At 55.8% G+C, this 56,508-nt stretch carries 54 protein-coding genes (2 of these 54 running past the window's edge); 21 read left to right on the forward strand and 33 right to left on the reverse strand.

Translation table 11 applies throughout. The features are described from left to right. Nucleotides 1-417, forward strand: the 3' portion of a protein-coding gene (locus AAIE02_RS16575; protein WP_008460404.1) for an L-ribulose-5-phosphate 4-epimerase. The gene continues 270 nt to the left of window position 1, outside the view; 417 of the gene's 687 nt are visible here — the last part of the coding sequence; its start codon lies beyond the left edge, outside the window; it ends in the stop codon at nt 415-417. Between the two features lie 139 nt (nt 418-556). On the opposite strand, the gene yjfY is transcribed toward AAIE02_RS16575, so the two are convergent. Continuing rightward, entirely contained in the window at nt 557-832 is a 276-nt protein-coding gene (gene yjfY, locus AAIE02_RS16580; protein ID WP_008460405.1) for a DUF1471 family protein YjfY, read from the reverse strand. Between the two features lie 347 nt (nt 833-1,179). Between yjfY and rpsF the strand changes: the two genes are divergently transcribed. The 4 genes from rpsF to rplI are packed head-to-tail and all read left to right on the forward strand — an operon-like array spanning nt 1,180 to nt 2,621. Continuing rightward, entirely contained in the window at nt 1,180-1,575 is a 396-nt protein-coding gene (gene rpsF, locus AAIE02_RS16585) for a 30S ribosomal protein S6 (RefSeq protein ID WP_008460407.1), read from the forward strand. Nucleotides 1,576-1,583: 8 nt separating this feature from the next. Then, the gene (gene priB, locus AAIE02_RS16590; RefSeq protein ID WP_008460409.1) at nt 1,584-1,898 is read left to right on the forward strand and encodes a primosomal replication protein N; all 315 of its coding nucleotides are present in this window, start codon (nt 1,584-1,586) and stop codon (nt 1,896-1,898) included. A 4-nt stretch (nt 1,899-1,902) separates the two neighbouring features. Beyond that, on the forward strand, nt 1,903-2,130 hold the full coding sequence (gene rpsR, locus AAIE02_RS16595; RefSeq protein ID WP_000135199.1) for a 30S ribosomal protein S18: 228 nt from the start codon (nt 1,903-1,905) through the stop codon (nt 2,128-2,130). A 41-nt stretch (nt 2,131-2,171) separates the two neighbouring features. Beyond that, nucleotides 2,172-2,621, forward strand: coding sequence for a 50S ribosomal protein L9 (rplI, locus tag AAIE02_RS16600; protein ID WP_008460412.1), 450 nt, complete (start codon nt 2,172-2,174; stop codon nt 2,619-2,621). A gap of 69 nt (nt 2,622-2,690) precedes the next feature. On the opposite strand, the gene AAIE02_RS16605 is transcribed toward rplI, so the two are convergent. After that, nucleotides 2,691-3,284: an OapA family protein gene (locus AAIE02_RS16605; protein ID WP_166993332.1), complete on the reverse strand. Its 594-nt coding sequence runs from the start codon at nt 3,282-3,284 to the stop codon at nt 2,691-2,693. 271 nt (nt 3,285-3,555) lie between these two features. Between AAIE02_RS16605 and bamJ the strand changes: the two genes are divergently transcribed. Next, nucleotides 3,556-4,176: a BamJ family beta-barrel-assembly machinery protein gene (bamJ, locus tag AAIE02_RS16610; protein ID WP_008460415.1), complete on the forward strand. Its 621-nt coding sequence runs from the start codon at nt 3,556-3,558 to the stop codon at nt 4,174-4,176. Nucleotides 4,177-4,454: 278 nt separating this feature from the next. Further along, a complete protein-coding gene (gene cycA / locus AAIE02_RS16615) occupies nt 4,455-5,867 on the forward strand; it encodes a D-serine/D-alanine/glycine transporter (RefSeq protein ID WP_039289735.1) in 1,413 nt (470 codons plus the stop codon). A 65-nt stretch (nt 5,868-5,932) separates the two neighbouring features. Here the strand turns inward: cycA and ytfE are convergent, their stop codons facing one another. After that, a complete protein-coding gene (gene ytfE, locus AAIE02_RS16620; RefSeq protein WP_008460417.1) occupies nt 5,933-6,598 on the reverse strand; it encodes an iron-sulfur cluster repair protein YtfE in 666 nt (221 codons plus the stop codon). Nucleotides 6,599-6,843: 245 nt separating this feature from the next. On the opposite strand from ytfE, the gene AAIE02_RS16625 reads away from it, so the two are divergent. Further along, a complete protein-coding gene (locus tag AAIE02_RS16625; protein ID WP_336983515.1) occupies nt 6,844-8,499 on the forward strand; it encodes a methyl-accepting chemotaxis protein in 1,656 nt (551 codons plus the stop codon). Between the two features lie 61 nt (nt 8,500-8,560). Here AAIE02_RS16625 and AAIE02_RS16630 read toward each other — a convergent pair whose 3' ends face one another. The 3 genes from AAIE02_RS16630 to AAIE02_RS16640 form a co-directional block, all read right to left on the reverse strand. Further along, nucleotides 8,561-9,526, reverse strand: a complete 966-nt coding sequence (locus tag AAIE02_RS16630) for a DMT family transporter (protein ID WP_008460419.1) — start codon at nt 9,524-9,526, stop codon at nt 8,561-8,563. An 80-nt stretch (nt 9,527-9,606) separates the two neighbouring features. Then, nucleotides 9,607-10,428, reverse strand: coding sequence for an AraC family transcriptional regulator (locus AAIE02_RS16635; protein WP_498532910.1), 822 nt, complete (start codon nt 10,426-10,428; stop codon nt 9,607-9,609). Between the two features lie 78 nt (nt 10,429-10,506). Further along, complete coding sequence (locus AAIE02_RS16640) at nt 10,507-11,355, reverse strand: SDR family oxidoreductase (RefSeq protein WP_336983512.1); 849 nt, start codon at nt 11,353-11,355, stop codon at nt 10,507-10,509. A gap of 92 nt (nt 11,356-11,447) precedes the next feature. On the opposite strand from AAIE02_RS16640, the gene AAIE02_RS16645 reads away from it, so the two are divergent. Further along, on the forward strand, nt 11,448-11,843 hold the full coding sequence (locus AAIE02_RS16645) for a winged helix-turn-helix transcriptional regulator (RefSeq protein WP_336983511.1): 396 nt from the start codon (nt 11,448-11,450) through the stop codon (nt 11,841-11,843). Nucleotides 11,844-11,848: 5 nt separating this feature from the next. Here the strand turns inward: AAIE02_RS16645 and AAIE02_RS16650 are convergent, their stop codons facing one another. Further along, nucleotides 11,849-13,780: a bifunctional 2',3'-cyclic-nucleotide 2'-phosphodiesterase/3'-nucleotidase gene (locus AAIE02_RS16650; protein ID WP_336983510.1), complete on the reverse strand. Its 1,932-nt coding sequence runs from the start codon at nt 13,778-13,780 to the stop codon at nt 11,849-11,851. 201 nt (nt 13,781-13,981) lie between these two features. On the opposite strand from AAIE02_RS16650, the gene cysQ reads away from it, so the two are divergent. Next, a complete protein-coding gene (gene cysQ / locus AAIE02_RS16655; protein WP_008460426.1) occupies nt 13,982-14,728 on the forward strand; it encodes a 3'(2'),5'-bisphosphate nucleotidase CysQ in 747 nt (248 codons plus the stop codon). Here cysQ and AAIE02_RS16660 read toward each other — a convergent pair. Further along, nucleotides 14,718-15,275, reverse strand: coding sequence for a YtfJ family protein (locus AAIE02_RS16660; RefSeq protein WP_008460428.1), 558 nt, complete (start codon nt 15,273-15,275; stop codon nt 14,718-14,720). The two genes, cysQ and AAIE02_RS16660, sit on opposite strands and share 11 nt — an antisense overlap. A gap of 325 nt (nt 15,276-15,600) precedes the next feature. Between AAIE02_RS16660 and AAIE02_RS16665 the strand changes: the two genes are divergently transcribed. Further along, on the forward strand, nt 15,601-15,807 hold the full coding sequence (locus AAIE02_RS16665) for a DUF1107 domain-containing protein (RefSeq protein ID WP_008460430.1): 207 nt from the start codon (nt 15,601-15,603) through the stop codon (nt 15,805-15,807). A gap of 220 nt (nt 15,808-16,027) precedes the next feature. On the opposite strand, the gene paeA is transcribed toward AAIE02_RS16665, so the two are convergent. After that, nucleotides 16,028-17,365 carry a polyamine export protein PaeA gene (gene paeA / locus AAIE02_RS16670; RefSeq protein ID WP_008460431.1) on the reverse strand — a complete coding sequence of 446 codons (1,338 nt, stop codon included), beginning with the start codon at nt 17,363-17,365 and terminating at the stop codon, nt 16,028-16,030. Between the two features lie 317 nt (nt 17,366-17,682). Here paeA and AAIE02_RS16675 point away from each other — a divergent pair, with 317 nt between their 5' ends. After that, complete coding sequence (locus AAIE02_RS16675) at nt 17,683-19,017, forward strand: hypothetical protein (RefSeq protein ID WP_498532911.1); 1,335 nt, start codon at nt 17,683-17,685, stop codon at nt 19,015-19,017. Between the two features lie 57 nt (nt 19,018-19,074). Then, nucleotides 19,075-19,923 (forward strand): hypothetical protein, encoded by an 849-nt coding sequence (locus AAIE02_RS16680; protein ID WP_498532912.1) that lies wholly within the window; start codon nt 19,075-19,077, stop codon nt 19,921-19,923. Nucleotides 19,924-19,970: 47 nt separating this feature from the next. Here AAIE02_RS16680 and msrA read toward each other — a convergent pair whose 3' ends face one another. Further along, complete coding sequence (gene msrA, locus AAIE02_RS16685; protein WP_008460438.1) at nt 19,971-20,606, reverse strand: peptide-methionine (S)-S-oxide reductase MsrA; 636 nt, start codon at nt 20,604-20,606, stop codon at nt 19,971-19,973. A gap of 214 nt (nt 20,607-20,820) precedes the next feature. On the opposite strand from msrA, the gene tamA reads away from it, so the two are divergent. The 3 genes from tamA to AAIE02_RS16700 are packed head-to-tail and all read left to right on the forward strand — an operon-like array spanning nt 20,821 to nt 26,677. Then, complete coding sequence (gene tamA, locus AAIE02_RS16690) at nt 20,821-22,557, forward strand: autotransporter assembly complex protein TamA (protein WP_008460440.1); 1,737 nt, start codon at nt 20,821-20,823, stop codon at nt 22,555-22,557. Beyond that, entirely contained in the window at nt 22,554-26,330 is a 3,777-nt protein-coding gene (tamB, locus tag AAIE02_RS16695) for an autotransporter assembly complex protein TamB (protein ID WP_498532913.1), read from the forward strand. The genes tamA and tamB overlap by 4 nt, the downstream gene beginning before the upstream one ends. Before the next feature lie 2 nt (nt 26,331-26,332). Further along, complete coding sequence (locus AAIE02_RS16700; protein WP_008460443.1) at nt 26,333-26,677, forward strand: gamma-glutamylcyclotransferase family protein; 345 nt, start codon at nt 26,333-26,335, stop codon at nt 26,675-26,677. 119 nt (nt 26,678-26,796) lie between these two features. Here the strand turns inward: AAIE02_RS16700 and ppa are convergent, their stop codons facing one another. Continuing rightward, a complete protein-coding gene (gene ppa, locus AAIE02_RS16705) occupies nt 26,797-27,327 on the reverse strand; it encodes an inorganic diphosphatase (protein WP_008460444.1) in 531 nt (176 codons plus the stop codon). 283 nt (nt 27,328-27,610) lie between these two features. Between ppa and AAIE02_RS16710 the strand changes: the two genes are divergently transcribed. Beyond that, the gene (locus AAIE02_RS16710) at nt 27,611-29,164 is read left to right on the forward strand and encodes a methyl-accepting chemotaxis protein (protein ID WP_008460445.1); all 1,554 of its coding nucleotides are present in this window, start codon (nt 27,611-27,613) and stop codon (nt 29,162-29,164) included. 48 nt (nt 29,165-29,212) lie between these two features. Here the strand turns inward: AAIE02_RS16710 and fbp are convergent, their stop codons facing one another. Continuing rightward, nucleotides 29,213-30,211 carry a class 1 fructose-bisphosphatase gene (fbp, locus tag AAIE02_RS16715; protein ID WP_008460446.1) on the reverse strand — a complete coding sequence of 333 codons (999 nt, stop codon included), beginning with the start codon at nt 30,209-30,211 and terminating at the stop codon, nt 29,213-29,215. A gap of 175 nt (nt 30,212-30,386) precedes the next feature. On the opposite strand from fbp, the gene mpl reads away from it, so the two are divergent. Then, a complete protein-coding gene (gene mpl, locus AAIE02_RS16720) occupies nt 30,387-31,772 on the forward strand; it encodes a UDP-N-acetylmuramate:L-alanyl-gamma-D-glutamyl-meso-diaminopimelate ligase (RefSeq protein ID WP_008460447.1) in 1,386 nt (461 codons plus the stop codon). A gap of 51 nt (nt 31,773-31,823) precedes the next feature. On the opposite strand, the gene AAIE02_RS16725 is transcribed toward mpl, so the two are convergent. The 11 genes from AAIE02_RS16725 to AAIE02_RS16775 form a co-directional block, all read right to left on the reverse strand. Continuing rightward, nucleotides 31,824-32,195 carry a DUF805 domain-containing protein gene (locus tag AAIE02_RS16725; protein ID WP_008460449.1) on the reverse strand — a complete coding sequence of 124 codons (372 nt, stop codon included), beginning with the start codon at nt 32,193-32,195 and terminating at the stop codon, nt 31,824-31,826. Between the two features lie 104 nt (nt 32,196-32,299). Continuing rightward, nucleotides 32,300-33,292 (reverse strand): glutathione S-transferase family protein, encoded by a 993-nt coding sequence (locus AAIE02_RS16730; RefSeq protein WP_166993361.1) that lies wholly within the window; start codon nt 33,290-33,292, stop codon nt 32,300-32,302. Nucleotides 33,293-33,365: 73 nt separating this feature from the next. Beyond that, complete coding sequence (locus tag AAIE02_RS16735) at nt 33,366-33,758, reverse strand: DoxX family protein (protein ID WP_038476076.1); 393 nt, start codon at nt 33,756-33,758, stop codon at nt 33,366-33,368. Between the two features lie 247 nt (nt 33,759-34,005). Further along, nucleotides 34,006-34,296, reverse strand: a complete 291-nt coding sequence (locus AAIE02_RS16740) for a YqjK-like family protein (protein WP_008460455.1) — start codon at nt 34,294-34,296, stop codon at nt 34,006-34,008. Continuing rightward, the gene (locus AAIE02_RS16745) at nt 34,293-34,691 is read right to left on the reverse strand and encodes a phage holin family protein (protein WP_008460458.1); all 399 of its coding nucleotides are present in this window, start codon (nt 34,689-34,691) and stop codon (nt 34,293-34,295) included. Before AAIE02_RS16745 ends, AAIE02_RS16740 begins: the two co-directional genes overlap by 4 nt. Before the next feature lies 1 nt (nt 34,692). Continuing rightward, nucleotides 34,693-34,998 carry an ElaB/YgaM/YqjD family protein gene (locus AAIE02_RS16750; RefSeq protein WP_008460461.1) on the reverse strand — a complete coding sequence of 102 codons (306 nt, stop codon included), beginning with the start codon at nt 34,996-34,998 and terminating at the stop codon, nt 34,693-34,695. Between the two features lie 50 nt (nt 34,999-35,048). Beyond that, complete coding sequence (locus AAIE02_RS16755; RefSeq protein WP_008460462.1) at nt 35,049-35,417, reverse strand: DUF1090 domain-containing protein; 369 nt, start codon at nt 35,415-35,417, stop codon at nt 35,049-35,051. Between the two features lie 173 nt (nt 35,418-35,590). After that, nucleotides 35,591-35,968 carry an EnvZ/OmpR regulon moderator MzrA gene (gene mzrA / locus AAIE02_RS16760; protein ID WP_166867124.1) on the reverse strand — a complete coding sequence of 126 codons (378 nt, stop codon included), beginning with the start codon at nt 35,966-35,968 and terminating at the stop codon, nt 35,591-35,593. Between the two features lie 9 nt (nt 35,969-35,977). Continuing rightward, entirely contained in the window at nt 35,978-36,640 is a 663-nt protein-coding gene (gene yqjA, locus AAIE02_RS16765) for a DedA family general envelope maintenance protein YqjA (RefSeq protein ID WP_008460467.1), read from the reverse strand. 319 nt (nt 36,641-36,959) lie between these two features. Then, nucleotides 36,960-37,736: a transcriptional regulator ExuR gene (exuR, locus tag AAIE02_RS16770; RefSeq protein WP_039299895.1), complete on the reverse strand. Its 777-nt coding sequence runs from the start codon at nt 37,734-37,736 to the stop codon at nt 36,960-36,962. A 110-nt stretch (nt 37,737-37,846) separates the two neighbouring features. Further along, a complete protein-coding gene (locus AAIE02_RS16775) occupies nt 37,847-39,148 on the reverse strand; it encodes an MFS transporter (protein WP_166877176.1) in 1,302 nt (433 codons plus the stop codon). 375 nt (nt 39,149-39,523) lie between these two features. On the opposite strand from AAIE02_RS16775, the gene uxaC reads away from it, so the two are divergent. Both uxaC and AAIE02_RS16785 read left to right on the forward strand, forming a co-directional pair. Further along, nucleotides 39,524-40,936 (forward strand): glucuronate isomerase, encoded by a 1,413-nt coding sequence (uxaC, locus tag AAIE02_RS16780; RefSeq protein ID WP_498532914.1) that lies wholly within the window; start codon nt 39,524-39,526, stop codon nt 40,934-40,936. A gap of 7 nt (nt 40,937-40,943) precedes the next feature. Then, nucleotides 40,944-42,431, forward strand: coding sequence for a UxaA family hydrolase (locus AAIE02_RS16785; RefSeq protein WP_166877170.1), 1,488 nt, complete (start codon nt 40,944-40,946; stop codon nt 42,429-42,431). A gap of 194 nt (nt 42,432-42,625) precedes the next feature. On the opposite strand, the gene sstT is transcribed toward AAIE02_RS16785, so the two are convergent. From sstT to AAIE02_RS16805, 4 genes are all read right to left on the reverse strand, one after another. Then, a complete protein-coding gene (gene sstT, locus AAIE02_RS16790) occupies nt 42,626-43,870 on the reverse strand; it encodes a serine/threonine transporter SstT (RefSeq protein WP_166993365.1) in 1,245 nt (414 codons plus the stop codon). A 266-nt stretch (nt 43,871-44,136) separates the two neighbouring features. Continuing rightward, nucleotides 44,137-45,105 carry a TerC/Alx family metal homeostasis membrane protein gene (locus tag AAIE02_RS16795; RefSeq protein ID WP_166993367.1) on the reverse strand — a complete coding sequence of 323 codons (969 nt, stop codon included), beginning with the start codon at nt 45,103-45,105 and terminating at the stop codon, nt 44,137-44,139. A 243-nt stretch (nt 45,106-45,348) separates the two neighbouring features. Further along, entirely contained in the window at nt 45,349-46,347 is a 999-nt protein-coding gene (locus tag AAIE02_RS16800) for a Gfo/Idh/MocA family protein (protein ID WP_166993369.1), read from the reverse strand. Between the two features lie 48 nt (nt 46,348-46,395). After that, nucleotides 46,396-46,896, reverse strand: a complete 501-nt coding sequence (locus tag AAIE02_RS16805; RefSeq protein WP_008460485.1) for a M48 metallopeptidase family protein — start codon at nt 46,894-46,896, stop codon at nt 46,396-46,398. A gap of 84 nt (nt 46,897-46,980) precedes the next feature. Between AAIE02_RS16805 and rlmG the strand changes: the two genes are divergently transcribed. Further along, nucleotides 46,981-48,117 carry a 23S rRNA (guanine(1835)-N(2))-methyltransferase RlmG gene (gene rlmG / locus AAIE02_RS16810; protein ID WP_008460487.1) on the forward strand — a complete coding sequence of 379 codons (1,137 nt, stop codon included), beginning with the start codon at nt 46,981-46,983 and terminating at the stop codon, nt 48,115-48,117. Here the strand turns inward: rlmG and AAIE02_RS16815 are convergent. From AAIE02_RS16815 to lsrK, 6 genes are all read right to left on the reverse strand, one after another. Further along, nucleotides 48,114-50,132, reverse strand: a complete 2,019-nt coding sequence (locus AAIE02_RS16815) for an oxidoreductase (RefSeq protein ID WP_498532915.1) — start codon at nt 50,130-50,132, stop codon at nt 48,114-48,116. The genes rlmG and AAIE02_RS16815 overlap by 4 nt on opposite strands. 132 nt (nt 50,133-50,264) lie before the next feature. Beyond that, on the reverse strand, nt 50,265-51,455 hold the full coding sequence (locus AAIE02_RS16820) for a cytochrome c biogenesis protein DipZ (RefSeq protein ID WP_498532916.1): 1,191 nt from the start codon (nt 51,453-51,455) through the stop codon (nt 50,265-50,267). Between the two features lie 128 nt (nt 51,456-51,583). Beyond that, nucleotides 51,584-52,885 carry a sensor histidine kinase gene (locus AAIE02_RS16825; RefSeq protein ID WP_498532917.1) on the reverse strand — a complete coding sequence of 434 codons (1,302 nt, stop codon included), beginning with the start codon at nt 52,883-52,885 and terminating at the stop codon, nt 51,584-51,586. Then, nucleotides 52,882-53,622: a response regulator gene (locus AAIE02_RS16830; protein WP_008460492.1), complete on the reverse strand. Its 741-nt coding sequence runs from the start codon at nt 53,620-53,622 to the stop codon at nt 52,882-52,884. Before AAIE02_RS16830 ends, AAIE02_RS16825 begins: the two co-directional genes overlap by 4 nt. Nucleotides 53,623-53,702: 80 nt before the next feature. Further along, on the reverse strand, nt 53,703-54,686 hold the full coding sequence (locus AAIE02_RS16835; RefSeq protein WP_498532918.1) for an alpha/beta fold hydrolase: 984 nt from the start codon (nt 54,684-54,686) through the stop codon (nt 53,703-53,705). Nucleotides 54,687-54,929: 243 nt separating this feature from the next. Then, nucleotides 54,930-56,508, reverse strand: the 3' portion of a protein-coding gene (gene lsrK / locus AAIE02_RS16840; RefSeq protein WP_498532919.1) for an autoinducer-2 kinase. 2 nt of this gene lie beyond the right edge of the window; only the last 1,579 of its 1,581 coding nucleotides appear in the window; the start codon is cut by the window's right edge — 1 of its three bases falls inside, at nt 56,508; the stop codon is at nt 54,930-54,932.

Consider the following 56,508-nt stretch of genomic DNA (forward strand, 5'->3'; position numbering starts at 1 on the left):
GTGGTGCATACCCACTCGACGCATGCTACGGCCTGGGCGCAGGCCGGTCTTGCCATTCCTGCGCTGGGCACGACTCATGCGGACTACTTCTTTGGCGACATCCCGTGCACCAGAGCGTTAAGCGCCAGTGAAGTTGAAGAGGATTACGAGCTGAACACCGGGCGGGTGATCATTGAAACGCTGGACGTAATGGAGCCACTGCATACGCCGGGAATTGTGGTGTTTCAACACGGGCCTTTTGCCTGGGGCAAAGATGCTCATGATGCGGTGCATAACGCGGTCGTTATGGAAGAAGTCGCCAGAATGGCGTGGATTGCTCGCGGCATTAATCCCCTCCTTGGCCGCATGGATGATTACCTGATAAACAAGCATTTCATGCGTAAGCATGGTCCGAATGCCTATTACGGGCAAAAGTGAACGCGTGTGTTGGATGTTAAAGCCGCTGTCACCAGCGGTATTGGGGCGTTATCCAAAAAAAGCCCCCGCAAGCGGGGGCAAGTCAAACATGGATTTTTAGGTCGTGGTGTCTTCTCTGGTGTTTACGCGTACTCTCAAACTACCGGTAGATGTCAGCGCTGACGTGCATATTGCCGTTGCTGCCCGGTTCTCTCATGATTATCGTGTGATAAAACTTCGCGTTGTGCTGGTCAGCATCCTGTTGAATGGCCGATTCCGCTTCAGAAACGGTAGCGAAGTTGTGGTTGATGTAAATAACGCCCAGGCTCTGAACGTCGTCCATATTTCTGGCCTGGCGGGCGTCGATTTTTATAGCTGCGGCCGCATTTGCGCTAAAGAGCAGAACAGCGGCAAGGGCAATAACGATATTTTTCATGATGCGCTCCACTACAACAAACCTGAAATCCGTGGTCGTCGCTCCTGTTAATGGCTGTGGCGGCCTGTTACCAATAAGTGTAATTCCTGATGGTTGAATAAAAAGTGACCATTTCTGATGGTCTCTTTCAAAATATTTTGACGATCTGCTGCTTTGTTTTGAAATTCACAGGCTTAGCCATTCCCCCTGTCATAAAGAGAATTTATTTGCCTGCGGCCTTGAGTTTGGCGGCCTGGGTAAGTATGATTACGCGTCAATTTTTCAGCCGCAATTCAAACACGTTCCTTGCTTCCATGGGCCGCGGCTGACCCTGACAGGAGGCTGAATAATCCGTAAGGAGCAATTCGATGCGTCATTACGAAATCGTTTTTATGGTCCATCCTGACCAGAGCGAACAGGTTCCGGGCATGATCGAACGTTACACTGGTGCAATCACTGCAGCAGCAGGTACGATCCACCGTCTGGAAGACTGGGGCCGCCGTCAGCTGGCTTACCCGATCAACAAACTGCACAAAGCTCACTACGTTCTGCTGAACGTTGAAGCTCCGCAGGAAGCGATCGATGAGCTGGAAACTAACTTCCGCTTCAACGACGCCGTTATCCGCAGCATGGTTATGCGCGTTAAGCACGCGGTTACCGAAGCATCTCCAATGGTTAAAGCGAAAGACGAGCGCCGTGAGCGTCGCGATGATTTCGCTAACGAAACCGCTGATGATGCAGATGCTGGGGATTCTGAAGAGTAATTCTGATGATGGCCAACCGCCTGGCGTTGTCTGGCACAGTGTGCAAGACGCCCCTTCGCAAGGTCAGCCCCTCAGGAATTCCTCACTGCCAGTTCGTGCTTGAGCACCGTTCTGTGCAAGAGGAAGCCGGTCTTAACCGGCAGGCATGGTGCCGAATGCCAGTGATTGTTAGCGGGCACGCGAACCAGGCCATTACTCACAGTATAACGGTCGGTACGCAAATCACGGTTCATGGGTTCATTACTTGTCATCAGATGAAAAATGGCCTGAACAAAGTGGTCTTGCATGCCGAGCAGATTGAATTGATAGATTCTGGAGACTAGCCATATGGCACGTTATTTCCGTCGTCGCAAGTTCTGCCGTTTCACCGCGGAAGGCGTTCAAGAGATCGACTATAAAGATATCGCTACGCTGAAAAACTACATCACCGAAAGCGGTAAGATTGTCCCAAGCCGTATCACCGGTACCCGTGCAAAATACCAGCGTCAGCTGGCTCGCGCTATCAAACGCGCTCGCTACCTGTCTCTGCTGCCGTACACTGATCGTCATCAGTAATCGGTCACGGTCCATTAATACGACTTTGAGAGGATAAGGTAATGCAAGTTATTCTGCTTGATAAAGTAGCAAACCTGGGTAGCCTGGGTGATCAGGTTAACGTTAAAGCGGGCTATGCTCGTAACTTCCTGGTACCACAGGGTAAAGCTGTTCCTGCTACCAAGAAAAACGTTGAGTTCTTCGAAGCACGCCGTGCAGAACTGGAAGCTAAACTGGCTGACGTTCTGGCTGCTGCTGCAGCTCGCGCTGAGAAAATCAACGCACTGGAAACCGTAACCATCGCGTCCAAAGCTGGCGACGAAGGTAAACTGTTCGGTTCCATCGGTACTCGCGACATCGCTGACGCTGTAACTGCAGCTGGCGTTGCTGTTGCTAAGAGCGAAGTTCGCCTGCCGAACGGCGTTCTGCGCACCACCGGTGAGCACGAAGTGGACTTCCAGGTTCACAGCGAAGTATTCGCTAAACTGACTGTAAACGTTGTAGCTGAATAAGTTTTTATTCACTGCTCGTAAAAACGCCAGCCTCGTGCTGGCGTTTTGCTTTTCTGAGGCCGGACGCGTTTACTGCGCGCGAATAAAGCTGCCGTTCGGCTGGCGGGTAAACAGCACCTGCTGATCGTTGCCGATATCGATGGTTAAGCCCGTCACCACCCCGTTGGCATTCTGCCTGATCTGCACCATTTGCCCGGTCTGTAGGTTGCTCAGCGGCTTGCTGTCACCTTCTACCTGCGCCATCGCGTAAACGTCCGCTGGCGGTAAATTATGATCGCGGAACAGCTGGGCCATCGTCTGGCCGGCCGCTACGCGATAGGAGCGCCACTGCTGCTCAATATCATTGTTGTCATGGGGAACAGGAGCCTGGGGTTGCTCCTCCACGCGTGGAGGCTCAACCGGCGTCGCAGGAACATTGCTATTGGTTGAAGGCGTCAGTTCAGCCTGCATCGGTGACTGAGATTGTACGGAGAGCTGTGCATCGCGTGAGACCGGGCGACTATCGTTATCTGCCCCTGGCAGGAGAAAGCCGAGAATGACGCACGCGAAGCCAAGGATAATGCCTCGGCGGTGCAGGGGAGGTAACGGATCCAACAAGCGGATATGCTCAGGTGCATGCCAAATCCGCGTAAGCCATGGTTTAACAGCGAATTGCATGGGCAACCCTCCTCAAAAGAATACTTTCCAGTATAGACTCGTCCTGCTTCAAGCTGCCGGTATTGGCTGCAACTCGAATTATTTAGAGTGTAAACGCTAACTGTTTGATGCCTGTGGCAATCCCGGTTTCCGTGACGGTGAACCGCAGTTTTGCGCCCGCTTAAGCTATTGTTCCCGTTTCGTTTGCATTTGTCACCTTTCCTCCAATGTCATTTACCCTGCGGATTGACGCTGTTATGCTTCGGGCTTGCTTTTAAACATCATGAAAGGAAAATCCATGACAACCCCTTCTTTTGACAGCGTCGAAGCACAAGCAAGTTACGGTATTGGTCTGCAGGTAGGCCAGCAGCTGAGCGAGTCCGGCCTGCAAGGTTTACTGCCAGAAGCGCTGGTCGCTGGCCTCCGTGACGCGCTGGAAGGGAATGCCCCTGCCGTGCCTGTTGACGTTGTACACCGCGCTCTGCGTGAAGTTCACGAACGTGCGGACGAAGTGCGTCGCGAACGTCAGAAAGAGCTGGCGGTAGAAGGCCAGAAATACCTGGCTGAGAACGCAGAGAAAGAAGGCGTGAGCAGCACCGAATCTGGCCTGCAGTTCCGCGTTATCACTCAGGGTACTGGCCCAATTCCTGCCCGGAAAGATCACGTTCGCGTGCATTACACCGGTAAGCTGATCGACGGCACCGTTTTCGATAGCTCCGTACAGCGTGGCGAACCGGCAGAGTTCCCGGTAAGCGGCGTTATTGCTGGCTGGATCGAAGCGCTGACCCTGATGCCGGTTGGCTCCAAATGGGAACTGACCATTCCACACAACCTCGCCTACGGCGAGCGCGGTGCCGGTGCGTCTATCCCACCATTCAGCACCCTGGTGTTTGAAGTCGAGCTGCTGGAAATTCTGTAAAGCGCTCAGAACCCCGCCAGGCGCGGGGTTTTTAATCGACTAATAATAAATTAGCGTGATTTTATCTTGCATTAACCTGTTTTACGGGTATTTTTGTGAGCCATATCGCGCAGTGAATGCGATTTCACACTCAAATTAAACAAAAAATTAACATTGCCCTTGTGCTTATTATTTATCCCACCGATTCTTACCTCGTATCACACAAAACAACATCACGTAAAAACAGTTCACGGGCCAGTAGAGCCTGAAAAAACAGACAGGTACAGGAAAATACAAACATGGTAGATCAGGTCAAAGTCGCGGACGACGCTCAGGCGCCGACCGAGCAGTCGCTGCGGCGTAATTTAACAAACCGCCATATTCAGCTTATTGCCATTGGGGGTGCCATCGGCACCGGCTTGTTCATGGGGTCAGGGAAAACCATCAGCCTTGCGGGGCCGTCCATCATCTTCGTCTACATGATCATCGGCTTTATGCTGTTCTTCGTGATGCGTGCAATGGGCGAGCTGCTGCTATCGAATCTGGAATATAAATCGTTCAGCGATTTTGCCGCAGATTTGCTGGGGCCGTGGGCGGGATATTTCACCGGTTGGACGTATTGGTTCTGCTGGGTGGTGACCGGTATGGCGGACGTCGTGGCGATAACCGCCTACGCCCAGTTCTGGTTCCCCGGGCTTTCCGACTGGGTCGCCTCGCTGGCCGTTGTGCTGGTGCTGCTGAGCCTGAACCTGGCCACCGTGAAAATGTTCGGTGAGATGGAGTTCTGGTTCGCGATGATCAAAATCGTCGCTATTGTGGCGCTGATCGTCATCGGCCTGGTGATGGTGTTGACTAGCTTCCATTCCCCGTCCGGCGTTGAGGCCTCCTTCAACAACCTCTGGAACGACGGCGGCTGGTTCCCGAAAGGCATCAGCGGCTTCTTTGCCGGGTTCCAGATAGCGGTCTTTGCCTTCGTGGGCATTGAGCTGGTGGGCACCACGGCCGCGGAAACCAAAGATCCTGAAAAATCACTGCCGCGGGCGATTAACTCGATCCCGGTGCGTATCATTATGTTCTACGTCTTCTCGCTGATCATCATCATGTCGGTGACGCCGTGGAGCTCCGTGGTGCCGAACAAGAGCCCGTTCGTTGAGCTCTTCATGCTGGTCGGCCTGCCGGCTGCGGCAAGTATCATCAACTTTGTGGTACTGACTTCTGCGGCTTCCTCCGCGAACAGCGGCGTGTTCTCCACCAGCCGTATGCTGTTCGGCCTGGCGCAGGACGGCGTGGCGCCTAAAGCGTTCGCTAAGCTTTCCAAACGTGCGGTACCGGCGAAAGGGTTAACCTTCTCCTGTATCTGTCTGCTGGGCGGCGTGGTAATGCTTTACGTGAACCCGAACGTGATTGCGGCTTTTACTATGATCACCACGGTTTCCGCGATTCTGTTTATGTTCGTCTGGACCATCATTCTTTGCTCGTATCTGGTGTACCGCAAACAGCGCCCTCATCTGCACGAGAAGTCCATCTATAAGATGCCGCTGGGCAAGCTGATGTGCTGGGTGTGCATGGCGTTCTTCGTCTTTGTGATTGTCCTGCTGACGCTGGAAGATGATACCCGTCAGGCGCTGATCGTGACGCCGCTGTGGTTCATTGTGCTGGGGGCTGGTTGGCTGTTCATCGGTAAGAAACGTCTGGCAAATATCGGTAAGTAAGCGCGCAGTATAAATGTTAAAAAACCTCTCCTTTTCTGGAGAGGTTTTTTTGTAAGGCGAACTACTTATTTTTCCCCGCTCAACGCGCGTGGAAACAGAACGTTATTCTCCAGACTGATGTGGTTCATCAGGTCTTCAATCAGTTCATTAATCCCGTTATACATCGCTTTCCACGTCGTGCAAGCTTCCGGCGGAGGCGTGACGTTATTGGTGGTGTGCTTAATCACCTCCAGCAGTTCGCCCGCATCATCATGCTCGCTTTCCATCACGCTAATCGGGCCGCCGGCCTGAGTGCCCATGCCCTGTTTAATCATCGGGAACAGGATTTGTTCCTCTTTCATCATGTGGCTGCTCAGTTCCTGATGCAGCATGGTGAGGTATTTCGCCAGCCCTTTCGGCACGTTGGGCTTATCGGCATGGACACGCTCGACTTTGGTTGCCTGCAGAATCAGCTCCGGCAACTGCTCACGGTGGCGGTCGTGGAAGCGCACAATAATGTGGTCGATGATTTCTGCCAGCGGCGCAGCGCGCCAGTCTTTTTCTACCGGCTCTTCGGATAATGCGGTCAGCTGAGCTTCGATAGCGTCCAGATCCAATTCCTTACGCGTTGCCGCGCGCAGCAGCGTCTGTTTCCCGCCGCAGCAAAAATCCAAATCCAGTTTACGAAACAGCGCGGAAGCGCGTGGAATAGTCAGCGCCAGTTCACCTAAAGGTTGATCGCGGTAGGCCATAGCTTGATTCCTCATCATGAAATATAAGATGCATTTTAAATGCATCTTTATGTGGGCACTATAACCCTTTCGGGGCAGCGATCATAGCGAGATGTGGATCACAAAAAATGTTTTCTGCTTAACATACTGAATGATTACAAAAAATCCCCAAAAATGGTGGTTTGTTGATGGACGAAGCATAAATAACCAGGAGGTACTGCCGATAGTTAGACGTCGGACAATATCTGCATAATAAAAGGCTATACATGTTTAAAAGAATGAAAGTTATCACCTTACTGGTTACCGTGTTAATTGTGCTGGGGCTCATGCAGCTGCTCTCAGCCACGGTTTTCATCAATGCCCTCAATAACGATAAGAACAACTTCACCGTCTCCCAACTCTCCAGCCAGAACGTGGCTGAATTTACCGATGCCTGGATCGGCCTCAACCAGGCCCGTGTCACGCTGAACCGCGGCATGCTGCGTATTCAGGGCAGCATGGCGAATCAGATCAACGGCGGGCAGCTCCAGGAGTTAGTCGCCACGGCTAATTCACTGCTGGCAGAAGCGCAAAGCCATTTCGAAAAGTATCAGGCGTTACCCGATACCCCAGGTTTACGTCCACACCTGAGCGATGAGCTGGAAGCGCAATACCATAACTACGCTTCAACGCTTGCCAAAATGAACACCTTCCTGGCCGAGGGCAACCTCGAGCAAATGTTCAAGCAGAATGCGGAACAAAAGCAGGTGGCGATGCAGAAGGTCTACCGCGAATGGCGCGATGAGCAGGCCGAGCTGTCCAGCCAGGGCGTGCGCGATAATCAGGCCGACTACCAGCGGATTCTGTGGATCCTCAGCGTCGTCATGCTTGGCGTCATCGGCGTGATTGTGGTGAGCTGGGTCGCGATGCGTCGCGTCCTGCTGATGCCGCTGCGTGAAGTGATGGATCATATTCGTGCCATTGCCGCAGGTGACCTGACCAGGCCTATTGAGGCCGAAGGCAAAAACGAAATGGCCCTGCTGGCTAATAGCGTGAAAGAGATGCAAACCGCCCTGGCAAATACCGTCAGCGTAGTGCGCGACGGGGCCGACACCATTTATACCGGCGCCGGTGAAATCTCTGCCGGCAGCAACGATCTCTCTTCCCGTACCGAACAGCAGGCGGCTTCGCTGGAAGAAACGGCGGCCAGCATGGAACAGCTGACGGCGACGGTGAAGCAAAACGCCGACAACGCACGGCAGGCTTCTCGTCTTGCGCTGGACGCTTCCACGACCGCGAAAAAAGGCGGCAATGTGGTCGAAGGCGTGGTGCGGACGATGGATGAAATTGCCACCAGCTCAAGCAAAATCGCCCAAATCACCAGCGTGATTGACGGTATTGCTTTCCAGACTAACATCCTGGCGCTTAACGCTGCGGTAGAAGCGGCCAGAGCGGGTGAGCAGGGGCGTGGGTTCGCCGTGGTCGCGGGTGAAGTGCGGACGCTTGCCCAGCGCAGTGCCCAGGCGGCAAAAGAGATTAAAGCGCTGATCGATGATTCCGGCGAGCGCGTTAACGCAGGCTCAGATCTGGTGAATGAAGCCGGTAAAACGATGGCGGAAATCGTCAGCGCCGTAACCCGGGTTACCGATATTATGGGTGAAATTGCGTCCGCGTCGGACGAGCAAAGCCGGGGTATCGACCAGGTTGGGCAGGCTGTGGCGGAGATGGACCGCGTGACCCAGCAGAACGCCTCGCTGGTCGAAGAGTCCGCGGCCGCAGCGGCTGCGCTTGAAGAGCAGGCTTCGCGCCTTAATGAAGCGGTAGCGGTGTTTAAAATCAGCCGTCGTGCGCCGAGTCTCGTAAAAGCAGCTCACGTAAAAACGCCGCAATTAAAAGCCAAACAGGTGATGCCGGTTTCGGATGCGAACTGGGAAACCTTCTAAAAAATCCCGGCGATATTTAGCCGGGACCTTCTTCTTAAGGCCGGGGTAAATCCCGGCTTTTTTATGCCTCGGAAACCTGAACCACCGTTGCTTTCTCCGGTTTGGATCGCACCGCGAGCACCACGCCAATCGTCAGGCACAGCACCCCGCCGAGCGTCAGCAGCGGCGGCCAGCTCTGGCGAATCATAAAGGTGTAAGCCAGGCCGGCTAAGGTCTCAAAGACGATCAGCGGGCCGACAATGACTGTCGGCAGGCGCTGGCAGGCGATGTTCCAGCACAGATTACCCAGCCACGAACAGAGAACGGCAATCGCCAGCATCAGGGTGATAAAGACTTCCGGGCGCGGGCCGAAGGGCAGGGTAAAGCCTGAATCATGACTGCCCATCCAAATGCACACGGCGACATAACCGATAAGCGAGAAGGGCAGCGTGGAAAGCCCCTGAACCGTGGCCCACATCATTGGGTTTTTATCCGGATTTTCCCGAAGCCAGCGGGCATTGCGCAGGGCATACCAGGCCCAACAGGCCACCGAAACAAAGGCCAGCAGAATACCGCTGGCGTAGCGCCACCAGCTGAAATCGGCCTGCTCTCCGCGAAGCTCGGCGGTATTTACCATAATTAACCCGGCGGCAATCACCACCAGCGCCGGGGCAAGGCGTCGCCACGGCAGCTTGCCGTCTCTTTTGCTGTATAGCAGGTTAGCAAAAATGGGGATCACCACCGGCAGCGTGCCGATGATCATCGTCGCGATAGGCGCCCCGGTACGCTGAATGGCGCTTGCCAGGCAGACGTAATAAATCAGGTTCCCGACGCTCGAGAGCTTCAGGGCGGTAAACCAGTCCTGGCGGCTCAGCTCGCGCAGGCGCTTACGCCCAAGCCAGGCAATGGGAATCGCAATCAGCCCAAGGGCCAGATAGCGCCCGGTCGACTGAAGGGCAGCCGGATAGTCCGGGACGATAATTGGCCCTACAAAAATTAATCCCCACATCAGCCCCGCCAGCAGGGCGTACAGCACACCACTTAACATCTTTATTTCCTGCAACAACACAATTTAGCGGCAGTGTAGGGGGATCGTACTGTGGCGTATTGTACCAGGTTGCTGTCTTGTTAGCGGGTGACCTGCTTTTGGTAACGCCCGGGAGTAATGCCATAGCGCTGGGCAAAGGCGCGGGTCAGGTGCGCCTGGTCCGTCAGGCCGCTGGCGGCGGCAACCTGGGCCGCGGGCATGCCGTTAGTGAGGAATTGTTTGGCGTGCCACAGGCGAATCGCCATCAGCATCTGATGCGGGGTGACGTGATAACAGGCTTTGAACTGCCTTTGGAAATGGTAAGGACTAAGGGACACCAGCCCCGCTAAATCTTCAAGGGTGATAGTGTGCATATAGTTGTCGTAAAGGTATTCGCGGACGAGGGCGAAGCGGTTCGCCGCCTCGTGAAGCCCTGGAAGATGGCGGGCATAGGGGCGAAATGCCTCAACAAGATTCAGCAACAGCCCCTGCTGAGTGAGCGTATCCTCGGCCTGCCAAAGGCCCGCAATAAATTGCGAAACCTGGCGGGCGCGGGCGGGATCGTGATTCACGGCGGCGTTAAACCACCAGCTTCTCTCCCCGGTCAGCGACTCCAGCAGGTTAGGATCCAGGTAAATCATGCGGTACTGCCAGCCGTCTTCGCTGGCGGCTTCGCCAGTATGCAGCTCATCCGGGTTCATTAGCACCAGCGAGTCCGTGGGGGCAACCAGTTGCTCGCCCCGGTAGCGGAAACGCTCTGCACCCCAGGTGATGGCCCCGATGCCGAAGGCTTCGTGGGTGTGTGGCTCAAAGGCGTACTTCGCAATATGGGCATGATAAAGCTCAACGCCCGGCAACTGCGGCAAATGCCGAAACTGGGCGCTGTCTCTCTCATCGCTAAACTGCTCGGGAACTCCCTGCACGCTTTCTCTCCACGCGGATTCTCCCGTTATTATAGAGATGTCCGCGTACAGGGCTAGTTATTAACCACTTTTTAACAATTAAAGGGCGCTTTTCACGCTGTCGCGAAGCGATGTGGTTGGGCGACCGATCAGTTTGCTGAGCTGGTGGCTGTCGTCAAAAAGACCACCTTTTTCCGCTCCAGCATCGGAGTTGGCCAGCAGCGCGGCAAAGCCTTCCGGCAGGCCAGCGCCCTGCAGCGCAGCTTTAAAATCGGCCTCATTCAGGTTCTGATAAACCACGGGCTTGCCGCTTTGCTGGCTGACTTCCGCCGCCAGTTCGGTCAGCGTCCAGCCGCGATCTCCCGCCAGCTCATAAACTTTGCCTGCCTGGTTATCCAGCGTCATCACTTTAGCAGCCGCTGCCGCGTAATCAGCCCGCGTTGCAGAGGCGATTTTGCCTTCCCCGGCGCTGCCGATAAACACGCCGTGCTGAATCGCAGGCGGCACGCTGGCCAGGTAGTTTTCGGTATACCAGCCGTTACGCAGCAGCACGAATGGAACGCCGGAGGCTTTGAGCTGCTGCTCCGTGACAATGTGTTCTTCGGTGAGGGCCAGTGGCGATTTGTCGGCATGTAGCAGGCTGGTATAGGCGATGAGTTTCACGCCTGCCTGTTTAGCTGCGGCAATAATATTGTTGTGCTGAGCGGCGCGCTGGCCAACCTCGCTGGAGGAGATCAGCAGCACTTTTTCCACACCTGAGAACGCTTTTGCCAGGGCTGACACATCCCCGTAATCTGCCTCGCGAACCTGTACGCCACGGCTGGCAAAATCGTCAACTTTGGCCGGGTTACGCACAACGGCCACGATCTCTTCGGCTTTCACGGTTTTCAACAAATCTTCAATAACAAGGCGGCCCAACTGGCCGGATGCGCCGGTAATCGCAATCATGATCAATCTCCTGAGTGATGTTTCGAACAAGTTGTGCCACACTAGCACTCTAACTAACTTTTAGTAAGTACGTACAAAAAGGTAAGTGTTAAATGAGTGAAACCATCGAAGCGCCCATGACGCTGAGCGAGCAGCTGCGCAACGGCAATCTGTTTAGCGACAAATGCCCCTCGCGGGATGTGCTGAAACACGTGACCAGCCGCTGGGGTGTCTTAATTTTAGTGGCATTACAGGACGGCACTCATCGTTTTAGCGATTTAAGGCGCAAGATGGGCGGCGTGAGCGAGAAAATGCTGGCGCAGACGCTGCAGTGGCTGGAGGCGGACGGTTTTGTGGATCGCAAATCTTACCCGGTTGTACCGCCGCACGTAGAGTACACGCTGACGCCGATGGGCCACGAAATTGCCGAGAAAGTGGCCGCGCTGGCCGACTGGATCGAGGGGAATTTGCCGCAGGTAATGGCGTCCCGGGAGAAACGGGACGCCTGAGGCACTTACTTGCTTAAATCAAGCTGATAGACAGCAAAACCAATGTCGTCGTTAGCGACTTTTTTCATTGGGTATTGGCCTTTTTCTTTGATAAAGGCGGCGGCTTTGTCGGTCGGCGAGGTTTCAAAGCGGATGTCCAGCGGCTGCTTGCTGGCTATAGGCGCCAGACGCCAGTTGTTGTCCGCCGCAGGATGAATTTCGCCCTGAGCACCGATCCAGTTAGCCAGCACCGAGCGGTTCTCATCCGGGGAAGCAAACGCGATGTGGCTGTCGCCGGTTCCGGCAAACTTGCCGCCGTAAGCGCGGTAGTTATTGGTCGCCACCAGGAAGACGGCATTCGGGTCGATAGGTTTACCCTTGAAGGTGAGGTCTTTGATGCGCTCGGCCTTCGGGTTCACCATCTGGCATTCACCGTCGTAGCGAGCCGGCTGGCTGACGTCTATCTGGTAGTTCACGCCGTCGATGACGTCGAAGTTGTAGGTACGGAAGCCGTCCCAGTTGATCAGTTCCTGAGGCTTAGTGCTGTTCACGTCGATCTGGTTGAACTGCCCGGCGGAACACTCCAGCCACTCTTTAACTTCTTTCCCGGTCGCTTTTACCACCACCAGCGTGTTCGGGTAAAGGTAGAGATCGGCGGCGTTGCGGAAGGTCAGCTGGCCTTTTTCAGCTTCAACAAAGCTCGCCGGATCGTTTTTACGCCCGCCCACTTTGAATGGCGCGGCGGCGGAAAGCACCGGCAGATTCGCAAGATCCGGGTCGCCCTGAATGTATTTCTCGACGTAGGCCTTCTGCGCGTTATTCACCACCTGAACGGTGGGATCGTCCTGCACCAGCGCCAGATAGCTGTACATGTTGTCAGCCGATTTACCCACCGGCTTGCTGACAAACTCGCGGGTTGCAGTGTGATCGTGCTCAAGCACTTTCTTCAGGTTCTGATCTTCTGCCGCCAGCGATTTTTTGGCTACGCTGTCATAAATTGGCCGCGCTTCCGCCTTGCTGCTGGTGACCTTCCAACTGCCAGAATCGTTGTTCAGCACCAGATCCACCACGCCGAGGTGGTCGCCCCACATGCCAGGCATCACGGCAGGCACGCCGTTCAGGGTGCCTTTTTCGATATCGGCCCCTTTAATATTGGCAAAGTCTTTTCCAGGGAATACGGCATGGGCATGGCCGAACATAATGGCGTCCACGCCTGGTACCTGGCTGAGGTAATAAACGGAGTTTTCTGCCATCGCCTGATAAGGCTCGCTGGACAGCCCCGAGTGGGCAATCACGACGACTACATCAGCGCCCTGTTGGCGCATTTCCGGCACGTATTTTTTGGCGGTTTCGGTAATGTCGTTCACCGTCACTTTGCCGCTCAGGTTGGCTTTATCCCAGGTCATGATTTGCGGCGGCACGAAGCCGATGTAGCCGATGCGCAGCGTCTGGGTTTTACCGTCTTTGTCTTTGACTTCTGTTTCTTTAATCAGGTACGGCGAGAACATTGGCTTCTGGGTTTTCACGTCGATGATATTGGCGTTCACATACGGGAATTTCGCGCCAGCGAGGGCTTTGTGCAGGAAGTCGAGGCCGTAGTTGAATTCGTGGTTGCCCAGGTTGCCGACCGTATAGTCGAGCGTATTCAGCGCTTTATAAACCGGATGAATTTCCCCGGCTTTAAGCCCTTTTGCGGCCGCGTAATCACCGAGCGGGCTGCCCTGAATAATATCGCCGTTATCCACCAGCACGCTGTTAGTGACTTCACCGCGCGCGGCATTGATCAAACTTGCTGTGCGTACCAGACCGAACTTCTCTGTCGGCGTATCTTTGTAGTAATCGAAGTCCATCATGTTGCTGTGCAGATCGGTCGTTTCCATGATCCGCAGGTCAACGGTGGCCGCATTGACGCTGGCGGCTATCAGCGTCGCCAGAAGCGTTGCGCTAAACTTAATCATGTTTAAATGTCCTTTTTAGATGTACGCCACAAAGGGCAATGTATATACAGACTGTTGCTTACAATTTTGTGAAGTCTGCCAGAATTTAAGCCCGGTAAACCAGAAATGCTTCACAGATAGCGCATCGCGGTGCAATGAGATATAAGTAAAACAATAAGTTATTCGCTCGATGTAGCGCAGAGACACAACGCGAGGTGGAGAATGTTAGAACAAATTTGCCAGCTGGCCCGCGAGGCCGGGGCCGCTATCATGCAGGTTTATGAGGGAGAGAAACCGCTTCAGGCGACGCATAAGCTTGATGACTCTCCGGTAACGGCGGCGGATCTTGCTGCCCACGACATTATTCTGAAAGGGCTGAAAGCGTTGACGCCGGACATCCCTGTGCTGTCAGAAGAAGATCCCCAGTCGTGGGATACCCGCCAAAGCTGGCAGCGCTACTGGCTGGTCGATCCGCTGGACGGTACAAAAGAGTTTCTTAAGCGTAACGGCGAGTTCACCGTGAATATCGCGCTTATTGAAGGTGGAAAAGCGGTGATGGGCGTTGTCTACGCGCCGGTGCTGAAGATTATGTACAGCGCCGCAGAGGGGAAGGCCTGGAAAGAAGAGTGCGGCGTACGCAATCAGATTCATGTGCGGGATGCCCGCCCACCGCGCGTGGTGGTTAGCCGGTCTCATGCCGCCAACGATAGCGAGCTAAAAGAGTATCTCCAGCAGATGGGTGAGCACCAAACCACGGCCATTGGCTCGTCGCTGAAGTTCTGCCTGGTGGCAGACGGTCAGGCCCAGCTCTATCCTCGCTTTGGGCCAACCAATATCTGGGACACCGCAGCAGGGCACGCCGTGGCGGTCGCTGCCGGGGCGCACGTTCATGACTGGCAGGGTAAGCCGCTGGACTATACCCCGCGCGAGTCGTTCCTGAACCCCGGTTTCCGTGTTTCTATTTACTGAGTAACCCTTGCAGCAGGCTAATCACCTGCTGCACTTCCTGCTGGGTTAACGGGCCATCTTTGGCGAACTGAATTCTGCCTTCTTTATCCAGTACCACGATAGCTGAGCCGCCCTGTTGCAGCTGCCACGCTTTCGCCGCTACGCCGTTGCTGTCGACGATAAACTGCGACCACGGAAACTCCTTCTTATTACTTTCGATGCTGCTGCGCACAAACATGCTGGTGCCAACAATTGCGTCGTCGGTGTTCACAATTGTGGTGGTCTGGTACTTATCATGCGGGAATTTTGCCGCTTTGATGGCTTCGACCATGGCCGCATTTTCTTCTTTGGCGCTCGAACGGCCGGCAATATGCTGCAGGACTCTCACTTTCCCAGGCAGCTGCGCGCTATTCCAGTTTTTATAACTAAACTTATTGTTATCCAGCACCAGTTCGCCCTTATCGGTAATGCCAATAGGGGAAACTCGCTGATTATTTTCAAAGTTGTGGGCTGAGGCCATGAGCGGCAGCAGCAGAAGAGACAGCGCCAGCGTTTTACGCAGGGTCATCGGTGACTCCTTATTGTTGTTAGCAGGTGATCCGACCACTTGGGCCGATGTTTTAAGCATATGTGCTGAATAAGCATCTGTCCCGCAAGCAAAGTGCCAGTTTGCGGGCTGACGCACATAACCCTGAAATTTGAAGGCTTACGCTGCCGTTTTTTACATTTAAAAATATTGTTCTGCAACTTTGTAATCTTTTAGTAAAAAAACTTCTACACACTAGGTGACCTTCGATATCTGGACTATAGTTTTCGAGCACCAAACTTTTTCGCCTCATTTTGTCGGGCCAAATGTAGCTCGCAGAGGCGTTAACATGCAGGAGTAAAGAACAATGAAAATTTTCCAACGTTACAACCCCCTTCAGGTGGCGAAGTACGTGAAGATCCTGTTCCGTGGACGGTTGTATATCAAGGACGTTGGCGCTTTCGAATTTGATAAGGGCAAAATCCTTGTCCCGAAAGTTAAGGATAAGCAGCACTACTCGGTCATGTCCGAGGTCAACCGCCAGGTGATGCGCTTACAGGCGGATATGGGCTAGGCCCAAAAGTTGTAAAAAAAACGGCCCCGAAGGGGCCGTTAGTGTTTATAGACAAAGAGGGAAAAGCGTGGTTTTTCTCTCTGTGTGGCTATCAGCCGAAAACCAATGCAATGGTTTTCCTGGTTTATGTAGAAACTGCGGCTGACAATACTTCTTTCTGGTTCTGCTGCTCGTTGCCTGAAGCGGCCCCGAAGGGGCCGTTAGTGTTTGTAGAGCTTGCTTACTGCTCCTGAGGCTCTTCGCCATCAGGCAGCTTTGGCGACAGCGCGACAGGCTTATTGTCGATACGCGTTACCAGCAGCTGGTCGATGCGGTAGTTATCAATATCCACCACCTCAAACTTGTAGCCGGAGAACTTCACCGAGTCGGTGCGTTTCGGGATCTTACGCAGCATGAACATCATGAACCCGCCGATGGTTTCGTAGTTACCGGACTGCGGGAACTCATCGATATCCAGCACGCGCATCACGTCGTCAATTGGCGTGCCGCCTTCCACCAGCCATGAGTTTTCATCGCGGGCAACGATTTGCTCCTCCATCCCCTGGCCGACCAGGTCGCCCATCAGCGTCGTCATCACATCGTTCAGGGTAATGATACCCACCACCAGCGCGTATTCGTTCATGATAACCGCGAAGTCTTCCCCGGCGGTTTTAAAGCTTTCCAGCGCTTCGGAGAGCGTCAGGGTGTCCGGCACAATCAGGGCGTTACGCAGATGCACGCCGCTGTTCAGCGCCATGCTTTGGTTGCCCAGCACGCGGTTCAGCAGCTCTTTGGAATCAACATAGCCAACGACGTGGTCGATATCGCCGTTACACACCAGGAACTTGGAATGCGGATGTTCAGCGATGGTGGACTTCAGGCTTTGCTCGTCGGCGTGCAGGTCGAACCAAATCACGTTTTCGCGCGAGGTCATGGAAGACGGCACGGTACGCGATTCCAGCTCAAAGACGTTTTCAATCAGTTCGTGTTCCTGCTTTCGCAGGACGCCTGCCAGCGCACCGGCTTCAAACACCGCGTAAACGTCGTCAGAAGTAATGTCGTCTTTACGCACCATTGGCAGCTTGAAGATGCGGAAAATAACGTTAGCCAGGCCGTTGAAGAACCACACTAAAGGTCTGAAAACAAACAGACAGAAGCGCATCGGGTTGATAATACGTAAAGCAACCGTTTCGGGAGAAATCATACCGATGCGTTTCGGGGTGAGGTCTGCGAACAGAATGAACAGGCTGGTGACGAGGGTGAATGAGATAATAAAGCTGAGCTGGTCGGCGAGTTCTGGAGCCAGAAAACGCTCCAACAGAATTTTAAACGCCGGTGAGAAAGCCGCATCGCCGACGATACCGCCGAGAATTGCCACGGCGTTAAGGCCAATTTGTACGACGGTAAAGAACATGCCCGGCGTTTCTTGCATCTTTAGCACGCGCTGGGCATTGACGTTGCCTTCATCGGCCAGCAGCTTAAGTTTGATTTTACGAGAGGCGGCAAGCGAGATCTCAGAGATTGAGAAAAAGGCACTAATAGCAATAAGGATAAGTATTATCAAAATACTGTTTAACATAATTTATCTGGCTGTTGTGGCCAGGTCCTCGGAAGGGAAAAGTGGATAAATCTCAGGGGTCAAACACAAGAAATGCTGGCCGCTTTTGTGAACGAGCCAGCAAATTCAAGGGGTAGTATAGCGTAAGGATGGGATGTGCTACCAGAGGCTGTAATTTAACCGGCGGAAAGCCGCGTTTATATTGATCTGTTTTTTGATTAATGGGATTAACGTTTGGCCCATTGTATAAGCTGCTGTTCTTCTTTTTATCCCCGGAACTTTTCTTCTATTTTTGCCACTCACCTGACCGGTTAGCCCACTATCAGGAGAGCGTTCACATGGTCAATTCCGTTACTTCCGTGCACAGACAGGCGGCGGAGCTTCCTCCCTTACCGGAACGCAGCAGCCAGCGACCGGCGTCGATCGCTTCGGGTTCATCTGTGGCCACTTCTGCTGCCGTAAGCGCGTATGAAAGCCTGCATTTCGTGGGTAACAGCGTTTATGGCTCGGCCAATGAAGCCGCGATCCATCACCAGCTTGGCACGCTGTTTGGCAAACATATTAACGGCGATAACCATGCTGAAATGCATGCTCTGATTGAGTCGAGAACCCGTGAATTACACAAAATGGGGGAAACGCCTGCCTCTGTTGAAGCCGTGCTGACTAAAGGGCACCAGCTGGACAGGCTAGGGCAAGTTGCGCGAGGTGCCGTGCGAGCTATTCCGTTTGCCGCCGCGTCTGTTGCCTACGATAAAGTTTCGCTGCTGAGCGCTTTTGCCCACACTGCGGCGGAAATTGGCCTCCATGCTGGCCTGCAGTCCAGCATCGCCGACACCATTGGCACCACGCTGCTTAACCGCGCCACGGCAACAAATCCGTGGCTGTCTGCCAAAGACAGCGACCTGCATCCGGTCATGCGTGAAGCGGTAAAAGAGGCAAAAGCGAGCTTGCTGACGACGGTGGCAGAAACCGGGTTAGCCATTCAGACCTATTCGGCACGTAACCTGGCGCGCCTGGCGACAGCGGCCACCTTGACGCATTTTGCCGGGGCGAAAGTGGCCGGTGAAGCCGATACGTGGCTGTCCGCAGCGGGCGGCGTGGTGGCGGGTGGTGCGATGAGCGCCATTCTGCATGCGGTGGACGAAAACAAAGGCCGAACCGGGCCCGAGTATTTGCTGGGGCGCAACGACTGGCAGCAGCGGTTCACTGACTTGAAAAATACGCATGTGGTGAGCGATACGCTTAAAAACGCCGCTCAGCGCGTGGCGAAGCTGCCCCTGGACATTGCCACGGATAGCCTGAAAGCGACGGCAAGCGTTCTTTCTGCACCGAGCCTTGGGAAAACGGCGATGCTGGCCGGGGGCTTTGCCGGTGTGATTAGCCTGCGTAGCGCGATTGGCGCAGCTGTCGCCCACGCCTTCCCCAGAGTGAATGCCGCTTCGCTGAGCGCCATCAGCCATTCGACCAACGTCGTGGCCTCTGCCCCGGTGTTCTTCGCCGTACCTGCGGCTGAGATCCTCGCTGACGCCGTGGCGGACAAAATGACACAAACGCTGCAGGAAAAGGTCCCGGCTGCCGTGAACTCGGCGGCAGGCTGGATCGGGCATCAGCTGCAGACGGCCTTAAATCGCCAGCCAGCAACTTCCCTTAATGCCGCAGAGCAGCAGGTGTAAAGGAACCGATGGGGGAGTTACGTCCACACACAGGCAGTCTATTTTCGGAGCCTGATTATGCATATTAATTCTACGGCAGCGCGACCTTCAGGTCTGCCACCATTCTCCACCACATCCTCAACGGCAGCGGTGAAGGCCGCTTCTTCTGGCCTGCACGCGAGTGATTTACACGGCGATCTCAAGAATTGGACCGCTGCGGCTCCTACAGCGGAAGAAGGCAAAGCCAGAGCGGCGGCGTGTAGCGAAATAATGAATAACTTTCAGTGCCGTGGAGAAACATTAGATCTGAGCGAGCGAGGTCTGACGGCGCTACCTGACTCCCTGGGCGCGCTGACGCACCTTAAACATTTGAATTTGTCCGGCAACCCGCTGCAGACCTTTCCGGCCAAAGCACTTTTACAGTTGGTCTCCCTGCAAACGCTGCAACTGGCGATGAATCAGCACAACCAGGGCGTACCGTTTCGTCGCTCGCATGAACGTTTTGCGGATGAAGGTTACAAACTGCAGTTTTTTGCCCAGGGCAATAACCGCGCGCAGGTAATTCATCAGCCTCCCCGGCAGAAAACGGCCTTATTCACCACCGACCTGGCACCTTGTCTGGCGGCGATGATTGTTCAGGATGGGAAAAGCCTGGCGCTGCATATGGATAATCCGCAGCGCAGTGGCTCAGGTGGGATCCCTCTGGAGGATATGCTGTCCCGGCATTTGCATCCGTCGGCGCGCAAAACCGAGGTGTTCCTGGTCGGGGCTAACGATCAGGGATCGGCGGGTAACGTGCGGGCGATGCTGGCGGCGCTGAATAAGCATGGCGTGGCAAATAACATCAGCATGGCCAGCCTCGGGAATGGGCATACTTCCGCTACGCTGGATGTGAATAATCAAAAGGCCTGGGTTGGCTTTGGCTAACGACGTTAAAGAAAAAGCCAGTCGGTTGACTGGCTTTATCGCGAAGCTTACTGAGGCGGCAGACAAACGCCGATGCCGCCAATGCCGCAGTAGCCGTGCGGATTCTTGTACAGATATTGCTGGTGGTCGTCTTCCGCGTAGTAGAACGGACCTGCGTTGGCGATTTCAGTGGTGACCTGGCGTTTATCGCCGGCGGCATTCATCGCGGCCTGGAAACGTTCAAGGCTGGCGTGGGCGGCTTTGTCCTGTTCCGGCGTGAGCGGGTATATGGCCGAACGGTACTGGGTGCCGACGTCCCCGCCCTGGCGCATCCCCTGAGCCGGATCGTGATTTTCCCAGAACACCTGTAAAAGCTGCTCGTAGCTCACGACTTTCGGATCATAAACCACTCGCACCGCTTCAGCATGGCCGGTCTGGCCGCTGCAAACTTCGCGATAGGTTGGGTTGGGCGTGTAGCCGCCGCTGTAGCCGGCCGCCGTACTGTAGACGCCAGGAATCTCCCAATACAGGCGCTCTACGCCCCAAAAACATCCCATCGCAAACAGCGCGATTTCCATCCCGTCTGGTACATTTGTCATCGAGTGTTCGTTAACCGCGTGAAGCGTGGCGACCGGCATCGGCGTGTTGCGGCCCGGCAGGGCATCGGCCTGCGTCACATTGTGAGTTTTGTCGAAGAATGACATGGTGTTGGATCTCCCGAAAATCGGCAAAAAAGCGAGCGGTTGTCATCAGACCTGCAATTGCAGACAATACATCCGAGTTACAGACTACATTACATATAAGAAAGATTTAGGCTAGTGAGTTATTTTCAACCCTCGATGTTAGGGTTTTGTTAATCCGCGGAGCGGGAATGACGTTTCCTTCCAGGGGTGGGAACAAGGATATTCAGGAGAAAACGTGCCAGTAATCCGTACTTTATGTATTACAAGCCTGTGTGTGGCGAGCGCATGGGCAAACGCCGCGAGCGTGCGTTTGCAGGTTGAGGGACTCAGCGGTGAACTGCAAAAAAACGTCCGCGCTCAGCTTTCAACCATCCAAAGCGATGAAGTGACGCCGGATCGTCGCTTCCAGGCACGCGTCGACGACGCCATTCGCGCAGGGCTAAAGGCGTTGGGCTACTACGAGCCCACCATCAATTTCACGCTTAAACCACCGCCGCAGAACGGGGGGCGTCAGGTTTTGCTGGCACAGGTTGACGCCGGGCAGCCCGTGTTAATCGGCGGCACTGATGTGATTTTGCGCGGCGGTGCGCGGACAGATAAAGACTATCTGGCATTGCTGCCCAAGCGGCCAAAAATAGGTACCGTGCTCGATCACGCTGACTACGATAACTTCAAAAAAAGCCTCTCCAGTATCGCGCTGCGTAAGGGCTACTTCGACAGCGATTTCCGTAAGAGCCAGCTAGGTGTATCTCTCGAAAGGCATCAGGCATTCTGGGATATCGACTACGACAGCGGCGAGCGCTATCGCTTTGGGGCGGTGACCTTTCAGGGCTCCCAGATTCGCGAAGAGTATTTGCAAAATCTTGTGCCCTTCAAGCAAGGGGACTATTACCAGTCGAGCGATCTGGCCGAGCTTAACCGCCGCCTGTCCGCCACCGGCTGGTTTAACTCCGTAGTGGTGGCGCCCGAATTTGACAAATCACGCCAGACTAAAGTGCTGCCATTGCAGGGCGTGGTGACGCCGCGCACTGAAAACACAATTGAAACCGGGGTGGGTTACTCCACGGACGTAGGGCCGCGCGTGAAGGCCAGCTGGAAAAAACCGTGGATGAACTCCTACGGCCACAGCCTGACAACCAGTACCAGCCTTTCCGGGCCGGAGCAAACGCTCGATTTCAGCTACAAAGTTCCGCTGTTAAAAAGCCCGCTGGAGCAGTACTACCTGGTCCAGGGCGGTTTTAAGCGAACCGATCTCAACGACACAAAATCGGACTCCACCACCGTAGCGCTGTCCCGCTACTGGGATATGTCCAGCGGCTGGCAACGCGCCGTTAACCTGCGCTGGAGCCTCGACCACTTTACGCAGGCAGATGTCACCAACACGACCATGCTGCTTTACCCCGGCGTCAGCCTGAACCGTACCCGCTCACGTGGGGGCCTGATGCCTACGTGGGGTGACTCACAGCGTTACTCGATCGATGTCTCTAATACGGCCTGGGGTTCCGGCGTCGATTTCGGCGTGTTCCAGGCACAAAACGTTTGGATACGTTCGCTGTATGAAAAACATCGCTTTGTCGTGCGCGGCAACGTGGGGTGGATCGAAACCAACGACTTCAAAAAAGTGCCGCCTGATCTGCGTTTCTTCGCCGGGGGCGACCGCAGTATTCGTGGCTATAAATACAAATCGATATCGCCAGAAGATAGCAACGGCAAGTTAACGGGGGCCTCCAAGCTGGCAACCGGCTCGCTGGAGTACCAGTACAACGTGACCGGCAAATGGTGGGGCGCGGCGTTCGTTGACTCCGGTGAAGCGGTGAATGACATCAAACGCAGCAACTTCAAAACCGGCGCGGGCGTTGGCGTGCGCTGGCAGTCCCCGGTTGGGCCTATCAAGCTCGACTTTGCCGTACCGGTGGGTGACAAGGAAGAGCACGGTTTACAGTTTTACATCGGTTTGGGGCCTGAACTATGAGTCGCTGGAAGAAAATAAGCCTCGCGGTGCTGGCTGTGATTGTGCTGCTGATCGCAGCGGTCGGTTTCCTGGTGGGGACTACGCCAGGCCTGCATTTGCTGTTTAAAGGCGCTAATCGCTGGGTACCGGGGCTGAATATCGCTCAGGTTGACGGCGGCTGGCGTAATCTGACGTTAAAGAACCTGCGCTATGAGCAGCCCGGGGTCGCGGTGCGTGCGGGCGAGGTTCACCTTGCGGTGAAGCTAAACTGCCTGTGGCACAGCAGCCTGTGCGTAAATGATTTCTCGCTGAAAGATGTGGATGTTGCGGTCGACACGAAAAAAATGCCGCCGTCTGCCCCGGTGCAGGAAGAGGACAGCGGCCCGCTGAACCTCTCCACGCCGTACCCGATTACCCTGAGCCGCGTGGCGTTGAATAACGTTAACGTGAAAATCGACGACACCACCGTCTCGGTGATGGACTTCACCAGCGGCCTGACCTGGGAGCAGCGCAACCTGACGCTGACCCCGACATCGCTTGAAGGCTTGCTGATTGCGTTGCCGAAGGCCGCGCAGGTGGCAAAAGAAGAGATTGTTGAGCCGAAAATTCAACACCCTCAGCCGGAAGAAGCGCCGCTCGGGGAAACGCTGAAGCAACTGTTTGAGAAGCCGCTGCTGCCGGAAATGACGGATGTGAATTTGCCGGTAAATCTGAATATTCAGGAGTTTCGCGGCGCACGCCTGCGACTGACCGGCGATACGGATTTGCTGGTCAACTCGCTGCTGCTGAAAGTGAGCAGCATCGACGGCAATCTCAAGCTGGATGCGTTGGATGTGGACTCCTCTCAGGGGCTGGTGAACGCCACCGGCAGCGCGCAGCTACGCGACAACTGGCCGGTTGACTTAACGCTCAACAGCACGCTGAACATCGACCCGCTGAAAGGCGAAAAGGTGAAGATGACCGTGGGCGGCGCCCTGCGCGACGAGCTCAAAGTGGGCGTCAACCTTTCAGGGCCGGTGGGGATGCAGTTGAATGCCAAGACCCGACTTGCCGAAGCCGGGCTGCCGCTCAACGTTGAACTGGACAGCAAGCAGCTTGCCTGGCCGCTGACCGGCGAGAAGCAGTACCAGGCCGACGATCTTAAACTGCGTCTGACCGGTAAAATGACCGACTACAAGCTGGCCTTTAGTACCGCCGTGAAGGGCGATCAAGTTCCACCTGCCACCATCACGCTGGACGGCAAAGGCAACGAACAGCAGTTTAGCCTCGATAAGCTGCGCGTGGCTGCGCTACAGGGGAATACGGATCTGAAAGCGCTGGTGGACTGGAGCAAAGCCATCAGCTGGCAGGGGGAGTTAACGCTGGCCGGCATCAACACGGCGAAGCAGTTCCCGGACTGGCCCGCGAAGCTGGACGGTAAGATCAAAACCCGGGGCAGCCTGTATGGCGGCAGCTGGCAGCTGGATATTCCCGAGCTGAAGCTTGCCGGCAATGTGAAGCAGAATAAGGTCAATGTGGAAGGCACTCTGCAGGGTAACAGCTACATGCAGTGGAAGGTGCCGGGCCTGCATGTGGCGCTGGGCCGCAATACGGTGGACGTGAAAGGCGAACTGGGCGAAAAAGATCTCAACCTGGACGCAAATATCAATGCCCCAAATCTGGATAACGCCTTGCCGGGTTTAGGCGGAACGGCGAAAGGGATCGTGAAGGTTCGCGGCGACGTGAAAGCGCCACAATTGCTGGCTGACCTGACCGCTAACGGCCTGCGCTGGCAGGAGTTGACGATTGCCCGTGTTCTGCTGAAAGGCGATGTAAAATCGAGCGACCAAATTGCCGGGAACCTCAACCTGCGCGTAGAACGTGTTGCTCAGCCGGGCGTGAAGGTTGATCTGGTCACGCTGGACGCGAAGGGTGATGAGAAGCAGCACCAGCTTCAACTGCGCGTTCAGGGAGAGCCTGTTTCCGGGCGCCTCAACCTGAGCGGCAGCTTCGACCGTAACGAAGAGCGCTGGCGTGGCAAGTTAACGGATACCCGTTTTGATACGCCGGTAGGACCGTGGGCGCTCAACCGCGAGCTGACGCTGGACTTCCGCAATAAAGAACAGAAAATCGCCATTGGCCCGCACTGCTGGGTAAACCCGAATGCCGAACTGTGTGTGCCGCAAACTATCGACGCCGGGGCGAAGGGGCGGGCGCTGGTAAACCTCAACCGCTTCGATCTTGCCATGCTTAAACCAGTGATGCCGGCGGATACTCAGGCCAGCGGCATGTTTACCGGTAAGGCAGACGTGAGCTGGGACAGCGAAGCTGGTGGCCTGCCGCAGGGCCAGGTGACGCTCAGCGGGCGCGGCGTGAAAGTGGCGCAGGTCGTGAACGGCAATACCTTGCCGGTTGCCTTCGACACGCTAAACCTCAACGCCGAACTGAAGAATAACCGCGCCCAGCTTGGCTGGCTGGTGAAGGTGGCGAATAACGGGCAGTTCGACGGCCAGGTTCAAATCACCGACCCACAGGGGCGGCGTAACCTTGGCGGCAACGTCAATATTCGCAACTTCTCCCTGGCGATTGCCAACGCCATCTTCTCGAAAGGCGAAAAGGCGGACGGTACGCTGAACGCGAACTTACGCCTCGGCGGCAACCTTGAGCGGCCGCAGATGTTCGGACAAATGCAGCTTAATGGCGTCGATGTCGAAGGCAACTTTATGCCGTTCGAGATGCAGCCTAGCCAGATTGCCATGAACTTTAACGGGATGAACTCCACGCTGCAGGGCGTGGTGCGCACGAAGCAGGGGCAGATTGTGTTAAGCGGTGACGCCGACTGGACGCAAATCGACAACTGGCGGGCGCGCATAGCCGCGAAGGGCAGCAAAGTGCGCATTACCGTGCCGCCGATGGTGCGCCTGGACGTTTCCCCGGATATTGAATTTGTGGCCACGCCAAGCCTGTTTACCCTCAACGGTAACGTTGATGTGCCGTGGGCGCGAATCGTGGTGCATGATGTGCCGGACAGCGCCGTGGGCGTCTCCAGCGATGAAGTGATGCTGGATAAAGATCTGAAGCCGATTAATCCTAAATCTGCCGGGATCCCGATCAACAGCAACCTGACGATTCACGTCGGCAACAACGTGCGGCTGGACGCTTTCGGCCTGAAAGCACGTCTGACCGGCGACCTGAAAATGGTGCAGGACAAGCAGGGACTCGGCCTCAACGGCCAGATCAACATTCCTCAGGGCCGATTCCATGCTTACGGGCAGGATCTTATCGTCCGCAAAGGCGAGCTGTTGTTCTCCGGCCCGCCGGACAACCCGTACCTGAATATTGAAGCCATCCGTAACCCGGACTCGACCGAAAACAGCGTGACGGCTGGCGTGCGTGTGACCGGCCCGGCAGATGAACCAAAAGCTGAAATATTCTCGGATCCGGCGATGTCCCAGCAGGAAGCCTTGTCCTACCTGCTTCGCGGCCAGGGCTTAGACACTTCCGGCAACGACGGCGACGCGATGACATCGATGCTTGTGGGTCTGGGGGTTGCACAAAGTGGTCAGGTTGTGGGTAAAATCGGCGAGACGTTTGGCGTAAGCAATCTGGCGCTCGACACCGCGGGGGTGGGTGATTCCTCTCAGGTGGTGGTTAGCGGCTATGTACTGCCGGGTCTACAGGTTAAATATGGCGTAGGTATTTTTGACTCTCTGGCGACGTTAACGTTACGTTATCGTCTGATGCCTAAGCTGTATCTGGAAGCGGTGTCTGGCGTAGATCAGGCACTAGATCTGCTCTATCAGTTTGAGTTTTAGCAATGCGAATATTTGTTTACGGCAGTTTACGACGCAAACAAGGCAACAGCCACTGGATGACCAACGCCCAGTGGCTGGGCGACCACACGCAGGAAAACTACGTGTTGTATAGCCTTGGGCATTATCCAGGCGCCGTGCCGGGTGATGGCGTGGTCTCCGGCGAAGTTTACCGGATAGACGCCTCTACGCTTTCTGAGCTGGACGCGCTGCGCACCAAAGGGGGAGAGTACAGCCGTCAGCTGATTCAGACCCCTTACGGCGGCGCGTGGATGTATGTCTATCAGCGTCCTGTCGAGGGGTTAACCCGTATCGACAGCGGGAACTGGCTGGATCGAGAAAAGTATTAATCACACCTAAGCGGCCACGCCAACACGTGGTCGTTTTTTTGCCTGTCTGCCTGATGAGGTGGGAGGCAGAAACAAAAACACCGCCCTTGGGCGGTGTTTTTTCTTTCTGGCGGGCTAACTTACTTCTTAGCTGCGCGTTCGAAAGAAGCGATGATTTCAGCTTTAGCAGCTTCGGCGTTATCCCAGCCGTCAACTTTCACCCATTTGCCTTTCTCGAGATCTTTGTAGTGCTCGAAGAAGTGAGTGATCTGCGCTTTCAGCAGTTCTGGCAGGTCGTTCACATCTTTGATGTGATCGTACTCTTTGCTCAGTTTGGTGTGCGGAACCGCAACCAGTTTTGCATCTTCGCCAGACTCGTCGGTCATTTTCAGAACGCCAACTGGACGGCAACGGATCACGCTACCTGGCTCCAGCGGGTATGGAGTTGGGACCAGCACGTCAACCGGGTCACCGTCCAGAGACAGGGTATGGTTGATGTAACCGTAGTTGCACGGGTAGAACATCGCGGTAGACATGAAACGGTCAACAAACAGCGCGCCGCTCTCTTTGTCTACTTCGTATTTGATTGGATCGGCGTTAGCAGGGATTTCGATAACAACGTAGATGTCTTCCGGCAGATCTTTACCCGCAGGGACGTTGAGTAAGCTCATGTCTGTTTCCTTTAACCTGGTGTATTTCAAGTGCCCGATATTATAGCCAACTGCGGTTAAATGTCTTTTGCTGTTTTTTGACCGCGAACCCCCCGAGGGGGCAAATGCCCCGCTTCAGGCTACTCAAATCTTGAGTCATTTCATTGTCATAATTGAGCTAAACATCATGGCAACAAGCACTTAACGAACGTAAATCACGCAAATTGATTAAACAATTTCCGAAAATTGCCGATAACACGCTCACTACTTTATTCATGAGCCATCGTTAAACCGGGAATTAAGCATGTTGAGAAATTTGTCGATTCGCACGGGGCTGCTGACGCTGTTAGCGGTTATGACGTTCTTGCTGTTGGTTGTAAGCGGCATCGGCATTTATGCCCTGCAGCAAAGTTCCACTTCTCTTGAGCGCATCAACCGCCTGCAGGGTGAGCAAATGGTGCGCATTAGCGATGGCTATATTCTGCTGCTTCGCGCCAGAAACGAGGCAAGCCAGGCGGTACGCCAGATGGAAATTGGCATGCTGGACGACGCGACAAAAGCCACGCAGAAGATCGTGGGTGAAGTTGGGCTGGCGCAGAAAAACCTGAAGTCCGTCATCGACAGCGGCGTGAATGACGACCAGGGCAACGCCCTGCTTACCGGCCTGGCGCAAAGCTTTGGCGCCTATCAGGCACAAGGTATTACGCCGATGCTGGCCGCGCTGCAAAAGCAAAGCCCGGACGACTATTACGACCTGCTGGAAAAAAGCCTGATCCCGCTGGGACAGAAGTTTGATAATGACGTGCAGGCTTTCCAGAGCTGGGGCGAAACGCGCGGAAACAGTGAAGTGGCTGCCGTTCAGCTGCACAAGACCCTTGTTCTGGGCTTTATTATTTTTGCCGCACTGCTGACCGCCGCGATTATTGTGCTGGTCTGGCTGGCGCTGCGTCACCTGCTGTTGAAGCCGCTGGATGAGGCGATTCACCAACTGGAGTTTGTGGCCGATGGCGACCTGACCCAACCGCTTCCGCAAACGGGCAACAATGAATTTGGCCGTCTTGCTAGCGCGATTGTGGCGATGAGAACCTCGCTGGTGGAGTCGGTCAGCCGTGTGCGGGATGCCTCTTCCCAGATTGATACCGGCAGCCGTGAACTGGCGGCCGGCAACCTCAATCTTTCTCAGCGTACGGAGTCCACGGCGACCTCATTGGAAGAAACGGCGGCCAGCATGGAGCAAATTACCGCGACGGTGAAGCAAAACGCCGATAACGCCGAGCAGGCGCACAAGCTGGCGAAAGTCGTCTCCGATACCGCCGACCGCGGCAGCGAAATGGTGTGCTACGTCATTGAGAAAATGCGCGATATTTCCGGTAGCGCGGGGCGTATCGCCGACATCCTGAGCGTTATCGACGGCATCGCTTTCCAGACCAATATTCTGGCCCTTAACGCTTCGGTGGAAGCTGCCCGCGCGGGTGAACAAGGCCGTGGTTTTGCCGTGGTCGCCGGTGAAGTTCGTACCCTGGCAAGCCGCAGCGCCGAGGCAGCAAAAGAGATCCGCGCATTGATTTCCGATTCGCAAACGCACGTGGGTGAGGGCAGCGAGCTGGCGCAGCAGGCCGGGGAAACCATGGACGAAATCGCCGAAGAAATTATGCGCATGACCAAACTGGTTCGCGAAATTGCCAACGCGTCTAACGAGCAAAGCCACGGTATTGAGCAGGTGAATATTGCGGTCAGCCAGATGGATGAAGCGGCACAGCAGAACGCGGCTTTAGTTGAGCAGTCCACTGCGGCAACGCATTCGCTTGAAGAGCAGTCGCAGCAGCTGGTCGCCGCGATGGCTTCGTTCCGTTATTGATTGAGTCACGCCTCTCCCTGGAAGGAGAGGCGCATTGTGCAGGGGAAATCAGGCGTCCGGGTATTCGCGAATAAAACGCTCTACGTCATCGACCATGTGTTTTGTGCCGACGAAGAACGGGCGGCGCTGGTGCAGCGTGGTAGGGATGATATCCAGAATTCTCTCTTTCCCGTCGCTGGCTTTCCCGCCGGCCTGTTCCGCGAGGAATGCCATTGGGTTGCCCTCATACAGCAAACGCAGCTTGCCTTCCGGGTGGCTGGCGGTGCTTGGGTAAAGATAAATCCCGCCTTTCAGCAGGTTGCGGTGGAAGTCCGCCACCAGTGAACCGATGTAGCGCGAGGTGTACGGGCGCTTGCTGGCGGCATCTTCTTCCTGGCAGAACTTGATGTACTTCTTCACGCCGGTCGGGAATTTAATGTAGTTGCCTTCGTTAATGGAGTAGGTGTTGCCTCTCTCCGGGAAGCGCATACGTTCCTGACTCAGGCAGAAAACGCCGAGAGAAGGATCGTAGGTGAAGGCGTGTACGCCGCAGCCGGTGGTGTAAACCAGCATCGTTGATGAGCCGTAAACCACGTAGCCGGCGGCAACCTGTTGGTTACCCGGCTGGAGGAAATCCTCCTCGGTGACCGGCGTGCCGACTGGCGTAATGCGGCGGTAAATAGAGAAAATGGTGCCAACGGACACGTTGACATCGATGTTAGAAGATCCGTCAAGCGGGTCCATCAGCACGACATATTTTGCCTGCTCGGCGCCTTCAAAGACCACGATCTCGTCTTCTTCTTCGGAGGCGATACCGGCCACAATACCGCGCGCTTTTAACGCTGCCTTCAGTTTTTCATTCGCGAACAGGTCGAGTTTTTGCTGCTCTTCGCCCTGCACGTTTTCGGCACCGCTCGCCCCCAGGATATCGACCAGACCGGCCTTATTGATATCGCGGTGGATGATTTTAGCGCCCAGCTTTATTGCCGACAGTAAAGCCGTGAGCTCACCGGTAGCATGGGAAAACTCATGCTGCTTTTCGACAATAAATTCACCTAACGTTTTCATAACACTTTCCCTGCATCATTATGTTGGATAAAGCGATCGCAACAATCTTAACAAATTTTCAAATTGTCGCGCACAGGTGAATCGCGCCAGCAAGATAAGGAATATCCTGAAATGCGTTTCGCCTCCGCAGCCATGCGGTTAGAATGTGCGCCAAACAAAGAAAGGATAGTTTCGTATGCGCATTCATATTCTAGGGATCTGTGGCACCTTTATGGGCGGCCTGGCGATGCTGGCACGCTCTTTAGGGCATGAAGTGACGGGCTCGGACGCCAATGTTTACCCACCGATGAGTACGCTGCTCGAAGAGCAGGGGATCTCGTTAATCGAAGGTTATGACGCAAGCCAGCTCGACCCGCACCCGGACCTGGTGATCATCGGCAACGCGATGACGCGCGGTAATCCGTGCGTGGAAGCCGTTCTTGAGCAGGGCATTCCGTATATGTCCGGCCCGCAGTGGCTGCATGATTTTGTGCTGCGTGACCGCTGGGTGATTGCGGTGGCGGGGACGCACGGGAAAACCACCACCGCCGGTATGGCGACCTGGATCCTTGAAGCCTGCGGCTACAAGCCTGGCTTTGTTATCGGCGGCGTACCGGGCAACTTTGACGTCTCTGCGCGTCTGGGCGATAGCCCCTTCTTCGTTATTGAAGCCGATGAATATGACTGCGCGTTCTTCGACAAACGCTCCAAATTTGTCCATTACTGCCCGCGGACGCTGATCCTCAATAACCTTGAGTTCGATCACGCGGATATCTTTGACGATCTGAAAGCGATCCAGAAGCAGTTCCATCACCTGGTGCGCATTGTCCCGGGGCAGGGCAAAATTATCTGGCCGGAAAACGACGCCAATCTGAAGCAAACCCTGGCGATGGGCTGCTGGAGTGAGCAGGAGCTGGTGGGCGATCAGGGCCACTGGCAGGCGAAGAAGCTGACGACCGATGCTTCTCAGTGGGAAGTTTACCTGGATGGCGAATGCGTTGGCACCGTGAACTGGCAGCTGGTCGGCGAACACAACATGCATAACGGCCTGATGGCTATTGCCGCTGCCCGGCATGTTGGCGTTACCCCCGCTGACGCGGCCCAGGCGCTGGGTAGTTTTGTGAACGCTCGTCGCCGCCTTGAACTGCGCGGCGAAGCGCATGGCGTCACCGTTTATGACGATTTTGCACATCACCCGACGGCGATTCTGGCTACGCTTGCTGCCCTGCGCGGGAAAGTGGGCGGCACCGCTCGCATTCTGGCCGTGCTGGAACCTCGTTCTAACACCATGAAAATGGGCGTCTGCAAAGACGATCTGGCTCCTTCGCTGGGGCGCGCGGACGAAGTGTTCCTGCTTCAGCCGCAGCACATTCCGTGGCAGGTTGCTGAAGTGGCGGAAGCGTGCGTGCAGCCAGCGCACTGGAGCGCAGACGTGGACACGCTCGCGGAGATGGTAGTGAAAACGGCCCAGCCTGGCGACCATATTCTGGTCATGAGCAACGGCGGCTTCGGCGGTATTCATCAGAAACTGCTGGATGGTCTGGCGAAGAAAGCTGAACAGCAGAGTGAGCAGGCGTTTTAAGCGCAGAGCATGATGAGAAAAAGGGCGTGCCTTACGGGACGCCCTTTTTGTTTAGTAGAGTTCAGGGGCCTTAGAATCTGGCCCAAAGCGGTTAGTTCCCGGCGTGCCATCCTGGCAGTTGAATGCCAGAATAATCAGCCAGCCGACAATCGGGATTAACAGCAGCAGCAGCCACCAGGCTGAGCGGTCGGTGTCGTGCAGGCGGCGAAACTGGACTGCCCAAAGCGGCAGCAAAACCAGAACGGTATAAATAGTGGTGAGCGCCCCTTCATCCTTGGCGATGTGCAGCCCAAGCATTTTATCCAGCACGCTCAGCACGCCCGCCAGGATGAAGTTCACCAGATGAAACATCCAATACTCTTTGCGGCGAGCCCGCCCGCCAAACCCAATGTAATTTCTTAATGCTTTGAAATACCAATCCATCTAAGGCCTGCCTTGATTATCCGACAATCACCTGAACGGGAAGCGATCGATTCAAGAATAGTCGTGAATGCACAGGCCGTAAATCGTTGTTGTGCTGAATATTCTTAACTCTTCCTAAACCGCTCATCTCGCCCGTGCGGCTCGTCTAAATCTTGTGCAGGGCCGATGGAAATGATGCCGGTTGGGTTGATAGTTTTATGGCTGCAATAATAGTGGGTACGGATATGCGGGAAACTTACCGTTTCACGGACGCCGGGTAACTGATAGATATCGCGCAGGAAGCCGTAAAGATTTGGGTAGTCGCTGATGCGGTATTTATCGCACTTGAAGTGGGTGACATACACCGGGTCAAAACGCACAAGGGTCGTCCACAGGCGAATGTCTGCCTCGGTTAGCTGCGGGCCGGTTAAGTAGCGATGCTGACCAAGAATTTGCTCCAGACGCGCCAGGGAGATAAAGACTTTTTCAACGGCTTCATCGTAGGCTTCCTGAGAAGTGGCAAAACCCGCTTTGTATACGCCGTTATTCACCGTGTCATAAATCCAGCCGTTCAGCTCATCAATCTCGCCTTTTAGCTCGTCGGGGTAATAGTTGCCGGGACGCGCACCCAGGGCATCAAAAGCCGTATTAAACATCCGAATGATTTCTGCGGACTCGTTGCTGACGATCGTCTGGTTTTTCTTATCCCAAAGTACGGGCACCGTCACGCGGCCCGTGTAATGAGGATCGGCCTGCAGATAAAGCTGGTAGAGGAACTCATGGTGGTAAAGCGTGTCGCCGGTTGCCTCCGGGAAATTTTCCGCGAACGTCCAGCCGTTTTGCAGCATCAACGGGTTAACGACGGAAACGGAAATAAAGGGCTCGAGGCCTTTTAGCTTACGCACGATAAGCGTCCGGTGCGCCCAGGGGCAGGCAAGAGACACATAGAGATGATAGCGATCTTTCTCTGCGGCGAATCCCGCTTTGCCGGAAGGGCCTGCTGCACCGTCGGCAGTCAGCCAGTTGCGGAAGGCGGATTCAGAGCGTTTAAAGCGGCCGCCGGTCGATTTGGTGTCGTACCAGACGTCATGCCAGACGCCGTCGATGAGTTGTCCCATTTTTTCTCCTCCTCAATAGCAAAAAAGCGAAGACGGTGTCTTCGCTTTCTCGGTGTTCATCAGTATAGAACGCTTACCATTTTTTATTCAGGACGCGGTCAAGGCTGATTGCGCCTGGGCCGAAGACCGCCAGCAACAGGTAGCCACCTGCGATGGTGAAGTTTTTCATGAACATAATAGAGTTCACGCCTTCAGCAAAGTTGCTGTGGAACAGGAACGCGGTCAGCACGGTAAACAGCGCAGTGATCAGCGCGGTTGTACGGGTCAGGAAGCCGAACAGAATAGCCAGACCGCCGCCGAACTCAAGCAGAATGGTCAGCGGCAGCAGCGCACCCGGCACGCCCATGGCTTCCATGTACTGCTGTGTGCCTGCATAACCGGTGATTTTGCCCCAGCCAGCGGTAATAAACAGGATTGGCATCAGAATACGAGCAACCAGTACGCCAACATCTTCTAATTTTTTCATTTTTCTCTCCAGCGGTTCTTTTTTTCCGGCGTTCTCGGCCAGGGCTTAAAAGGTGTGCAAACTCCAGTGATTACCGATGTTTGCTGTCGATGGGGAGGATAATAGACGGGGTGAAAAAAGATTGTTAGCAAGGAAAACTGTCTAAGTTCTTCAAATATCCTGAGGAAACTAAGTCAGGAAAGTAAAAATACGAGGTATGGAAGAGAAGGGGCAGAAATAAAAACACCGCCAGAGGCGGTGTTTAAGTTTAGCGCGAGGGCGTGTTAAGCGTGTTACGAATCAGCCGCCAGGTGCTCCAGGCGCCAAATCCTCGTTTGGCCCAGCGCATGAACTTACCTGGGTGCTTCACCGTCCAGATTGCCAACACGCTGCTGGCGATCATCGCGTAGCTACGCAGGCTGACTAAGGTGTTCCAGCCGCGATCGTAGGGGCTGGTGACCTGCAGCCAGTCGCGTTTTGCGGCGCTGAGATCGAGCCGTTGCTGCTGAACCTGGCTGAGCAGATAGGCTTTACGTTTATCACGTTCGGCATCGCTCATCGCTTATCCTCTTCCAGCAGGGCCCTGTCGTTTTCCAGCTCGCGCCGGGTGTGGCGCAGCAGGGTTGATTGACGGGACTTCCGCAGCGTCCAGATACCGCCGATCAATGCCAGCGACAGCAGGACGACGGTGGTAGCAATCATGGCGTTAAGACGATACTGCGGATCAACGGCCCAGATAATCAGCACCATCAGGCTCATTAAGCCAAAGGCAGCGAACAGCATGGTCAGCCCCAGCATCAGCAGCAGCTGAACGATGTGCGCTTTTTCCTCTTCCAGTTCGACGACGGCAAGACGCACGCGCGTTTCGACCATGCCGACCAGAATCGTCACCAGCCGCTGGCCAACGCCGAGTACGCTTTTGCCCGGCCCCTGGCTTTGGTGAGAATCCGCCATCTTAGCGACGTGCCAGCAGCACACCCAGCACGACGCCTACCGCCGCACCAATGCCTACACCGGTCCAAGGGTTCTCGCGAACATAATCATCCGCTTTGGCAGCCGCTTCACGGGTCTGTTTGGCGATGGCTTCGCTGGTTTCACCCAGGCGATCCCGGCTCTCTTTTAGCGTTTTTTCCGCTTTGGCACGCAGTTTGTCCAGTTCAGTTTTTGACTTGTCCGTGGACGCACTCAGGACTTCTTCAAGCGTATCTGCCAGGGATTTCAACTCAGCGCGTAAATGTTCTGACGTAGTATCTTTTGACATAGTTCTCTCCGAGTGTTTGAGATGGATCCTTAAAGTCTGCGACTACACAATCAGTAATCACGCTTCTCTAAAGCTTTGAGGCTATCTTCTGCTTCCGCAAGTTTCTTCTCGCGTTTGGTGATTTTGTCCGGGTCACCCTTCTGACGGGCTTCGATGAGATCGGCTTTACGCTCTTCGATTTCCGCTTTTTGTTTGGCTATCTTCTTTTGGTGCTCCGCACGCAGGCTAGTGTCGCTGCAGTTGGTGCGTACTTCACTCAGGGCCTTTTTCAGGCCATCAATACGGTGCTGATTATTATGTTTTTCCGCATAGCCAATCTCGCGTTGAATATCCTGCTCTTTCTCGTTGCACAAGGTATTTGCCTGTGCGGCAGAGGTTAGCGTGAGTAAAGCAAGAGCCAGTACGGTGCGGTAATTCATGGTTAAACCTTCCATTGTAAGACGAATCATAAAAGTATCAGACGATCATACTCCATGCGTCGTTCCAGAGTGTCGAAAAAGCGCAGATAAAGCGTAGTAAAAACAGCTAAAGCATAGTCATGAATCTGCTAAAAACCTAGAAGATGATAGCAAATTCAGACTGAAAGAAGGGGTCAGCCGAGGTGGTTGTGGTCAGGGCGCAGAATAGAGAGCCAGGCTAGCGCGTCTTTATCGCCGTCCTGCTGGGCAATGACATACCCCTGAGGCAGCGTGCGGTTGAGGACTTCTTTCGCCGCCTCACTCTGCGCGCTGGAATCAAACGTAACCAATAGCGTGTTATTGAGCGGCGTAATGCTTTTAAAGCGGATACCGTTGGCATCCAGGTGGTGCCAGACATAAAAGCCATCGGGAATACTCCCGCCCTGCCGCGAGGCACGAATTTCGAGGGTGGAATCCTTATTCTGCATGCCGGACCACACCATCAGCGATGCAATCGCCAGGGCCCCAACAAGCAGCGCCGCCTTCAGGCGGCGTGTGAACGCTAATTTCATCGAATCCCTCTAACTGCTCTGGCCGCGTTTTTTACGCCAAAGCACGATTAACGAACCGACCAGACCGATGACCAGAAGCACCACCGGGATCAGCATCAGGCATGACATCAGGGCGTCTTCGTACTTCAGGAAGACAGGCGTTTTGCCCAGCAGATAACCCAGGGTGGTCAGAATCAATATCCACAGCAGGCCGCTCATCCAGTTGAAGAACTGAAAACGTGCGCTACTAAGACCTGATAATCCGGCAATAGTTGGCAGCAGGGTACGAACAAAAGCAATAAAGCGGCCAATGAGCAGCGCAGACAGCCCGTGCTTATGGAAAAGCTGATGTGAGCGCTGGTGATAATGGGCCGGCAGGTGTGACAGCCAGTTTTGTACAATACGGGTATTTCCCAACCAGCGCCCCTGGATATAGCCCAGCCAGCTGCCGAGGCTCGCGGCTATGGTCAACAGCGCCAGCGTTTCCGGGAAACCCATCGCCCCTTTGGCGATCAGTACCCCGACCAGTACCAGCAGGCTGTCGCCGGGTAAGAACGCAGCCGGAAGTATGCCGTTCTCAAGAAATATAATCATGAACAGCACAAAATAGAGCATGCCAATCATCGATGGATTGGCAAGCGTTTCAAAATCCTGGCTCCAGAGAGCGGAAAGCAGTTGAGTCAGTAGTTCCATTCAGGGTTCCTGGCACTTCGTTTAGGCCGCCGGTGAAACGGATGAGCAGAATGCAGCATGGTTTTTATTCTTATTTGCTGACAACAACCCACTGCCTGTGCTGCGGTGTCTGACTAATATCACGTGAAACGACAGCGGGATGGCGCTGAGCCCACACAGGCGGTGAAATTGCATCTAATTGTAACAAAACTACGCGTTATACGTCACAGTATTTGCAGTTTGTTGAGGAATGATTTTGCTTACTGGGGGAGAGGCTGGCGAGGGTATTTACAAACGCTGACACTATTTATGGTTTGCTTACCCTCGACCGGAAAAATGACTATTTTTGACCGTTTGCGGCTGTATCAAGGTGAATGACCGGGTTTTCTGCAAAGAAATAGCGGTCGGCATTGAATTCAAAATCATCGCTGGTGGCGTTAAACAGCATTTGACGGGTGTTTTCCAGATGCTGCCACATCGCCAGTTTTGCCGCATGTGGATCTTTACGAATCAGAGCTTTAAGAATCTGATCGTGATCATCACACCAGTTGTCTACCGGGCGCATATCGATGTGTTCGTGCAGTTTCTTCCAGTACGGGTTGTGGATGCGGTGACTCCACATTTTTTCGACGATGGTCGCCAGCGCGCCGTTTTGCGTAGCCAGTGCAACCTGGACGTGAAACTGCAGATCCCACTCAGAATCACGGTAAGTTTGCTCTTTTCGCGCTTTTTCCTGGATCTCCATCAGTTTCACAATATCTTGCTTGGTGACCTGGGTGGCGGCGAACTCCGCGATATTACTTTCAATAAGCTGCCTCGCCTGCAGCAGCTCGAAGGGGCCATAATTGGCAAACTCAAAACGCTCATCCGGCACGGTCATGTATTTTGCCTGGTTAGACATGACGTGAATGCCCGAGCCCTTGCGAACCTCAACGTAGCCTTCCACTTCCAGCATGATGATTGCTTCGCGGACGACGGTGCGGCTGACGTTTTTCTCTTCGGCGATAAACCGCTCCGCAGGCAGTTTTTCCCCGACCTGATAAACACCGGTTTCAATGCGTTGTTTTAATTCGGCGGCAAGCTGCTGATAAAGGCGGCGGGGTTCTACGGCATCCATAAGTTGCTCCGGAAGAGGGCTGTACGTGAATAAATTTGTTATACCACTTTTCCCGGTGACGCTCTAGCAACCAACGTGAGAATTGCCGCCCGAAGGCGGCGGTTTTTACATCAAGACTGTGTCACGGCCTCCGGGGCGGGAGCAGTGGCTGCGAGTTCGCTGGCAGACTGGTTTTTCAGCACCGTCCAGATAACAATCGCGCCGAGGAGATCGAACACGGCAAGCGCCGCGAAAAGCGGACTGAATCCCATTGTGTCGGCCAACGCGCCGACGACCAGGGCAAACAATGTGCTGGCGGTCCAGGCTGCCATGCCCGTCAGGCCGTTCGCCGTGGCGACTTCGTTCCGGCCAAAAACGTCGGACGACAGGGTGATTAACGCCCCGGACAGCGCCTGATGAGCAAATCCACCCACGCAGAGCAAGGCAATCGCCACGTAAGGGCTGGTAAACAGGCCTATCGTGCCAGGCCCAATCATCAGGATGGCCCCCATAGTGACCACCAGCTTGCGAGAAACAATCAGGTTAACGCCAAACCAACGCTGGAACAGCGGCGGTAAATAGCCCCCAAGAATGCAGCCAAAGTCGGCAAACAGCATGGGCATCCACGCGAACATCGCGATTTCTTTCAGGTTGAAGCCGTAGGCCTTAAACATGAACAGCGGGATCCAGGCATTGAATGTGCCCCACGCGGGTTCGGCCAGGAAGCGTGGCAGGGCGATGCCCCAGAACTGGCGGTTACGCAGGATTTTCCACGCCGACATCTTTTTCGTGTTATCGGTCTGGTGCTGGGCTTCCTGGCCGCTAATGATGTACTCACGCTCTTCGCTGGTGAGTTTTTTCTGGTCGCGGGGGTTTTTGTAGAACCACAGCCAGATCATGGCCCAGATAAAGCTCAGTGCGCCGGTTATCATGAACGCCATCTGCCAGCTGTGCATCACAATGGCCCAGACCACCAGCGGCGGGGCAATCATTGCCCCAATGGAAGAGCCGACGTTGAAGTAGCCCACCGCAATAGAGCGTTCTTTGGCGGGGAACCACTCGCTGCTGGCCTTTAATCCTGCGGGGATCATCGCCGCTTCGGCGGCACCGACTGCGCCACGGGCAAGTGCGAGACCGCCCCAACTGCCCGCCAGCGCGGTTGCTCCACAGAAAATAGCCCAGGCGACGGCGAACACCGCGTAGCCCACTTTGGTGCCCAGCACGTCGAGCAGATAGCCCGCGACGGGCTGCATAACGGTATAACAAGCCGAATAGGCGGCGATGATCCACGAGTATTGCTGCGTGGTGATATTCAGTTCGCTCATCAGCGTGGGCGCCGCGACGGCCACCGTGTTGCGGGTCAGATAGCCCAGCACGGTGCCCAGCGTCACCAGCGCTATCATGTACCAGCGTAAACCTTTTATTTTTCGCATTTCTAACCCCATCCCGTCTTTATTGTGAACGTTGTTCCCGATAAATCGGCTCCGTTCCTGCTCTTGTCACCCATGGGCCGGGGCAAGCGTTGCCCGGCAAGAGGTACTGCGACGGTTTGAACGATAACTTGTCATACATCTTTATAAGTTGAGTGATATCACAAAAGCATTTTCGCGTAATGTTGGGCTATACCTTGCTCTCAGGTCAGTATCGGCGCGGGATTTAGTCCGTTTTATGCACATAAAGACGGAAATTATGTGTTTGTTTTGTGACCATTGACGCAAAATTGAGGTCGTTGCAGGGAAATTGGTGTGATAACTTCGTGCCATCATGATGCGAATGCATAGCACCGTTATCTGCAGAGGATATCTCTTATGACCCCCTTTATGACTGAAGACTTTCTTCTTGATACTGAATTCGCCCGCCGCTTGTACCATGACTACGCGAAATCGCAGCCCATTTTTGATTACCACTGCCACCTGCCGCCGCAGCAAATAGCGGACAACTATCGCTTTAAAAACCTGTATGACATCTGGCTGAAAGGGGATCACTACAAGTGGCGAGCAATGCGAACTAATGGCGTGGCTGAGCGGCTGTGTACCGGCGATGCCAGCGACCGCGAAAAGTTTGATGCCTGGGCCGCCACCGTGCCGCATACCCTCGGCAATCCGCTCTATCACTGGACGCATCTGGAGCTGCGCCGCCCGTTTGGTATTACCGGCAAACTGCTCTCGCCGGCAACGGCGGAAGACATCTGGCAGCAGTGTAACGCCTTGCTGGAGCAGGATTCGTTCACCGCCAGAGGCATCATGCAGCAGATGAACGTGAAAATGGTCGGCACCACTGACGATCCGGTGGATTCTCTGGTGCACCACGCCACCGTGGCCAAAGATGGCAGCTTCGATATCAAAGTGCTGCCGAGCTGGCGGCCGGACAAAGCCTTTAATATCGAACAGGCGACGTTTACCGACTACATTTCGACGCTGGCCGCCGTGTCCGACACCGATATTCGTCGCTTTAGCGACCTCCAGGCGGCGCTGAGCAAAAGACTCGATCATTTTGCTGCCCACGGCTGTAAGGTCGCCGATCACGCGCTGGACGTGGTGGTCTTTGCCGAAGCGGATGAAGCCACGCTGGATGCTATTCTTGCCCGTCGTCTGGCTGGCGGCGCGGTTAACGACACCGAAGTCGCGCAATTTAAAACGGCGGTGCTGGCCTGGCTTGGCACGGAATACGCCCGTCGCGGCTGGGTGCAGCAGTACCATATCGGCGCGCTGCGCAACAATAACCAGCGGCAGTTCCGCCTGCTGGGGCCGGATGTAGGCTTTGATTCGATAAACGATCGCCCGCTGGCCGAGCCGCTGTCGAAACTGTTAAGTAAGCAAAATGAAGAAAACCTGCTGCCGAAAACTATTCTCTACTGCCTCAATCCTCGGGATAACGAGGTGATTGGCACGATGGTCGGTAACTTCCAGGGAGAAGGGATGCCAGGCAAAATGCAGTTCGGCTCCGGCTGGTGGTTTAACGATCAGAAAGACGGCATGGAGCGGCAGATGACCCAGCTTGCCCAGCTTGGGCTGCTGAGCCGCTTCGTTGGTATGCTAACCGACAGCCGCAGTTTCCTCTCCTACACGCGCCACGAATACTTCCGCCGTATTCTGTGCCGCATGCTTGGCCACTGGGTCCAGGCGGGGGAAGTGCCTGAAGATATGCCGCTGCTGGGGGAGATGGTGAAAAACATCTGTTTCAACAACGCCCGCGACTACTTTGCCATTGAGCTGAACTGAGGCCGCGATGCGATATATCAGGATCCATGCGCTGGATAACGTTGCTGTCGCGTTGGTGGACCTGCCGGAAGGCGAAGAGATAGGTACTCCGCCGGAAGCTTTCAGGCTGCGCCAGCCGATCGCGCGCGGCCATAAGTTTGCGCTCCAGCCAATTGCCGAAGGGGCAAACGTCGTGAAGTACGGCTTGCCTATTGGTCACGCACTTTGCCATGTCGCCGCAGGTGAGCATCTGCATTCCCATAACCTGCGCACCAACCTTAATGACGTCGATGAATACCGCTATCAGCCGGAAGTTGTGCCAGCGGCGGAGCCTTTTGGCGACCGGAACGTCAACATCTATCGCCGCAGCAACGGCGCGGTCGGCGTTCGTAACGAGCTATGGATCCTGCCGACTGTTGGCTGCGTGAACGGCATGGCTCGCCAGATGCTGAGCCGTTTCCTGCAGGAAACCAATAACGCCCCGGATATCGACGGTGCCTGGCTGTTCAGCCATCAGTTTGGCTGCTCCCAACTGGGGGACGACCATCTCAACACCCGCACCATGCTGCAAAACATGGTGCATCACCCAAACGCGGGCGCGGTGCTGGTGGTGGGGCTGGGCTGCGAGAACAATCAGATCGCTGCTTTCCGCGAAACCTTAGGTGAATACGACCCAGAACGCGTTCATTTCATGGCGCTTCAGCAGCAGGACGATGAGGTTGAAGCGGGGCTGGAGCATCTCCACGCTTTGTATGAGGTCATGCGCCACGACAGGCGCGAACCGGGTAAACTGAGCGAGCTGAAATTCGGGCTGGAATGCGGCGGTTCGGACGGCCTCTCCGGTATTACCGCCAACCCGATGCTGGGCCGGTTCTCGGACTATATGGTGGCGAACGGCGGCACCACGGTACTGACGGAAGTGCCGGAAATGTTCGGCGCGGAACGGCTGTTGATGAGCCATTGCCGGGACGAAGCCACGTTTGAGAAAACCGTGGCGATGGTCAACGACTTCAAACGCTACTTCATTGCACACCAGCAGCCCATCTACGAGAATCCGTCGCCGGGGAATAAAGCGGGCGGGATCACCACGCTTGAGGAGAAATCCCTCGGCTGTACGCAAAAAGCCGGTGAAAGCCAGGTGGTCGATGTTCTTCGCTATGGAGAAAGGCTAAAACAGGCTGGCTTAAACTTGCTGAGTGCGCCGGGTAACGACGCGGTCGCCACCAGCGCGCTGGCGGGAGCTGGCTGCCATATGGTGTTGTTCAGTACCGGGCGAGGGACGCCCTACGGCGGCTTTGTGCCGACGCTAAAAATCGCCACTAACAGCGAACTGGCCGCGAAAAAACCGCACTGGATAGACTTTGACGCAGGCAGGCTGCTGCATGGCAGTACGATGCCCGAGCTGCTGGCGCAGTTTATTGAGACGATAGTTGAGAAAGTGAACGGCGCGCCAACCTGCAACGAGAAAAATGATTTTCGCGAGCTGGCGCTGTTTAAAAGCGGCGTCACGCTATGAGTGCCTTCTCCCCAGCGGTGAGGAGAAAAACACTTAATAGGGTAGAGCAGTCCGCAATCTATCCCCTCTAATAGGGTAGAGCAGTCCACAATCTATCCCCTCTCCCTTGTAGGGAGAGGGTTAGGGTGAGGGGAAAACCAGAAGCGATGCTGCGGTTTAAGTCAGTGCCGAACACCCAGCATGGCTCGTTGATATTAGCCGCGTAACAAATCTGCCTTCGCCAGACGAGCATCTTCTGCCTGGCAAACGGCGGCAGTAAAGATAACGTCGGTAGAAGAGTTCAACGCGGTTTCGCAGGAATCCTGCAATACGCCGATGATAAAGCCGACCGCCACCACCTGCATGGCAATCTCGTTCGGTATGCCAAACATGCCGCAGGCCAGTGGGATCAGCAGCAGCGAACCGCCCGCCACGCCGGAAGCCCCGCAGGCGCAAAGTGAAGCCACCACGCTCAGCAGCAGCGCGGTCGGTAGATCCACAGGCACGCCCAGCGTATGCACTGCCGCCAGCGTCAGTACCGTAATCGTGATGGCCGCCCCGGCCATATTGATCGTTGCCCCCAGAGGAATCGACACCGAATAAGTATCGCGATCCAGGTTCATCTTCTGGCACATGTTCATGTTAACCGGAATATTCGCCGCCGAGCTGCGGGTAAAGAACGCGGTCACCCCGCTTTCGCGCAGGCAGGCCAGCACCAGCGGATACGGGTTACGGCGAGTGGTCATAAACACCAGCAGCGGGTTGATGATCAGCGCCACGCCAAACATACAGCCCATCAGCACCAGCAGTAGCTGGGCATAGCTCCAGAGCGTGGAGAAACCGGTGGTGGCAAGCGTGGAGGCGACCAGGCCAAAGATCCCAATAGGGGCGAAGCGGATCACCACCTTCACGATAAACGTCACCGCGTCAGACAGGTCGTTCACCAGATTTTTGGTCGTTTCGTTTCCGTGGCGCAGCGCAAATCCCAGGCCGACCGCCCACACCAGAATACCGATGTAGTTAGCGTTCAGCAGGGCGTGTATCGGGTTGGCAATCACGCTCATCAGTAAACCGTGAACCACCTCGACGATCCCGGATGGCGGCGTAATGTCCGTGGCGCTGCTGGTCAGATGGAGCGTGGAGGGGAACATAAAGCTAACGACAACGGCGGTCAGCGCGGCGGAGAAGGTGCCCAGTAAATAGAGCACCAGGATAGGGCGAATATTGGTTTTTTGGCCCTGCTGATGATTCGCGATGGAAGCCATCACCAGCGTGAGCACCAGCACCGGCGCCACGGCTTTCAATGCGCCGACGAACAGCGTGCCGAGCAGGCCGGTTGCGATAGCGGCAGGTTTTGAGACCAGCGCGAGCAGAATACCCAGCACCAGGCCAACGAGAATTTGTTTTACGAGGCTGCCGCGGGCAAAGCGCTGCAGTAGTCCAGAAGCTTGCGAACTCATGAATACCTTCCTGTGTTTCAGTGATGTCGTGCTGTGCCGCGTGCGTAGTGCGCTACGTCTGTGCGGTTGTAAGAAAATGTGTTTGCCCGGTGAGTATAAGGAAAAGCGGTGAGGGAAAAAGCATTTCAAGCTGGAATTGCGCTCAGCGTTAGATTTTGCAACTAATTATTAACATGTGCGTCACATATTCAGCAGTTTGATGCGATAGCGGATTGCCAGAATGAAAAAGGGGCATTACGCCCCTTAATTTGTGATGAGAAGCTGGTCTATTTGACCGGCGTCTTTTGGTCGTTACGGTGGTTGACCCACGCATTGATAATCAGCGTTCCCGCCAGAATCCCACCCACTACGCCGAGCGAAACGGCGACAGGAATATGGTAGAAATCAACGATCAGCATCTTGATACCGATAAACACCAGGATCACCGACAGGCCATATTTCAGCATCGAGAAACGCTCTGCCACGCCTGCCAGCAGGAAGTACATGGCGCGCAGGCCGAGGATCGCGAACAGGTTAGATGTCAGCACGATAAACGGGTCGGTGGTGACCGCGAAAATCGCCGGAATGCTATCTACCGCGAAAATCACGTCGCTCAGCTCGACCAGAATCAGCACCAGCAGCAGGGGAGTGGCGTACAGGAGGCCGTTCTGGCGCACGAAGAAGCGCTCGTTCTCAATTTTGTCCGTCATGCGCAGATGACTGCGCAGCCAGCGAACCAGCGGTTTATCGCCGATGCCGCTATCGTCCTCTTTTGCCAGCGCCATTTTCACACCGGTGAAGAGCAGGAAAGCGCCGAACACATACAGCAGCCATTCGAACTGGGTAATCAGCCAACTGCCGCCGAAGATCATGATGGTCCTGAGGATTATTGCGCCCAGCACGCCGTATACCAGCACACGCCGCTGCAGCGCAGCAGGCACGGCAAAGTAGCTGAACAGCATCAGCCAGACGAAGACGTTATCGACCGCCAGCGCTTTTTCAATCAGATAACCGGTGAGGAAGGCCAGCGCCTGAGTATCGGCGACTTCACGGCCAGCGGTGCCGCTGAGATACCACCAGAAAGCGAGGTTAAACAGCAGGGAAAGTGAGACCCAGACCAGCGACCAGACGGCCGCCTGTTTCATCGACATGGTGTGCGAGCCGCGACGGCCCTGAACCAGCAGATCGATCGCCAGCATGATGGCGACCACGACGGCGAAGCTGCCCCAGAGCAGCGGAGTACCGACAGTATGCATAATAAGATTCCTTGAAAACAAAAACGGCCAACATCAGAAGACGCCAGCCGCTTTCGCTTGCAACAGGGATCTCGCCTTCCGGCAAGGTCTCACTTACGACGTTTTCACGTCGCCCGGCAACCGGATGCTTGCGCATCGTAATGACGATTAACCGGCAATGAAGTTACTCCCCTTTGCAGGTAACAAAATATGACAAGCCATGGCTTTGGTCAATATTTGATACCCACTTTTATATGAAATACTTTACGCCGTGGCCTGCTGGTCCACGTCGTCCGCCGGGAACTTCACCCCGGTCTGGCGGCGAATCTCGGTCGCCAGTGCCGACGTAATGCGCGATGTTACCAGTCCGGCGTGATTAACCTCATTCTCTTCCACCAGGCGCGCGAACGTCTCCGCTTCGTAAAGCATGGTGTTGATATGCTGCGGCAGGCTCAGATCCTGCGGTTTGCCGCCGCGTGGGATAAACGTCACCCGCTGGCATTCAGAGATTTTTTCGATCACCAGCGATCCGGCTTCGCCCTGAATTTCGCTTGGGATCGTCGAGTCGCTCACTTTGGAATGCAGCAGGGTAACGTCAAAATCACCGTAGTTCAGCTGCACGGTGCCGTGTGCGTCTACGCCGCTGTCCAGCAGGGAAGCGGTGGCGTGAACGGCTTGCGGCTCGCCCCACAATGCCGCCGCTGAGGCCAGCACGTAGAAACCGATGTCCATGATCGAGCCGTTAGAAAATGCCGGATTAAAGGTGTTCGGGTTTTCACCGTCGAGGTAGCGCTGGTAGCGGGAAGAGTACTGGCAGTAGTTGAGCAGCACCTTGCGAATTTTCCCCACCTTCGGCAGCGCCTGCTGCAGGGCAATAAAGTTCGGCAGGCTGGCGGTTTTAAACGCCTCGAACAGCACCACCTGATTTTCGCGGGCGCAGGCGATGGCCGCTTCAACTTCGGCCAGATTAGACGCCAGCGGCTTCTCGCAAATAACGTGTTTTTTGTGGCTCAGGAACAGCAGGCTCTGCGGGCCGTGCAGCGAGTTAGGGCTGGCGATATACACCGCGTCGATCGCATCGCTCTGCGCCAGCTCATCCAGCGAAGTAAACAGATGCTCCACCGGGTAATCGTTGGCGAAGCTTTGCGCCTGTTCGAGGCTGCGGGAGTACACCGCAGTCAGCTTAAATTTGCCGCTCTCATGGGCGGCATCTACGAACTGGCGGGTGATCCAGTTGGTTCCAATCACAGCGAAACGTATCATAAACGGGGGCGTTCTCCGGAAGTCGATAGTCAATAAATCGGGGCTTTATCAAGCCGCGCCGCTCAGCGCCAGCTGGGTAAGCCAAAGTCGTGTATCGAATTCTAACTGGTGATACTGCGGTTCCATATGACAGCACAAGGAGTAAAAAGCTTTGTTGTGATCCTTCTCCTTAAGATGCGCCAGTTCGTGAACCACAATCATGCGTAAAAAAGCTTCAGGGGCGGAGCGAAATACGGTCGCCACGCGAATTTCCGCCTTAGCTTTTAATTTGTTGCCCTGCACGCGGGAAATCGCGGTATGCAGCCCCAGCGCGTTGTTCAGCACGTGGATCTTGTTGTCATAGGCGACTTTATTTATCGGGGGCGCATTGCGCAGAAACTGGCTTTTCAACTCCTGAGTGTAAGCATAAAGCGCTTTATCGGTCGCGATGTTGTGCCCCTGCGGGTAGCGTTTTTCCAGCACCGCGCCGAGGCGCTGCTCGCTAATCAGGGTGCGCACCTGCGAGAGCAAATGCTCCGGATAGCCGCTTAAATAAATCAGTTCGCTCATGCTTGTCTCAGGTTGAAGGAAAAAAAGGTATACTCTCGCCCCCGCTATGGGGATATCACCAAACTTTACCATCCAGGAGGGCCGATGAGCCAATTAGACAACGGTTTTCGTTCACTGACGCTGAAGCGTTTTCCGGAAACGGACGACGTAAACCCGCTGCAGGCGTGGGAAGCGGCAGATGACTACCTGTTGCAGCAGGTAGACGAACTTGAGCCAGTCGGCCCCGTTCTTGTTTTTAACGACACGTTCGGCGCGCTGGCCTGCGTGCTGGCTGAACACAAGCCTTACAGCATTGGCGACTCATACTTAAGCGAGCTGGCCACGCGTGAAAACCTGCGCGAGAACGACATCCCGGAAAACAGCGTCACCTTCCTCGACAGCACCGCGGCTTACCCGCAGGCGCCGGGGCTGGTGCTGATTAAAATTCCTAAGACGCTGGCCCTGCTTGAGCAGCAGCTGCGTGCGCTGCGCAAAGTCGTAACGCCGGAAACCCGCATTATTGCGGGTGCGAAAGCGCGGGACATTCACAACTCCACGCTGGAGCTGTTTGAAAAAATTTTAGGGCCAACCACGACCACGCTGGCGTGGAAAAAAGCGCGTCTGATTAACCCGACCTTCACCCAACCAGAGCTGGCAGATGTGCCGGAAACGCTGAGCTGGAAGCTGGAGGGCACCGAGTGGACGATTCACAACCACGCCAACGTCTTCTCCCGCACCGGGCTGGATATCGGCGCGCGTTTCTTCCTCGAAAGTTTGCCGTCGGACCTGGAAGGCGAGATTGTCGATCTGGGCTGCGGTAACGGCGTGATTGGCCTGACGCTGCTGGAGAAAAACCCGCTGGCGCAGGTGGTGTTTGTGGATGAATCGCCGATGGCGGTGGCTTCCGCGCGCCTGAACGTTGAAACCAACCTGCCGGGCGATATCGACCGCTGTGAGTTTATGATCAACAACGCGCTGTCCGGCGTGGAGCCTTTCCGCTTTAACGCCGTACTGTGCAACCCGCCGTTCCACCAGCAGCATGCCCTGACGGATCAGATCGCGTGGGAAATGTTCCACCATGCTCGCCGCTGCCTGAAAATCAACGGCGAGCTGTACATTGTGGCCAACCGCCACCTCGACTACTTCCGCAAGCTGAAGAAGATCTTCGGCAACTGCACCACGGTGGCAACGAACAACAAGTTCGTGGTGCTGAAAGCGGTGAAGTTAGGTCGTCGCCGCTAAATCTCCAGCGCTAAACGGGTGCCCTGCGCAATTGCGCGCCGGGCATCCAGCTCCATTGCCACATCGGCCCCGCCAATTAAATGCACGGCTTTACCCATCGCCTGTAAAGGCTCAGCCAGCTCGCGGCGCGGATTCTGCCCGGCACAAATAATCACGTTATCCACTTCCAACAGCTGTGGCTCCCCGCCGACGGTGATATGCAGCCCGGCATCGTCAATACGCTCGTAGCTCACGCCAGCCAGCATTTTCACGCCTCGCGCGGCAAGCGTAGTGCGGTGGATCCAGCCCGTCGTTTTGCCCAGGCCTTCGCCCGGTTTGCTGGTTTTACGCTGCAGCAGGAAGATACTGCGCGGGCTTTTGTGCAGATGAGGCCCTTCCGGGCGCAGGCCGCCTGACGTTTGCAGGCTGGTATCAATCCCCCATTCCACGCAGAACTCGGCGATGCTTTGGCTGGTGGATGCCCCTTCCTGGCTCAGGTACATCGAAGTATCAAACCCGATGCCGCCCGCACCAATCACCGCCACGCGTTTGCCCACCGGCGCTTTGTCGCGCAGCACATCGACATAGCTCAGCACCTTCGGATGCCCGATGCCGTCAATTCCCGGCAGGCGCGGCTCAATCCCGCAGGCCAGAATAACTTCGTCATAGTCGGACAGCATCTCCGGGGTAACGTACTGATTCAGGCGAACGTCCACGCCGGTGAGGGCCAGCTTTCGGCGGTAGTAGCGCAGCGTTTCGAAAAACTCCTCTTTGCCGGGGATCTGTTTGGCGATATTAAACTGCCCGCCAATCTCCGCCGCAGCGTCAAACAGCGTGACGCAATGGCCGCGCCCGGCGGCGTTGACCGCAAAGGCCAGTCCGGCGGGGCCAGCACCTACCACCGCAAGGCGCTTCGGTTGTGAAACAGGCACAACCGGCATTTTGGTTTCATGGCAGGCGCGCGGGTTGACGAGGCAAGAGGTGACTTTACCCACGAAGATCTGATCCAGACAGGCCTGATTGCAGCCGATGCAGGTATTGATTTCATCGGCGCGATTCGCAGCGGCCTTAGAAACAAACTCGGCGTCAGCCAGGAAAGGGCGCGCCATCGACACCATATCCGCATCGCCGTCGGCCAGGATCTGCTCGGCGGTTTCCGGGGTGTTGATTCGGTTGGTGGTCACCAGCGGCAGCGCGACATGGCCTCTCAGTTTTTTGGTTACCCAGCTAAAAGCGCCGCGTGGCACGGAGGTCGCGATGGTAGGAATACGGGCTTCGTGCCAGCCGATACCGGTATTAATCAGCGTCGCACCCGCTTTTTCTATCGCTTTGGCGAGGGTGACGGCCTGCTCAAAGTTGCCGCCGCCTTCGACGAGGTCGAGCAGCGACAGGCGGTAAATAATAATAAATTCTTTGCCAACGCGTTCTCTCACAGTACGCACGACTTCAACGGCAAAACGCATTCTGCGTTCGTAGTCTCCGCCCCATTCATCGTCGCGCTGGTTGGTGCGGGCGGCCAAAAACTGGTTAATCAGGTAGCCTTCCGAGCCCATGATCTCCACGCCGTCATACCCGGCTTCACGCGCCAGGCTGGCGCAGTGGGCAAAGTCCTCAATCAGCGTTAACACTTCTTCGTGGCTGAGCTCGTGGGGTTTAAACGGGTTGATCGGCGCCTGAATGGCCGACGGAGCGACCAGCTTAGGCTGGTAGCTGTAGCGCCCGGTGTGCAGGATCTGCAGGGCAATCTTGCCGCCTTCGCGGTGCACCGCCCCGGTCACAATCTGGTGATGCGCCAGCTGGCTTTTGTCGTTCAGCACCGCGCCGTGGGCAACGGTCACCCCGGAGGCCGACGGGGCGATCCCGCCGGTGACAATCAGCGCCACGCCGTGCCGGGCGCGCTCGGCATAGAAGGCGGCAAGGCGCTCAGCGCCGTCCGGCAGCTCTTCCAGCCCGGTGTGCATCGAGCCCATCAGCACGCGGTTTTTCAAAGTGGTGAAGCCAAGATCCAGCGGGGCAAGCAGCGACGAGTAGCTCATAATAAATCCCAATTTGTAACATTATTGTTATGTGGTCGGATGAGTTCTAATTTAGCCGTCGCAGGGCAAAAGGGAAAAGGGGAGTGCGGCGAATGTGATGAGAGTCATATTCCCGCCTCCCCGAAAGCAAAATCAGGCGCGAGCCTCCTTCAGCAGCTTCTGAATAACCTGCTCCTGCTGCTCGTAATTCCCCTCGCCGAAAGAGACATTGCGCAGTTGTCCGCGAGCGTCGAAGTAATAATGCGCTGGCCAGTACTGGTTTCCGAAGGCATTCCAGATCTGGTAGTTATTGTCGGTGACGACCGGGTACGGCAGCTGCCACTTGGCTACTGCCTTTTTCACCGAATCCAGATCTTTCTCCCACGGGTACTCCGGCGTATGCACGCCAATCACCACCAGGCCCTGATCTTTATACTTGTTGGCCCATTCCCGGACGTGCGGCAGCGCGTGCTGGCAGTTAATGCAATCGAAGGTCCAAAAATCGATCAGCACGACTTTGCCTTTCAGCGCCTCTGGCGTCAGCGGCGGGCTATTGATCCATGCGGTTCCCCCGGAAAGCGGCGGCATTGCACTGGTGGGCGCGGGATCCACAATAGGCTGCAGCTTAGGCGCTGGCGTGGTGGTGGGGGAGAAGGCCAGCAGGCGCTGCTCCAGCTTCGCGCCGAAACCGTTGGCGTTTTGCAGCACCGCCGTGGTGCCGGAGGCGATAAACGCCACCGTGGCAAGCATAGCCACGCCAGCCGCGCGACGAAGCTGGGCCATCAGTGCCATTTTTTCACGCAGGCGAGCCAGCAGCCGGTGACCGCAGAACCACAGCAGCGCCAGCATCAGCGCGCAGCCGCTGCCGTAGGCCGCCAGCAGCAGGCCGGTGGTGACAGCCGAAGAGCCGGACAAGCCGAGGCCGAGAATGGCCCCCAAAATCGGCCCCGCGCAGGGCGACCAAAGCAGCCCCACCGCCAGTCCGGCCAGAAAAGCCGACAGCGTGCCGCGAGTGCGGTAGCTTTGGTTGTTGATGGCATTCCCCACCTGCACCGCCGGGCGCATCAGCCGTTCGGCAAGCGCGGGGAAGATGAGCGTGAGCGCGGCAAGCGCCAGCATCCCCAGCGCTACCCAGCGGCCAGCCAGCGTGGCGCGCACGATCCACTCTCCGGCAGCGCCGACCAGCAAAGCTACGGCGGTGAACATGGCCACCATGCCGGCAAGCAGGGCGATGATTTGGCTATTTTTGCCGCGAAATGCAGCGAAAAGCAAAGGAATAACGGGCAGCGTACAGGGGCTTAATAAACTGAGCATACCGCCAAGAAAGGCAATCAGAACGGGCATAACACACCTCACGGTTACAGGATGATTTCGGGGTATTTAACCCGCCTGATGTGTTCGTGATGTGTGGGAAAACCGTCCTGATTGTCAGTTTGTTTGTCGGCGACTCGGCGGCATACAGAGCGATACAATCAGGCTACAGGCAGCGTGATGCAGGCCTGCAAACCGCCCTGTGGCCGGTTAGTCAGCGTTAATTTCCCCCCTAACTGGCCGACAAGCTGGGCGGCTATCGCCAGCCCAAGCCCGGTGCCGCCGGTGTCGCGATTTCTGGAACTTTCCACGCGGTAAAAAGGCTGCAACACGGCGTCCAGCTCCTCCTCGGGGATCCCCGGCCCGTTATCGCACACTGCCAGCGTGACCTGGCTGGCTCCCGCCGTCAGGCTGACTTCAGCGGCGGTGCCGAACTTCAGCGCATTATCCAGCAGGTTGGTCAGAATACGGCGCAGCGCCTGGGGGCGGGTCGAAAGCTGGAGTGACACTTCCGGCGCGGCAAACGTCACGGCTTTGCCAACGTCCTGATAATCGCAGGCAATGCTGTCCACAAACGCCCTCAACTCAATCCGCTGGGGAGCCTCTTCCAGACTTTCCGACGACCTTGCATAAGCGATGCCCTCGCGGACGAGATGCGTCATGTTGTCCAGATCCTGCATTAGTTTGTCGCGCAGTTCCGGCTCGTCGCTCATTTCCAGGCGCAGCTTCATGCGGGTAATCGGCGTCTGTAAGTCATGCGAAATGGAGGCCAGAATTTGCGTGCGTTCTTTCAGGTGCCCCTGGATTCTGGCCTGCATCGCGTTAAACGCTTTGGCCGCGTGTTCCACTTCCAGCGGGCCGCTTTCCTGCATGTCCACGGGGCTTGAGCTGGCGGGTTCCAGCGCTTCAACGGCGCGGGTAAAACGGGTAAACGGCAACACCACCTGGCGCACGGCAAACCACGCGCAAAGCGCCAGCAGGACAAGCTGGATGGCAATCACCACCGGCAGCCAGGTTTCAATCGGCGGCATACGCGGCGTAAGGTCGATGGTCAGCGGCGAGCCGTCGGCCAGCGTCAAATGCGCCTGAATATGGGAGCGCATACCGGGAATGGAGGTGAAATCGAGCTGATAATGCTCGCCCAGCGCCTCGTTCAGAGATGCAATAGCGTCTTTAGAACGTTCGTCGGTGGGTGGTTTGCCCGGTGTCCCTGGCCCAAGAATGTAGTGGTAATTTTCCCGGGCGAGCCGGTCCAGCCAGGCCGGTCGCTCATTGGGCGGCAGCTTGTCGAGGATCGCGACGCTGGTGGCAACGTTGTTTTGCAGGTTATCCAGCATCACGCTGCGGGCGCTGTTCATTCTCTCGAGCGTGGTTAGCGCCAGGGTCAGGCCGTTAGCCAGAAACAGGCCGACGAGAATGATGAGAAACAGCCGGGAAAGCAGAGTTCGGGGCCAAAGCCTCATTCTCGCGCCTCGACGATCGTCACGGGAACGGAAAGCACATAGCCTTCGCTACGCACGGTTTTGATGTAGGCCGGGGTGCGGGCATCCTCATTTAAGCGCTGGCGGACGCGGCTGACCAGTAAATCGATCGAGCGCTCGAATAGCTCTGCATCGCGGCCTTGAGTCAGGTTCAGCAGCTGATCGCGCGTCAAAACGCGCTGCGGGTGATCCAAAAACACGCGCAGCAGGCGATATTCCGCCCCGCTCAGGGCAACGATCGTGCCTTGTAAATCAATCAGATGCCGGGCCGAAGTATCAAGCTGCCACTCGCCAAAAGCGATGATCCTGCCCGCTTCGGTCACCTGCAAATTGGGGGGTAACGCGCGGAAGCGACGAAGGATCGCCTTGATCCGCGCCAGCAGTTCTCGGGCGACAAAAGGTTTTACCACGTAGTCGTCCGCGCCCATTTCGAGGCCGAGGATCCGGTCGCTGTCTTCGTTTCTGGCGGTCAGCATTAAAATAGGCAGATCTTTGTGCTTATCGCTGCGCAGCTGGCGGCAGAGCGTCAGCCCGTCGTCGCCGGGCATCATCACGTCCAGCACCACTAAATCGACGTGCTGCTTATCCAGAACGGAACGCATCTCCTTGCCGTTGGCCGCGCCGCTGGCCCGGTAGCCGGATTTTTCCAGATAGCTGACGATTAGCTCGCGAATATCGCGGTCGTCGTCCACCACGAGAATATGATCGATATGTTCCACCTGGGGCTCCCGGCGCTAAAAGTGAAGGCTAAAACTAGCATAGCCGCCCGGCAGTGAACGGCTATGTTTTTCTTTTTTTACTACAACTTACCGGCATCTACCACTGCCTTCACAAACGCCTCTGGCGCTTCTTGCGGTGGGTTATGGCCGATGTTTCCACTGAAGGTTCGGTGTTCATATTTGCCGGTAAATTTCGCCGCATAGGCCGCCGGTGCAGGATGTGGTGCGCCGTTGTTGTCGCCTTCAATGGTGATGGTTGGCACGGTGATATTCGGCAGCGCAGCCAGTTTTTTCTCATCAGCCGCGTACTTCTGCTCGCCGTTTTCCAGCCCCTGGCGCCAGCGATAGTTGCTCAGGGTAATCGCAACGTGGTCCGGGTTATCCAGTGATTTGGCGCTGGTGTTAAAGGTCTCATCGCTGAACTTCCAGCCCGGCGAAGCCTGCTGCCAGATCAGTCTGGCGAAGTCATGGGTGTTTTTCTCATATCCTGCCGCGCCGCGTGGAGTCGCGAAATAGAACTGATACCACCATTGCAGCTCGGCCTGCGGCGGCAGCGGTTTTTTCCCTGCTTCCTGGCTACTAATCAGATAGCCGCTGACCGACACCAGCGCTTTCACCCGTTCAGGGTGCAGCGCCGCTACGATATCCGCCGTGCGTGCGCCCCAGTCGTAGCCAGCGAAAATGGCCTGTTTGATATGCAACGCATCCATTAGCGCAACGGTATCCTGAGCCAGCGCCGCCGGTTCACCATTACGAGGAGTGGAAGGGGAAAGGAACTGGGTGCTGCCGAAGCCGCGCAGATTTGGCACGATAACCCGGTAGCCCTGCTTTGCCAGCTCAGGCGCTACCGTATCAAAGCTGTTGATGTCGTAGGGCCAGCCGTGCAGCAGAATTACCGGTTGCCCGTCTTTCGGGCCGAGATCGACATAGCCGACGTTCAGCACGCCCGCGTTAATCTGTTTTATTTGTCCGGCATCAAAGCCCGCGGCTTCCGCCTGGCAGGCGAAGACGACCGAGAGAGAAAGAGGGGCAATCAGCGCAGACAGGGTCAGTTTGTTGAACATGATGTTTTCTCCAAAGCCATTAGAAAATGTTCGGTTATCACATCACGAGATTGTAGGTGGTGTGTTTTTTAAACCGCTCTTTTTGCATGGCGGCGTATCTGGCGGGGTCGTGGATACAGTGTGATACAAAGTGTTTTTACCCTCACCCTAGCCCTCTCCCTGGAAGGGAGAGGGGATAAAAAATCACTCACTTAACTAATTCCCCCTCTCCCCTCTGGGGAGAGGGCCGGGGTGAGGGGAAAATTATCCTGCCACTCTCGGTACAAGCCCCGGCGCCTGCCACATCGACGTCGTCAGGCCGCTGTCCACCAACGTTAACTGGTCGGCATACACTTTTTGCCATTTGCGCTTCATCTCGTCGTAAAGCTTGCGGTGCGCCGGATTTGGCGTGAACTCTCGCTGCCACTGCACCAGACGCTCACCTGTACTGGCTAGCGAATCAAAAAGCCCGGCGCCTACGCCAGCGGCAATCGCGCAGCCCAGCGCCGTGGCCTCTTTGACCACCGGCACGCGCACCGGCAGGCCGGTGACATCGCTCAGGATCTGGCTCCACAGCGCGCCTTTTGAACCCCCTCCGGCGAAGACGAGCGAGTCGAACCTCACGCCAGAAAAGCCGGAAATCTGCTCCAGATTACAGGCGGAGACAATCGCCGCGTTCTCCTCTAAGGCGCGGAATAGCGTCGCTTTGTTGCACTTCTCAGGGTCGATGGAAAGGTTAATGAACGACGGTGCGGCGTGGTACCACTGCTTGAAATGCATGGCATCAGAGAAAATGGGCATCACCCCGTGGGAGCCCGCAGGTACCCGGCCCGCCATCTCTTCCATTAGCGCATAGGTATCTACGCCGAGTCGCTCGGCCAGCAGCTTTTCTTCCGCGCAGAAGGCGTCCCGGAACCAGCGCATCGTCAGGCCGGTGAAGAAGCTAATGGACTCCGCCTGCACCATGTTGTGGATGACGTGCGGGTTAATGCGGATGTTCATGTCGGGGTCGGTTTTGATGGCCGGCAGGTTCACCACCTGCTGCCAGAATGTGCCGCCCAGCACCGCCGTCTGCCCAGGCCGGACAATGCCCAGCCCCAGGCAGCCAAGCTGGACGTCGCCGCCGCCCATCACCACCGGCGTGCCTTTTAGCAACCCGCTTTCTTCAGCCGCCTGTGGGGTTATGCCGCCCAGCACGGTGCCGGTTTCTTTGACCGGGGAAAGTATGTCGGCGCGCAGCCCGGCCATATCCAGCAGGGCAGGCCGCCAGTCGCGGGTCGATAGATCCAACATCCCGGTTGTACCGGCGTTAGAGGGGTCAACCGCCAGCTCACCGGAGAGTTTGGCCGCCAGCCAGTCGCTGATCATGGTGATGGTGGCGGCTTTGCGGTAGATATCCGGGCGATGGTGTGCCAGCCAAAGCAGGCGGGGCATGGCGCTCAGCGCCAGCGTCTGGCCTGAAACCTGGTACACCTCGGATTCAAACTGGAAGTCGTGGATCTCTTTCAGCTCGCTGACTTCGCGGCTGGCGCGAGCATCCACGTTTGCGCAGGCCCAGATTGGCTCGCCGTGGCGATCGTACAGCACAATCCCTTCCCGCATAGAGCAACAGGCAACGGCACTTATCGCCGAAGAGGAGAGGTTAGCGTTGTGCAGGGCCTCGCGGATGCAGCGGCAGGCCAGCTGCCAGTTAACGGCGAGATCGAACTCCATCGATCCCGGCACATCTGTCACGCTCAAGTGCTTCCATTCGGCCTGGCCAACGGCTATTTGCTGGCCAGAAGTATCGAAGATCACGGCGCGGATACTGCCCGTTCCGGCGTCCAGTGCAAGTAGATAACTC

Source organism: Cedecea sp. Ae19-4 (genome assembly GCF_059801165.1).

Bases quoted from the DNA above. Each gene is read 5' to 3' on its own strand.
- AAIE02_RS16735 (WP_038476076.1), bottom strand. From the start codon at position 33,758: ATGAAAAAATTAGAAGATGTTGGCGTACTGGTTGCTCGTATTCTGATG.
- AAIE02_RS16665 (WP_008460430.1), top strand. From the start codon at position 15,601: ATGAAAATTTTCCAACGTTACAACCCCCTTCAGGTGGCGAAGTACGTG.
- AAIE02_RS16625 (WP_336983515.1), top strand. From the start codon at position 6,844: ATGTTTAAAAGAATGAAAGTTATCACCTTACTGGTTACCGTGTTAATT.
- uxaC (WP_498532914.1), top strand. From the start codon at position 39,524: ATGACCCCCTTTATGACTGAAGACTTTCTTCTTGATACTGAATTCGCC.
- AAIE02_RS16700 (WP_008460443.1), top strand. From the start codon at position 26,333: ATGCGAATATTTGTTTACGGCAGTTTACGACGCAAACAAGGCAACAGC.
- ytfE (WP_008460417.1), bottom strand. From the start codon at position 6,598: ATGGCCTACCGCGATCAACCTTTAGGTGAACTGGCGCTGACTATTCCA.
- cysQ (WP_008460426.1), top strand. From the start codon at position 13,982: ATGTTAGAACAAATTTGCCAGCTGGCCCGCGAGGCCGGGGCCGCTATC.
- AAIE02_RS16750 (WP_008460461.1), bottom strand. From the start codon at position 34,998: ATGTCAAAAGATACTACGTCAGAACATTTACGCGCTGAGTTGAAATCC.
- priB (WP_008460409.1), top strand. From the start codon at position 1,584: ATGGCCAACCGCCTGGCGTTGTCTGGCACAGTGTGCAAGACGCCCCTT.
- ppa (WP_008460444.1), bottom strand. From the start codon at position 27,327: ATGAGCTTACTCAACGTCCCTGCGGGTAAAGATCTGCCGGAAGACATC.
- mzrA (WP_166867124.1), bottom strand. From the start codon at position 35,968: ATGAAATTAGCGTTCACACGCCGCCTGAAGGCGGCGCTGCTTGTTGGG.
- yqjA (WP_008460467.1), bottom strand. From the start codon at position 36,640: ATGGAACTACTGACTCAACTGCTTTCCGCTCTCTGGAGCCAGGATTTT.
- AAIE02_RS16640 (WP_336983512.1), bottom strand. From the start codon at position 11,355: ATGATTGCGATTACCGGCGCATCCGGCCAGTTGGGCCGCCTTGTTATT.
- AAIE02_RS16725 (WP_008460449.1), bottom strand. From the start codon at position 32,195: ATGGATTGGTATTTCAAAGCATTAAGAAATTACATTGGGTTTGGCGGG.
- AAIE02_RS16680 (WP_498532912.1), top strand. From the start codon at position 19,075: ATGCATATTAATTCTACGGCAGCGCGACCTTCAGGTCTGCCACCATTC.
- bamJ (WP_008460415.1), top strand. From the start codon at position 3,556: ATGACAACCCCTTCTTTTGACAGCGTCGAAGCACAAGCAAGTTACGGT.
- AAIE02_RS16800 (WP_166993369.1), bottom strand. From the start codon at position 46,347: ATGATACGTTTCGCTGTGATTGGAACCAACTGGATCACCCGCCAGTTC.
- AAIE02_RS16775 (WP_166877176.1), bottom strand. From the start codon at position 39,148: ATGCGAAAAATAAAAGGTTTACGCTGGTACATGATAGCGCTGGTGACG.
- cycA (WP_039289735.1), top strand. From the start codon at position 4,455: ATGGTAGATCAGGTCAAAGTCGCGGACGACGCTCAGGCGCCGACCGAG.
- AAIE02_RS16740 (WP_008460455.1), bottom strand. From the start codon at position 34,296: ATGAGCGATGCCGAACGTGATAAACGTAAAGCCTATCTGCTCAGCCAG.
- msrA (WP_008460438.1), bottom strand. From the start codon at position 20,606: ATGTCATTCTTCGACAAAACTCACAATGTGACGCAGGCCGATGCCCTG.
- AAIE02_RS16745 (WP_008460458.1), bottom strand. From the start codon at position 34,691: ATGGCGGATTCTCACCAAAGCCAGGGGCCGGGCAAAAGCGTACTCGGC.
- tamB (WP_498532913.1), top strand. From the start codon at position 22,554: ATGAGTCGCTGGAAGAAAATAAGCCTCGCGGTGCTGGCTGTGATTGTG.
- AAIE02_RS16660 (WP_008460428.1), bottom strand. From the start codon at position 15,275: ATGACCCTGCGTAAAACGCTGGCGCTGTCTCTTCTGCTGCTGCCGCTC.
- paeA (WP_008460431.1), bottom strand. From the start codon at position 17,365: ATGTTAAACAGTATTTTGATAATACTTATCCTTATTGCTATTAGTGCC.
- AAIE02_RS16815 (WP_498532915.1), bottom strand. From the start codon at position 50,132: ATGAGCTACTCGTCGCTGCTTGCCCCGCTGGATCTTGGCTTCACCACT.
- AAIE02_RS16835 (WP_498532918.1), bottom strand. From the start codon at position 54,686: ATGTTCAACAAACTGACCCTGTCTGCGCTGATTGCCCCTCTTTCTCTC.
- AAIE02_RS16785 (WP_166877170.1), top strand. From the start codon at position 40,944: ATGCGATATATCAGGATCCATGCGCTGGATAACGTTGCTGTCGCGTTG.
- AAIE02_RS16825 (WP_498532917.1), bottom strand. From the start codon at position 52,885: ATGAGGCTTTGGCCCCGAACTCTGCTTTCCCGGCTGTTTCTCATCATT.
- sstT (WP_166993365.1), bottom strand. From the start codon at position 43,870: ATGAGTTCGCAAGCTTCTGGACTACTGCAGCGCTTTGCCCGCGGCAGC.
- exuR (WP_039299895.1), bottom strand. From the start codon at position 37,736: ATGGATGCCGTAGAACCCCGCCGCCTTTATCAGCAGCTTGCCGCCGAA.
- fbp (WP_008460446.1), bottom strand. From the start codon at position 30,211: ATGAAAACGTTAGGTGAATTTATTGTCGAAAAGCAGCATGAGTTTTCC.
- rlmG (WP_008460487.1), top strand. From the start codon at position 46,981: ATGAGCCAATTAGACAACGGTTTTCGTTCACTGACGCTGAAGCGTTTT.
- mpl (WP_008460447.1), top strand. From the start codon at position 30,387: ATGCGCATTCATATTCTAGGGATCTGTGGCACCTTTATGGGCGGCCTG.
- AAIE02_RS16795 (WP_166993367.1), bottom strand. From the start codon at position 45,105: ATGCATACTGTCGGTACTCCGCTGCTCTGGGGCAGCTTCGCCGTCGTG.
- AAIE02_RS16675 (WP_498532911.1), top strand. From the start codon at position 17,683: ATGGTCAATTCCGTTACTTCCGTGCACAGACAGGCGGCGGAGCTTCCT.
- AAIE02_RS16805 (WP_008460485.1), bottom strand. From the start codon at position 46,896: ATGAGCGAACTGATTTATTTAAGCGGCTATCCGGAGCATTTGCTCTCG.
- AAIE02_RS16730 (WP_166993361.1), bottom strand. From the start codon at position 33,292: ATGGGACAACTCATCGACGGCGTCTGGCATGACGTCTGGTACGACACC.
- rplI (WP_008460412.1), top strand. From the start codon at position 2,172: ATGCAAGTTATTCTGCTTGATAAAGTAGCAAACCTGGGTAGCCTGGGT.
- rpsR (WP_000135199.1), top strand. From the start codon at position 1,903: ATGGCACGTTATTTCCGTCGTCGCAAGTTCTGCCGTTTCACCGCGGAA.
- AAIE02_RS16755 (WP_008460462.1), bottom strand. From the start codon at position 35,417: ATGAATTACCGCACCGTACTGGCTCTTGCTTTACTCACGCTAACCTCT.
- AAIE02_RS16710 (WP_008460445.1), top strand. From the start codon at position 27,611: ATGTTGAGAAATTTGTCGATTCGCACGGGGCTGCTGACGCTGTTAGCG.
- AAIE02_RS16650 (WP_336983510.1), bottom strand. From the start codon at position 13,780: ATGATTAAGTTTAGCGCAACGCTTCTGGCGACGCTGATAGCCGCCAGC.
- yjfY (WP_008460405.1), bottom strand. From the start codon at position 832: ATGAAAAATATCGTTATTGCCCTTGCCGCTGTTCTGCTCTTTAGCGCA.
- AAIE02_RS16820 (WP_498532916.1), bottom strand. From the start codon at position 51,455: ATGCCCGTTCTGATTGCCTTTCTTGGCGGTATGCTCAGTTTATTAAGC.
- AAIE02_RS16630 (WP_008460419.1), bottom strand. From the start codon at position 9,526: ATGTTAAGTGGTGTGCTGTACGCCCTGCTGGCGGGGCTGATGTGGGGA.
- AAIE02_RS16645 (WP_336983511.1), top strand. From the start codon at position 11,448: ATGAGTGAAACCATCGAAGCGCCCATGACGCTGAGCGAGCAGCTGCGC.
- rpsF (WP_008460407.1), top strand. From the start codon at position 1,180: ATGCGTCATTACGAAATCGTTTTTATGGTCCATCCTGACCAGAGCGAA.